The sequence below is a fragment of the Streptomyces rapamycinicus NRRL 5491 genome, from assembly GCF_024298965.1.
Lineage (GTDB): Bacteria > Actinomycetota > Actinomycetes > Streptomycetales > Streptomycetaceae > Streptomyces > Streptomyces rapamycinicus.
Genome location: NZ_CP085193.1, coordinates 11,891,981 through 11,949,459 on the forward strand (window position 1 = coordinate 11,891,981; position 57,479 = coordinate 11,949,459).

Here is a 57,479-nt window from a genome sequence, read left to right on the forward strand (position 1 = left end):
GGCGGCCAAGGATGATCTTCTTGTCGGCCATCCGCCACACGCACAGTTCGTGCGGGCGCCTCTCACGGAAGTCCAGGTAGCCCAGCTTGCGGCTGAAGCTGCCGACGGCCAGATAGCTGCCGTCCTCGTTCGAAGCGAGGGTGAACAGCCGTTCCGAGGCATCGTCGACCTTGTCGGTCACCTCGCCGGTCGCCGCGTCGACGACATAGAGGTTCTGCTGCGCGCCGAGGAAGAGCCGCGACGAGTCGCCGGAGAAGGCCGTGCACTGGATCGGGTCCCACTCACCGGCGTGGGAGACGCGGCGGAAGGGCTCACGCTCGTCGCCATGCAGGTCGAAGCCGCCCTCGCCCGCACGGTTCCGGCTGATCCGGTACGCGCCGTCGCGTGAGCGCAGATGCCCGAGCTGGAAGGGAGCCTCGGTCTCCGCCCGCCGGTCGACGTCGTAGGCCCACTGATTCCGCTCCTCCGGTCCGTCGCCGGTGCTGTAGCCCTTGACCACGAGGACGTGACCGCCCGGCACCCACGTCATCAGCGGCACGATCCAGTCACCGGCGTGGGTGTGCACCACCTCGCTCCAGTCGGCGGTGTCGTAGACCCACACCCGCCCCTGATCGCTGCACACGGCCAGATACTTGCCGTCGTCGGAGAAGTCCATCCCGTTGACGTGGTCGTACTTGACGCTGCCGGTGGTGGTCTCGAACGGCCGCAGGGTGACGGCCGGCCGGGCCAGATCGGGTATGTGCGGGGAGTCCTCGGCCGTCCAGCTGTCGCCGTTGAGCGGAAAGGCCGCCGAGCCCCAGCCGTCGCCCACACTCAGCGGCTCCAGCCACTTGCGGTCGGTGACCCGGATCTCGTACTCGGCCTGGATCAGCAGGTCCTCGTCCTTCCAGGCCCCGTCGCGCTCGTAGTAGAAGTCGTGCATGTCCGCCCACTGGTCGTCCGTGAGCGGGTCGTTGCGGAGCTCCACACGCTCGACCCGGGAGATGAACCGGCGGGCGTTGGTATCGGCCCATTCATAGTCGAGGAGCCGGCTGGTGCTCACGGCGCGCCCGAGCGGACCCGTGCGGTCGTCGCCGTCGCCCAGATAGCCGGACGCGGCCTCCCAGAGGAAGTGCAGGAAGGTGTTGGGCTCCTCGTTCGGCAGCGGGATGTGTGTGCGCGAGCCGACGTCGTAGTAGACGACGAACACCTTCAACCGGGCGCGGAGCTCATCCGGGTCCACGGCAAGAACCCGTACGCCGTACATGTCGGTCGACATTCGTCGTCCCCCTCTGGATGTCGTGGCGCCCCTGATACTTCCAGAGGGGTCTGACAGCGCTCCTTCTGGAAACACCTGAGGAGCGGGATCACTCGCACTGCCTCTGTGCTCCTCTTCACACTCTCCCCGCTTCCAGTAATTTACTAGGACGTCCTAGTATCTCTTAAGTCGGCGCCTCTGACCTGTCTGGAAGGCCCTCATGAGCGATCTGCACCGTCCCGTGCACCCCGTCCGCCTGGTTACCGCTTCGGCGCTGTTCGACGGGCATGACGCGTCGATCAACATTATGCGGCGGATCTTCCAGTCCCAGGGCGCGGAGGTGATCCACCTCGGTCACAACCGGTCGGTGCGGGAGGTCGTGGAGGCCGCGCTGGAGGAGGACGCGCACGGTGTCGCGGTCTCGTCCTACCAGGGCGGCCATGTTGAGTACTTCGAGTACCTGGTGGAGTCGCTGCGCGAGCAGGGCGCGGAGCACGTCCGTGTCGTGGGCGGTGGGGGCGGTGTGATCGTGCCCGAGGAGATCGACCGGCTGCGCGGCAGCGGAGTGACCATCTTCTCCCCGGAGGACGGGCAGCGGATGGGCCTGGCCGGGATGGTCAACTCGGTGGTGAAGGACTGTGACTTCGATCTCTGGGATCGGCAACCGGCTGATGTCGCCGCCGTGCTGGCGGGTGACCGGTTCGCGATCGCCCGCGCCATCACCGGCGCCGAACTCGGTCGGCTGCCGCAGGACTTCCTGGAGCAGTTGCGCGCCGCGGCCGGGGCGCGGGTCACCCCGGTGCTCGGCATCACCGGCACCGGCGGTTCGGGCAAGTCGTCGCTCACCGATGAGCTGGTGCGCCGCTTCCGCGTCGATCAGCAGGACAAGCTGCGGATCGCGGTGATCGCCGTCGACCCGACCCGCCGCCGCGGGGGAGGGGCGCTGCTCGGCGACCGCATCCGCATGAACTCCCTCGACGGCAACCGGGTGTTCTTCCGGAGTCTGGCCACCCGCGGCAGCCGTGAGCTGCCCGAGCACCTGTCCGACGTGATCGATGTGGTGAAGGCCGCCGGGTTCGACCTGGTGGTCGTGGAGACGCCGGGCATCGGCCAGGGCGACGCGGCGATCGTGCCGTTCGTCGACACCTCGCTGTACGTGATGACGCCCGAGTTCGGCGCCGCCTCGCAGCTGGAGAAGATCGACATGCTCGACTTCGCCGACGTCGTGGCGATCAACAAGTTCGAGCGGCGCGGCGCCAAGGACGCGCTGCGCGACGTGGGCCGCCAGCTGGTCCGCAACCGCGAGGCATTCGCCATGCGGCCCGAGGACATGCCGGTGTACGGCTCCTCGGCGGCCACGTTCAACGACGACGGCGTCACCGCGCTCCACCAGCATCTGAAGACCGCCCTGGCCGAGAAGGGTCTGCCGCTGGCCGAGGGCACCCTGGCGCCGGTCGACGTGCGCCACTCCTCCGGCATCCGGCAGGTGGTTCCCGCGGAGCGGGCGCGCTATCTCGCCGAGATCAGCGAGACGGTCCACGGGTACCACGCCGAGACCGGTCAACTGGTCGAAGCGGCACGGCGCGTGCAGCGTCTGGAGGCGGTCACGGCCGAGCTCGTCGAGGCGGGCTCCGATGCCGGGAACGTGCGGTCGCTGCTCGAGGACGCCCGCAGGCAGCTCCCGTACGGCATCACGGAGCAGATCGGGAACTGGCCCGCCGTCATCGCCTCCTACTCCGGCGATGAGCAGGTCGTGAAGATCCGGGACAAGGAGATCCGCACCAAACTGACCCGCGAGTCCTTGTCGGGCAACAAGATCCCCCGGGTCGCCCTGCCCCGCTTCACCGACCACGGGGAACTGGTGCGGTTCTGGCGCGGGGAGAACCTGCCCGGCCACTTCCCCTTCACCGCCGGGGTGTTCCCCTTCAAGCGCGACAACGAGGACCCGGCGCGGATGTTCGCCGGCGAGGGCGGCCCGTTCCGCACCAACCGGCGCTTCAAGCTGCTCTCCGAGGGCCAGCCGGCCACCCGCCTGTCCACCGCGTTCGACTCCGTCACCCTCTACGGCCGCGACCCCGACGAACGCCCCGACAACTACGGCAAGGTCGGCACCTCCGGCGTCTCGGTGGCCACGCTTGAGGACATGAAGGCGCTCTACGACGGCTTTGACCTCGTCGCGCCCACCACCTCGGTCTCCATGACGATCAACGGACCCGCGCCGACCATCCTGGCCTTCTTCCTCAACACCGCCATCGACCAGCAGATCGACCGGTTCCGGGAGACCGAGGGCCGCGAACCGTCGCCCGAGGAGATGGCCGAACTCCGTGCACACGCCCTGGGAAGCGTGCGCGGCACGGTGCAGGCCGACATCCTCAAGGAGGACCAGGGCCAGAACACCTGCCTGTTCTCCACCGAGTTCTCTCTGCGGATGATGGCCGACATCCAGGAGTGGTTCATCGCCCACAAGGTTCGCAACTTCTACTCGGTGTCCATCTCCGGCTATCACATCGCCGAAGCCGGCGCGAACCCCATCAGCCAGCTGGCCTTCACCCTGGCCAACGGCTTCACCTACGTCGAGGCGTACCTCGCCCGGGGCATGCACATCGACGACTTCTCCCCGAACCTGTCGTTCTTCTTCTCCAATGGCATGGACCCCGAGTACTCCGTCCTCGGCCGGGTCGCCCGCCGCATCTGGGCCGTGGCGATGAAGGAGAAGTACGGCGCGAACGAGCGCAGCCAGAAACTGAAGTACCACGTCCAGACCTCCGGCCGCTCGCTGCACGCCCAGGAGATGGACTTCAACGACATCCGCACCACCTTGCAGGCGCTCATCGCGATCTACGACAACTGCAACAGCCTGCACACCAACGCCTACGACGAGGCGGTCACCACCCCCACCGAGGACTCGGTCCGCCGGGCCCTGGCCATCCAGCTGATCATCAACCGGGAGTGGGGTCTGGCGATGAACGAGAACCCCCTGCAGGGGTCGTTCATCATCGACGAGCTCACCGACCTGGTGGAGGAGGCCGTACTCACGGAGTTCGAGCGGATCAGCGAGCGCGGCGGTGTGCTCGGCGCCATGGAGACCGGCTACCAGCGCGGCCGTATCCAGGACGAGTCGATGCTGTACGAGCAGCGCAAGCACGACGGCACCCTCCCGGTCATCGGCGTCAACACCTTCCGCAACCCGCACGCGGACACCGCCGAACCCGACGCGATCGAGCTGGCGCGCGCGACCGAGGAGGAGAAGAAGTCCCAGCTTTCGCGCGTACGGGATTTCCAGGCCCGCCACCACGAGACGGCCCACGCCGCACTGGCCGCCCTCAAGGACGCGGCCGTGAGTGACCGCAATGTCTTCGCCGTCCTCATGGACGCCGCCCGGGTCTGCTCGCTGCAGCAGATCACCGATGCCTTCTTCGAGGTCGGCGGCCAGTACCGCCGCAACGTCTGACCAGCCCAGGCACACCACTTACGCACCGGATAGGACCTCAAGATGGATCCCGTTACCCGTCTCGGCGTCGTCGGCTGTGGCCTCATGGGCTCCGGCATCGCCGAAGTCGCCGCCCGCCACGGCATCGATGTCCGTGTCGCCGAAGCCACCCCGGACGCCGTCGAGGCGGGCCGCCGCCGCCTGACCGCCTCCCTCGACGAGGGCGTACGGCGCGGCAAGCTCGGCGAGGAGCAGCGGGACCAGGCCCTCGCCCGGCTTTCCTTCAGCCACGACCTCAGCGACCTGGCCGACCGCCAGTTCGTCATCGAGGCCGTCGCCGAGAACCGCGACATCAAGACCGACGTCCTGCGCGCCCTGGACAAGGTCGTGGAGGACCCGGCGGCGATCCTGGCCACCAACACCTCCTCGATTCCCATCGTCGACCTCGCCGTCGCCACGGAACGGCCCGCCCAGCTCATCGGCATGCACTTCTTCAACCCGGTGCCCGTGCAGCAGCTGGTCGAGGTCATCCCCGCCCTCACCACCAGCCAGGAGACCGTGCAGCGCACCCGCGACGTCGTCCAGCGGCTCGGCAAGCAGGCCATCCAGGCAGCCGACCGCTCCGGCTTCGTCGTCAACGCCCTCCTCGTGCCCTACCTGCTGAGCGCGGTGCGCATGGTGGAATCGGGCTCGGCACGGCCGGACGACATCGACCGGGGCATGGAACTCGGCTGCGCTCACCCCATGGGACCGCTCCGACTCCTCGACCTCATCGGCCTCGACACCGCCCAGGCGGTGGCCGAGTCGATGTACGAGGAGTTCAAGGAACCCCTGTACGCCCCTCCCGCCCTGCTGCGCCGCATGGTCGCGGCAGGTCACCTCGGCCGCAAGAGCGGCCGTGGCTTCTACACCTACGACGGCTGAGGCAACGCGGGTCAGCCGTAGATATGGAACTCAGTATCACGGGCGAAGGAGCTGAGTTTCGCGGCCTCCGGGACCGGGCGGGCGGCGCGGAGTCAGCGATCGTCGAGAGTGGACTCGATCTCGCGGACGACACGCCACATCGGCGCCTTGCGCTTGGCGATCAGGACGACAACGTCGTCGGTTTCCTCCTCGTCGGGCCCCGTGGTCTGGCCCTCCGGCCCCCAGGAGCGCCGGACGAACTCCAGAGCCTCATCCATGTGGGCTGCGGGATGCTCCTGCCCGCCGGAGCGGAGCCAGGCGCGCAGCGCGTTGTTGTGGGCGGCCACCACGGAGGCGGCGATCACATCGGCGCGCAGCGTTCCGTCGGGTCTGTGCGCGAAGCGTCGCCGCAGGTAGTCGGCGAGGGTGCGTTCGTATCGCCACACCACGGACAACTCGTGATGACGGAGCCCTGGAACGCTCTTGGTCAGCCGGTATCTCTGCACGGCGAAGGCGGGGTTGTCCGCGTACATCCGCATGACGAGGCGCGCGGCATCGCAGACCTTGATCACTGGGTCTTCCTCGCTACTCCCCTCCTGCAGGAAGGCGGTCATCTCCGCCAGGCAGCCTTCGTGGTCGGGGAAGACCACGTCCTCCTTGGAGGGGAAGTAGCGGAAGAAGGAACTCCTGCCCACGCCCGCGAGCCGGACGATGTCATCGACCGTGGTCTGCTCGAATCCATGGGTGGTGAAGAGCTCGAATGCCGCGGCGACCAGGGCGTCCCGCTTCGGGCGCCTGCCGCTGACTGCCGGGCCGCTTTCCTGTGCCTCGCTCATGTTGGGGAACATAACACCGCCTCCCATCGCCCCCCGGCCGGTGAACTCGGTCGCCGTGATCTCTGGACAGGCGGGTTCATGGAACTCAGTGTGCATAATTAAGGTACTGAGTATCATCGTCTGGGCCCAAGCTGACTTCCTTCATGCCCCTGCCGGGCCCGTGACAGGGGCGGAAACCGAGGTGTCCCCTGCCATGAATCAGGATTTCGACCTCTACCGGCCGTCGGAGGAGCACGAGATGCTCCGCACGTCGATACGCTCGCTCGCCGAGACGAAGATCGCGCCATACGCCGCCGAGGTGGACGAACAGAGCCGCTTCCCGGCTGAGGCCCTCAAGGCACTGGTCGCCGCCGATCTGCATGCGGTGCACGTCCCCGAGTCCTACGGCGGTTCGGGCGCGGACGCGCTGGCCACCGTGATCGTCATCGAGGAGGTCTCCCGGGTCTGCGCCTCCTCCTCCCTGATCCCCGCGGTCAACAAGCTGGGTTCGCTGCCGGTGATCCTCTCCGGCTCCGAGGAGCTGAAGAAGCGGTACCTGGCCCCGCTCGCCAAGGGCGACGCGATGTTCTCGTACTGTCTCTCCGAGCCGGACGCGGGCTCGGACGCGGCCGGGATGAAGACCAAGGCGGTCCGCGACGGCGACTTCTACGTGCTCAACGGCGTCAAGCGCTGGATCACCAACGCCGGGGTCTCCGAGTACTACACGGTGATGGCCGTCACGGACCCCGAGAAGCGCTCCAAGGGCATCTCCGCCTTCGTCGTCGAGAAGTCCGACCCGGGCGTCTCCTTCGGCGCCCCGGAGAAGAAGCTCGGCATCAAGGGCTCCCCGACCCGCGAGGTCTACCTCGACAACGTCCGCATCCCCGCCGACCGGATGATCGGCGCCGAGGGCACCGGCTTCGCCACCGCCATGAAGACCCTCGACCACACCCGGATCACCATCGCCGCCCAGGCCCTCGGCATCGCCCAGGGCGCGCTCGACTACGCCAAGGGCTACGTCCAGGAGCGCAAGCAGTTCGGCAAGCCGATCGGCGACTTCCAGGGCGTGCAGTTCATGCTCGCCGACATGGCGATGAAGCTGGAGGCCGCCCGGCAGCTCACCTACGCCGCTGCCGCCAAGTCCGAGCGCGTCGACTCCGACCTCACCTTCTACGGGGCCGCGGCCAAGTGCTACGCCTCGGATGCCGCCATGGCGATCACCACGGACGCCGTCCAACTGCTGGGCGGCTACGGCTACACCCGCGACTACCCAGTCGAGCGCATGATGCGTGACGCCAAGATCACGCAGATCTACGAGGGGACGAATCAGGTTCAGCGGATCGTCATGGCCCGCAATCTCCCGTAGCGAGGCAGCAGCGGCCGGTGGTCTACTCGACGGCGTGGATCTCGGCCGCCGCCTCGTACGGAACCTCCAGTCCGTCCAGCAGGTCGAAGCGGACTGAGCGAATCTCACCGGAGAAGACACCGTAGGGCCTGCGGTAGGTCTCGACGACAGGCGTGCCGTGGTCGGACCCGACGTCCATGCCGTCGGAGAGCGAGAAGAGGAAGGGCACTGTCCGTTCTATCCGGCCTCGGGCGGCCTCCGCGCCGTCAACGCTCAGGACGGCTTCCGCCGGGCCGCCGTACCCCTTCCCCATGTACCTCATGTCGAGCGCAACTTCGTGACGGGGTCCGCGCAGGGCGGAGCAGGCCCGCACGAGGGTCCGCTCGAGGCCCACGAAGTTGTGGCAGTACACAAGGTCGCCGTCCTCGACGAACAGGGCCCAGCCGCCGAAACGCCCACCCTGCGCGACGAGCACCCCGTCACATCGTGAGAAGTCATCGGCCGACAGCGCGACCGCCAGCCGGAACGACCTGTTCTTGACGTTGGGAGCGGTACCCTCACCGAGTCCGATCGCGGTCGGAGCGAGCTCGACGGTTCCATGTTCGAGGAGATTGTCCGGCCGTCCGGCCAGCTCAGGGAGGAACCGCTCGAGATGGCGGTCGTCCAGTGGGTAGACGTTGTTTCGTACCGCATGCTTGTCGAAGAGCTCGATCATCTCGGCGAGCTTGTCCGGATGGTCGGCAGCGATGTCATGGGCTTGGCTCCAGTCACCCGGAGCGTAGAGTTCCCACACATCGTCCTTGAAGTTTCCGGAAGGGCCCACGCGGGCCTTCCACGGTGTGGCGTGCTTGGCGCACGCCCACCACCCGTCCGACCAGATCGCGCGGTTTCCGTGCATCTCGAAATACTGCGGCGGGTGGAAACTGGCCGCGTCCGCCTCGAAGGTGCGGAGCATGCTCACACCGTCGAAAGAGGGGATGTCCGTGTCGAGGCCGAGCATGTCGATCAGGGTCGGTGTGACGTCGACCACATGGTGCCACTGCGAGCGGAGTTCGCCACGGGCTGCGATGCCGTTCGGCCAGTGCACGACGAGCCCTTGCCGGGTCCCGCCAAGATGTGACGCGACCATCTTGGTCCACTGGAACGGTGTGTTCATGGCATGCGCCCAACCCACCGGATAGTCGTTGTAGGCGTACTCCGTGCCGATGGTGTCGATGCTCTCCATCATCTCGTCCGGTGTCGGACGGATGCCGTTGAGCGCGGCGTTCTCATTGATCGTTCCGTGAACGCCTCCCGCGATCGCGGCACCGTTGTCGCCGAGAATGTAGAAGATGAGCGTGTTGTCGAGCCGGCCGGAGGCGCGCAGGCTTTCCACCAGGCGGCCCACCTGCGCATCGGTGTGCTCGGCGAAGGCCGCGTAGACCTCCATGAATCGTGCGGACAGCCGCTTCTCGTCATCGGTGAGCTCGTCCCAGGCCGGTATGTCATCGGGGCGAGCGGTCAGGTCCGCATGCTCGGGAACGACACCGGCTGCCTTCTGGCGCTCCAGTGTGCGCTCACGGGTGACGTCCCAACCGTCGTCGAACTCACCGCGGTACCGATCGAGCCATGAGTCAGGAACCTGATGGGGAGCGTGTGTCGCTCCGAAGGACAGATAGACGAAAGCCGGTTGGTCGGACGGAGTCCGCATCCACTCGATCGTTCGTCCGACGAGGTCCTCGCTGAGGTGATAGTCGGGGACGTCGGGCGGATCGACCGGCTGGGTCCCATGGGTGAGGGTCGGATGGAACTGGTCGGTGTCCGCGGCGACGAAGCCGTAGAACTCGTCGAATCCCTCGCCGGTCGGCCACCGGTCGAAAGGCCCCGTCACCGGGTCGATCTCCCAGTCCGGAGTCTGGTGCCACTTTCCGAACGCCGCCGTCCGATAACCCCCGCGGCGCAGGAGTTCCGCGATCGGGGTGGCTTCGATCGGCCTGATGGACGAGTAACCCGGAACCGACACGGCACGGTCGGTGATGGTGCCCATGTTCACGGCATGATGGTTCTTGCCGGTCAGCAGCGACTGCCGGGTGGGCGAGCACAGGGCCGTCGAATGAAACTGGTTGTAGGCCAGGCCATTTTGGGCGAGCGCCTCGGCGGCAGGCATCCGGCAGGGTCCTCCGAATGCCGACGATGTGCCGAAGCCCATGTCGTCCACCAGGATCAGCACGATGTCGGGACGGGTATCCGGGTCTGTCATGAGGTGCCCTTCTTGCCGTACTCATCCTGTGCGACCTTGAGCAGGTCGGCGTACACGGACTGATTCTCGGGCGCGGACTTCTCGGTGAGCCCGAGTTCCGCCGAGGACTTGCTGTAGTCGCCGACGCCGTGGGGAGTGACCGTCCACGGCTGGTCACGGACGGCGCGCAAGAGCAAGTCGTGGTTGGCGCTCGGCCCGAAGAGTTCGTCACTCACCAGCTTCAGCGCCTCATCGGGGTGATCCTCGACCCACCGGACGGCCCGTGCGAGCTGACGTACGAAGCCCTTCGCGAAGACCTGGTTCCTGTCCTTGAAGCGCGAACGCGCCACGGGTCCGACGCCGAGCAGCCCGGCCGGAAACACGTCCGAGGATTTGAGGACTGGCCGAGCGCCGAAAGCCTCCTCGAGGTACAGGCTGGGAGACGTGGCGGTGTCCGCGTCTATCTGGCCCGCCTTGAGCGCCTGCACGGCGCTGGGGGCGTCGAGGGTCGCGAAGCGCTCGTCGAGCGCGGTGCCGTCGCCGAGCTTCCTCTTGGCCGCGAGCTTGACCATGAAGGCCTGGGGGGAGTCCGGTGCGATCGTGCTGATTCTCGGATTGCGGGCGGCGAGTTTCTCGAACGACGTGATCGCGGGATCCTTGACCATGATCGAGGCGTCGAGGTCGGCATTCGACATCATGTACTTCCAGTCGAGTCCTCTGACCCGGCCGACATTGAACGCCCCCACCCCGATCATGCCGATGTCGATGTCGCCGGACAGCATTCCGTCACGGATCGCCGCGCCGCTGGCAAGCTGTGTGAAGCTCATGTCGGTTTTGGGGAACTGATTTTTGAGCCAGCCCTTCTCCTTCATCACCAACAGCGGAACGTACATCACGGACTGCTGGTACCCGATGGTGACCGAGCTGGGCACCCCGCCTCGGGACGGCTTTTCGGGCTTGGCGCAAGCCGCGAGGGGAATGATCAAGAGCACCGCGAGCGACACCAGGACCCCTCTGCGGCCTGCGCGCCGGCGTCCCGGCCGGGACGCGGGAGAGCTGGGATGGAACATCTGCACTCCGATCAGTGGCGTGGAATGACGCCCGGACAAGCGTGAGCGGCGCACTACTTGGAAGAGACCTGCATTCCCCACTGACGAACGGTGACGCGCTCGATAAGACTGAACACCCATTCGAGAAGGACGCCGACAAGGGCGATCGTGGCGAGGCCCGCGAAGATGTTGGCCACTTCGAGGAAGAATCGCTGCTGGTTGAGGTAGAAGCCGATGCCCCCGCCCTTTCCGGATGCCCCGAAGACCAGCTCGGCGCCGACGATGGTGCGCCACCCGAAAGCCCAGGCGGCGCGGAAGCCGGCCAACATATAGGGCAATGAACCCGGGAGCATCACCGCGACAACCTCGCGGAGTCCCCGGAGACCGATATTGCGAGTCACCGCACGGATGGTCGGACTGATGGTCTCGACGCCGGTCCGCAGGTTGTAGGCGATCGGCCAGATGACCGCGTTCAGCAGAACCACGATGAGCGCGGTCGACGAGATACCGAACCAGAGCATCGCGAGCGGGAGGATCGCCAGCCCCGGGACCGGGCTGAGGATGGCACCGGTAAAGGTCAGGACGTCGGATCCGATCTTGGTCCAGTGCGCCCACATCGTGAGCGCGATGGCGGCCAACGCACCGATCACGAAGCTGATTCCGAGCACTCGGAGGGTCGTGAGAGTCGCGTTGAGGATCGTGCCGTCGACCCATCCACTCGCCAGGTGCCGGGCTACGTCGGCGGGCCCGACCATGAGCAGTGGGTCGACACCGGAGAGGGTCACATAAGCCTGCCACGCCCCGATCAGCACCAGCGCCAGGATGCCCAGACGCAGCCACGTGGGGAGGGCGCCCCAGCCCCGCCGGCGAGCGCGTGTCGCCGAGGAACGTTTGCCGTGGTCGGCCGGACGTGAGGTGGTGAGGCTCATCGGTCGTCCTCCTTGGCCGTGTGTGCGCTCGCGAGCATCGACTTGAGCCGCGCTTCGACGGCTGACCGGTCGCCCGCGGGCGTGTGCTCGCGGCTGATGCGCCCCACTACCCGGCCCGGCCGCCCTCCGCCCAGGACGACGACGGAGTCACCGATGAGTGCCGCCTCGTGGATGCTGTGAGTGACGAAGATGACCGTCGTGCCGAGCTCCGTCGTCACGGTGCGGAACTGCTCCTGGAGCCGGTCACGTGTCTGGGCGTCCAGGGCGCCGAAGGGCTCGTCCATGAGAAGGACGCGAGGCTCCAGCGCCATCGCTCGTGCGATCGCGACACGTTGCTTCATTCCGCCCGACAGCTGATGCGGATACTTGTCCACCGCGTCCCGGAGCCCCATCATCTCGAGGTGGACGAGGGCCTTTTCCCGAGCTTGCGGCTTCTTTCCGCCGTTCACGACCAGCGGGTACGCCACGTTCGCCAGGACGCGCTTCCACGGGAAGAGCTGATCGAACTCCTGGAACACGAAGGCGCGGTCGGGGCCGGGCCGGCTCACCACATCGCCTCCGACGCGGATCTCGCCGCGGGCCGGTGCGTGGAATCCACCCACGGCCCGCAGCAGAGTCGACTTCCCGCAGCCGGACGGTCCCAGCAGCATGCAGCGTTCACCGCTGCCGACCGAGAGGTTGACATCTTCCAGGACCGGGTCGGCCGATGCATCGCCGTACGCCATCGTGACGCCGTCGATCTCCAGCAACACTCCTCGATCCCCGGCTCGCGCCTGGTCGGATCGTTCCGGCCACGTTGCCGTCATGTCGCCCCTCTCGTCTGGGCTTTGCGATGGAGCCACTTTGGGATCCAGAACGTAGGAGCCGGGTTCGACGCTGTCAACGGTTTCTGCGCAGGTAGACGCGATATGGCAAGCTGCGCGGCGTCTACATTTTGGATACAGAATGGGTCGGGGGGCGGACACTATGCTGGTCAGGGAGGTTGAGATGATGGTCCGACCACAGGCGCGCATCCGGGTGAGACTCGCCGACGAAGTCGCTGATGTGCTACGCGAAATGATCTACTCTGGGGCGTTGGTGCCCGGCGAGAAGCTCAAGCAGCAGCGCCTGTCCGACGAACTCGGCGTCAGCCGCACGCCCCTGCGTGAGGCCTTCCGGATGCTCGAGCAAGAAGGCCTCGTGCGAGTGGACTCCCGACAGGGTGTGCGGGTCATCGCCGGGGACACGGAGACGCTGTTGCAGGCATACGCGGTCCGCGAGGTCGTGGACGGTCTGGCGGCGCGGCTCGCCGCCGAGGAGAGGACGTCCGAGGACGTCACCGAGCTGCACGAGATCGTCGATCAGCAGCGTGCGTCCATCCGTCCATGGAGATCCGAGCGCTACACACAGCTCAACGTCGCCTTCCACGCGCGCATCATGTCCGCGAGTCACAACGACTTCGTCGTCGCCCAGATGCCTCTGCTCCGGCTGACCGCTCGTGTCTTCTCACCGTTCGCACTGCTGGAAGTGGGGACGGCGGCAAGGGCGATCGAACAACACGTCCAGATCCTCGCCGCCATCGAGTCCGGCGCCCCGGAGGAGGCCGAGCAGGCCGCTCGATCCCATATCCGCGCCACGACCGATCGCCTGGAGCGTATTCGGTGAACGCCCGGGTTCGCTGAGGCTCAGCGGCTCCGTTCGCGCAGCCGGTGCGGATGAGCCGGATACACGCCGAGGACGCGCACCTCCGAAGAGAAGAAGTGCAATTCCTGCAGGGCGAGGTCCACGCGCGGATCGTCGGGATGTCCCTCGACCTCGGCGTAGAAGCCGCTGGCGTTCAGGCCGGCGCCCATCTGGTAGCTCTCGATCTTGGTGAGGTTCACGCCACTGCTCGCGAACCCACCGAGCGCCTTGTACAAGGCGCTGGGGACGTTGCGCACGCAGAAGAACAGACTCGTCATGGTCGGTTCCTCCGTGTTCGCCGGCACGGTGGTGTCCCGGGAGAGGATGACGAATCGGGTGGTGTTGTCGGGATCGTCCTCGACCTTCGGCTTCAGGACCTCCAGGCCGTGGAGAGGGGCCGCCGCGGGTGGGGCGAGCGCCGCGTGTCTGGCGTCGCCCAGCTCGGCCACTTCACGGGCCGCACCCGCCGTGTCGTCACTGACGACAGTGCGCCAACCGCCCTCGCGCAGGACTTTCCGGCACTGCCCCAGGGCATGGATATGGCTGCGTACGTACACCACCTCGTCGAGGGGTGTGCCAGGAACGCCCATGAGGTCGAAGTGGATGGGCAGGAAGTACTCGGCGACGATGAAGAGGCCCGACTCGGGAAGCAGGTGATGCACGTCGGCGACACGGCCCGCCGCCGAGTTGTCGATGGGAATTACCGCCGTGTCAGCGGTGCCGAGCGTCACGCTGTCCAGGGCTTCCTCAAAAGTGGTGCACGCCAGTTCCCCGGCCCCCGGAAACAGGGTGAGGGTCACGGTCGCAGAGTTGGACCCCGGCTCACCCTGGTATGCGACGGTTGTCACGTTGTCACTTTCTGCGATGGAGATCTGTTACCGCACCTCAGGCCACATCCTAAGCCACGGCTTCGACCAGCTGGGACGGTGGGCGGCAGGCGCCGAGGATGTGGCCGCGAGGCCGGTGGTGTCAGCAGGTGGAATTGGTCTGGGTGAGCAGGCCGAGGCGCCACGGCAGGGTGTTGTAGTCGCCGCTCGCGGCCGGGTCCTTGCCCTGGTAGAGGTACTGGAGTTTGCAGGAGGGGATGGTCAGCGTCTGGTCGTAACCGGCGCGGATCATCTCCCCGTGGCTGAGGTCCTTCGTCCAGGCGCCGGACGGGAAGGTGGTGTTGTTGGCCCGGGCGAAGGGGTTGCCTTCGGAGGTGGCCAGCGGTGTCCATGAGCCCGCGATGCTGCCCGAGGTCCAGGACCGGAAGTAGCGCCGGCCGTCCGAGCCGATCGCCTCGACCATCAGCAGATACTGGTTGCCGCCCTGCACCTTGTAGACATTGCTCGCCTCGAACAGGGCGTACTTGTTGGAGTCCTGGGCCGCGATGACGGTGTTGGTGAACCCGTTCGGGAACTGGGCCAGGGTCGTCTGCGAACGGTACAGATGCCCGTTGTCATCGGAGGAGAACAGGTAGCAGTTGGCGCTGTCACAGATCACCCACATGTCCACCCAGTAGCCGCTGCCGATGTTCTGGCGGATGATGTCCGGCATCGACGAGTAGAAGTTGCGCGGGGCGCTCCAGCCGGTTGGGGTTGCTGATGTCGGTGTTCGTGGAGTACGAGGCGTTGCCGGTCTGGTAGACCAGGTACCAGGTCTTCTGCGGTGCGAAGTAGAACACCTGTGGCGCCGTCCGGTACCCCGTGCCGATGGCGCCGCGGTCCAGGTAGTGGTGCGTGGCCGAGTTGGCCTGGGACCAGTCGGTGAAGCTCAGGTACACCAGGCCGTATCCGGAGGAGCCGGCGACACTGGCGAACACGTGGTAGTTGCCGTTGTAGTAGACGACCGACGGGTCCTTGAGCCCGGCGATGCTGTGGGTCGAGTCCGGCTTGGGGGGGCATCAGCACGCCGCTGGAGCTCCAGGAGAAGGCGGACGGCAGCGCGGTGTCGGACGTGGCCGGCCGTGCCGCCGAACCCGGTAGTGCGGCCGTACTCCGTTTCGCGGTGCCGCCCAGTGCGGTCAGTACGGATTGATAGGCCGGCTTCTTGTTGCCGCCGCGGTCGAACAGCAGCGGGTTCTCCCCGGCGCGCCACGAGTCGCTGTCCCGGATGCCCCAGACGGTGATGCCGGTGCAGCGCGAGACGTTCATACACGCCCTGACCGTGTTCGCGTACGCGGTCGTCGGCGCCTGTGCGATGTCCAGTTCGGTGATCTGCACGTCCACACCGAGGGCGGCGAAGTTGGACAGCGTGGTCTGGAAACTCGTCGGCGGGCCACCGGTGCCGAAGTGGGCCTGGAAGCCGACGCAGTCGATGGGCACGCCGCGCGACTTGAAGTCGCGCACCATCCGATAGACGCCCTGGGTCTTGGCGTCGCTCCAGTTCTCGATGTTGTAGTCGTTGTAGCACAGCTTGGCCGAGGAGTCGGCCGCCCGAGCGGTGCGGAACGCCTCCTCGATGAAGCCGTTGCCCGGCAGGTTCTGGAACACCGAGGGGCGGTGCTGGCCGCTGCCGCCGTCGGCGAACGCCTCGTTCACCACGTCCCAGGCGAGGATCTTGCCCTTGTAGTGGTTCATCGTGGTGGTGATGTGGTTGTTCATCACGCCGCGCAGGGTGTTCGCGTCGGTGATGGAACTGACCCAGCTGGGCAGCTGGGAGTGCCAGACCAGGGTGTGGCCGCGTACGCGCTGTCCGTGCGAGGCGGCCTGGCCCACGATCTGATCGGCGGGGCCGAAGTTGAACGAGCCGCGGGACCGCTCGATGGTGTCCCACTTCATCTCGTTCTCCGGGGTGACCGCGTTGAACTCCCGGTTCAGGATCGTCGAGTAGGTCGCGTCGCCGAGCTTGCCGGCGGCCACGGCGGTGCCGAAGTACCGGCCGGACTAGACGGCTTGGGCGCCCAGGGTGGTGGCTCGGGTGGCATCGGGCGCGGCGTTCGCGGTTCCGGGTACCGCCATCGCGACGGCGGACAACAGCCCGAGCGCCCACGCTCGGGGTCGGCCACGTGGCCCACGTCGTCCACGCGGGCCACGTCGGTTCGGAAGGTTCATCTCTCTCCTTGGGGGTCAGGGCTCCCGTGGGAGCGCTCCCCAAAATGGCCCCATGAGTGCACCTTCGTTCGGGTAGTCGAACGTCAACTGATCTGTCGGATGCCATGGGATGGTAGACGCCTCACGCGAAGCGTCAACGCTTTTGGTGCCATGATGTTTTCGCCGACGGCGCCAGCGGTATCAGTGGATCAACGCGCGCTTCCTGGCGCGGAGTTCGGTCACATAGCCCGCGCCGATGGCGAGCAACGCACCGGACAGGGCGAGGAGCAGGGCCGTCCAGTTCATCCACGCGTAATTGGGATCGCTGGAGTAGGCCGTACCGTCGTCGAGGACGCAGTCGAAACGAAGCGGCAGGTAGGAGGACCGGTGATGGGAGAGGTGCTGAACCGTGTCCGGGTCGAAGCCCTCGCGACAGGCCGGAGCCGGCACTGAGTCGGCGCCGTTGTTGAACTCATGCTCGGACGTGAGAACGGCGAAAAGTCCCAGGACATAGATGGACGCCGCGGCGGCGGCAGCCAGCCATGAGCCGCGCCGCATCAGATGCACCGGCCACGGCTGGGGCCGCCCCGGAAGTGCCATCGCGACGACGCCGAGCAGGGCGATCAGCGCGCCGAAGGCGCATAGCGCGGAGATGCCGAGACCCACGATCATGACCTTCGCCCTCCACCTGCCGACCCTGAAACGCCATCGGGGACTACTCGCCCGGGGACTGGGCGTATCCGCCGCCGGCCTCATTGAACCGCACGATATCCTCGATTGTCTGCTGGAGTTTCAGCTCATCCTGGTCGGATACGATGGCCTGTCCCACGCGGCCGTACGGGCCGAGCGGCGTGTCGGGTGACGAGGAATACTGGATCTCGTCGAAGCGGAAGTTGCGCTCGAAATCCTGTTGGGTGAGACTTCCGCTCTTCGGGCGGCGTAGCAGGAGGTACCCGTAGAAGCGATCCGGGTCACCGCTGTTCAGTGGCTCGGACAGCTCTTCCCCGAGTGCGAGGCTGATCTCGACGTCAAAGAGGTCGACGCCGAATGTCAGCTTGTTGACCTGAGGGGAGAGCGCTCCCGGGAGGCGGATGGCGCATTCGCCGAACGTCAGCCCCGCATCTTCCGTGAACGCTTCCAGATGGAATACGCAATCAGGTGCGTCGAGGCTTGCGAGCACCTGCGCGGCGAGCGTCTCCGCTTGCTGGAACAGCGTCGAACGGCGCCTTCTGTCCAAGATGTGGGCGGCCAGGACGCCGCCTTGTACGGCATTCAGCGGTGGGGTGTGGTTGCGGCTCATGGACGACCACTGGAGATCGCCGTTCTTCCAGATGCCGTCTATGTAGACCTCCGGGGCGTCGATGAAGGACTCGGCGACGACCTCGACGTCCGACTGCCCGGTGAACAGGGCCAAGGCTCGTTCGTACTCTTCCGGGGACCGGACGATGGTCGTACGGAGGGCGCCGGCTCCGGTGGCCGGTTTGACCACGAAAACCTCTCCCAGGCCGTCGGCGAGCGTCTTGAACGACGTACCCACGGAGACATATCGGCAACGCGCCCGCCTGACGTGGGGCGGGAGTTTGCTCTTCTGCAGGTACTTGTCCCGGAAATACAGAGTGGTCGCTGAGTCCGTATTGCCGGGCAGATTCAACTGCTGCCGCAGATAGGCCGCTCCGAATACGCCCATCTCATGCACGGTCAGCACCCCGGCTGTATCGTCGAGTTGCGCCGAAAGTGCTGCTCGCAAGATTTCCTGGGCGTTCTCCATGTCGGTGACGTACGTGAAGCCCCGGCACTCCGGGGGGTTCACCGGCGGCTGGACTATATAGAAGGGCTCCAAGCCTCGCCGCCGCAGTGCCTCGTCCAGGCCGTCCCTATACCCGAGGACAATCATCGTCGGCATTCGCGTCTCCCCCGATTACGACCAGCCAAAACGTTGAACATCATTCCACGCGAATGCGGAAGCGGAGACTGTGATGTAGGTCACGGGTCAATCTCCGTGGCCGGGAAGCGTGTGGAATCCGCGTTCCGTGGGCGCGTTCCGCCGTCTCGTCTCCCGTGACAGTGAGGGCACCAGCTCGGATGCCGTGGTTGCCGTGGGCGCTCGTCATCAGAGAACTCCTTGGCACCCGCCGGGCGGGATTCGCCGGAACTCGCCCGACGGGGCGTGACTTAAGGCTCATGCGTGCTGTCCGGCCTCCGCCTGGTGTCCGGCGTGGTCCGGGTCGAGACCGGCGTCGGCGGCCGTGACGACGGCGCGCTCGGCGCCGGTGTCGAGCGAGCGGCACAGCGCCAGGTAGAGCAGGGACGACGTGGCGAGTCCGACCAGCATGGTGACATCGGCGCCCTTGACCCAGCGCGCGAGCGGCCCCTCCAGGTCGCCGATCACGGCGAACGGCAGCATCGAGGCGAAGCCGACGCCATAGGCGGTCAGCCCGCGCCAGTTCCAACGGCCGTAGATGCCATGGGGGTTGAAGATCTCGCGGATCGAGTAGCGGCCACGCCGCACCACATAGAAGTCGATCAGGTTGATCGCCGTCCACGGGGTGAAGAGGTAGCCGAGGACGATCAGGAAGTCCCCGAAGGTGGTCAGGAAGTCGTCGTTCGCGCTGAAGGCGAGGCCGGTGGAGGCCACGCCCAGGACCACCAGTGTGGTGACGCGGGTGCCCAGGGTCAGCGGGATCCGCTTCACCGAGTCGATGCTGGAGAGCAGCGTGAGGCTGCCACCGTAGAAGTTGAGGGTGCCGATGGTGAACAGCGGAATCACCGACACCAGCAGCAGCACCCCACCGAAACCGTCGAACAGCTGGTCACCGGCCCTGACCACGGCATCCACCAGGCCCAGTTTCGGGAACAGACCCGCGGCCACCGCCCCCACCAGCATCATCCACGCGCCGCCGAAGCCCGCGCCCAGATACGTCCACCAGAACGAGGAGCGCACCCCCACCGTCGGCGGAAGGTAGCGGGAGTAGTCGGAGACGTAGATGGACCAGGAGAGCTGGTAGACGGCGGCGTGGAACAGCTGGATCAGGAAGGGGGCGAGGGTGAAGGCGCTCAGGTCGAGTTGGTCCGCGCTGAAGGGGGCGACCACCACGATGCCCACCGAGAAGACGGCCAGGCCCGCACCGGTCAGATACGTCAGCCACCGGGACGCCTTGTGGATGAAGTCGTATCCCACGATGGCGAGCACGATGCCGACCACCGCGTAGGCGATATAGCTGACCGACGGGGGAGTGTCCGCCAGATGGTCCATCGTCGAGCCGACCAGCACCTGGTTGAAGGCCGTGTAGCCGATGTACGTCACCAGCGCCACCACCCACACCAGCAGCGCGCCGACGAAGCCGAACTGCGGCCGGGACTGGACCATTTGGGGCAGCCCGAGCTGCGGGCCCTGCGTGGAGTGGAAGGCCATGAAGAAGGTGCCCAGGGCGTTGCCGAGCACGATGGCGATGGCCGTCCAGATCAGATTGCCGCCGAGCGTCACCCCGATCGCGCCGGTGGCGATGGTGGCGAGATGCGCGTCCCCGGCGAACCAGACGGGGAACAGGTGCCAGACCTTGCCGTGGCGTTCGGCGAGGGGCACATAGTCGATCGACCGGCTCTCGATGACCGGCCGGTGGTGCCGAGTGGCGCCCGGCGTGTCCGGTGAACCGGTCGCCTTGGTGGTGCTGACTGCCATGCGGTATCTCCTGGGCGCGAGCGTGGACGGGCGTGTGGTGCGCGGATCCCCCTGACGGTCGTGGTCGCGGCGGCCGGTTCAGCCGGTCCGGTTGAGCGCGGCGTACGCGAGCTGCTCCAGCAGCAGCGCCGCCTCGCGCGGAGCGTCGGTGGCGGCCGTGATCACCTGCTTGGCGACGGAGACGGCGAGCCGCGGCTGTCCGGCCAGCTCCGTGGCGATCTCCACCGCCTTGTCCCGTACGGTGCCCGCTTCGGCGATCTCCCCGATCAGCCCCCAGGCGTACGCCTCCGGCGCGCCGAAGCGGCGGCCGCGCAGCACCAGATCGCGGGTGCGGGCCGGTCCGACCTCGCGCACCAGCCGGGTCACCCCGCCGGAGCTGGGCAGAATGCCGATGCCCACCTCGGGCAGCCCGAAGACCGTGTCCGGATCGGCCACCCGGATGTCCGCGGCCAGCGCCAGTTCCAGGCCGCCGCCGAGGCAGTAGCCGGACAGGGCCGCCACCGTGGGCTGGGGTAGGGCGGCGAACGCCTCGTACACGGCGCCGGACGAGCGGTAGTAGTCGGCGATCGCCTCGGGGGTCATCTCGCGCAGCTCGCCGGTGTCCGCCCCGGCCGAGAAGGCGCGCGGCACTCCGGTGACGACCACGGCCCGGCTGGTGCGCACCCGCGGGCCGCGCAGGGCGTCGAGCAGGGCGGACTCCATATGGGTGGAGAGCGCGTTGAGCTTCCGCTCCCGCCGCAGCGTGAGGACGGCGATGTCCTGGTGCTCGCCGGTGCGCTCGATCTCCACGGTGCCGGCCTCCGGGGAGGCGGCGGGTGTTGTGTCGGTGACGGTCATGGCGCTGGTGCTTCTCCTGCCTCGCTGGTTGAGGGACGTTGCCGCGCCACGTGTCCGGGCGGTGGCAGTGGGGTGCGCGGCGGCAGGGACCGTGGGCGTGGCCGTACGCCCCGGCGTGGCCGTACGGCCCCTGCCGCCGGAGGCGCCGGTCAGCTCCCGGCGGTGAAGGACAGCAGGTCGTCCAGGCCGCGCTTGCCGACCTCGTTGGCGATGACCAGCCGCTGGATCTCGGAGGTGCCCTCCCAGATCCGGTCCACCCGCAGCTCGCGCCACAGCCGCTCGACCGGGACGTCCCGCATGTAGCCGCGGCCGCCGAAGATCTGCACACAGCGGTCGACGATCCGGTTGGACGCCTCGGAGGCGGCGAGCTTGGCGGTGGCGGCCTTGGCGTGCAGGGTCTTGCGGTCGCCGCCCTGGTCGAACTCCCAGGCCACCTGGTGGGTGAAGGCGCGGTTGGTGGCGATCTCGGTCACCGAGTCGGCGATCATGCCCTGGATCAGCTGCCGGTTCATCAGCACATCACCGCCCTGCTCACGCTCCTTCGCCCAGTCGACGGCCAGCCGCAGCGCGCGCTCGGCGGCGCCGATGGTGCGCGCGGCGATCATCAGCCGCTCCTCGGTGAACCAGTCGCGGGTCAGGTCGTATCCCTCGCCGACCCTGCCGAGGACGGCGTCCTGGCCGACCCGGACGTCCTGGAAGAGGAACTCGGGGTGTTCGTAGACGAAGGTGTGGGTGTAGCGCGGGGTGCGCTTGACCGAGACGCCGGGGGTGCCCTTGTCGACGAGGAACATCGTCGGCTCGTTGTCCGGCTGTACGTAGGCCAGGACGATCAGGAAGTCCGCCACGTCGCCCACGGTCACGAACCACTTCTCGCCGTTCAGGACATAGTCGTCGCCGTCCCGGGTGGCCGTGGTGCGGATCCGGGAGGGATCGGAGCCGGCGTGTTCCTCGGTGATGGCCACGGCATCGCGGCGGCGGCCCTCGATGTCCGGGACCAGGTAGCGCTCGCGCTGCTCGGGAGTGCACGCGCTGAGGCAGTTGGCCGGCCGCCACACCGCGTCCCACAGGGCGTTGGTCAACTTGCCCAACTCATCCTGGACGACGACCTGTTCGAGGATGGTCAGCCCCGCGCCGCCCCACTCGGCGGGCATGTTGATGGCCTGGAGGCCATGGGCCAGCACCTCCTCGCGGATGGCGGCGTGGGTTTCGGGCGGCAGACCGTTGTTGGCCTCGCACTCGTCCTCGTACTGCATGATCTTGCCGGTCAGGCCGGCGGCACGCTGCTTGAGTTCGAGCAGACGGGGGCTGAGGGCGAATTCCACGGTGTTCCTCCTGTTGATGTGGCGCGGGTGAGCGCTCTTGTGCGATGGGGTTCAGCCCAGGACGATGCGGGCGTCCAGGCCCTGGCATCCGCGCGGAGTGGCGAGCAGCGGATTGACCTCCAGCTCGGCGATCTCCGGGTGGGCCGCCGCCACGTCGGTGATGGCGGCGATGGTGTGGGCGAGTGCGTCGAGGTCGACGGCGGGGCGGCCGCGCACGCCGTACAGCAGGGCGGCGGAGCGCAGCCGGCCCAGCAGCTCACGGGCCTGCCCGGGGGTGAGCGGGGCGAGCGCGAAGTCCACGTCGCGCAGCACCTCGGTGGTGACCCCGCCGAGGCCGAGCATGGTGACCGGCCCGAAGCGGGGGTCGCGCCGGACGCCGACGATCAGCTCGACGCCGTCGCGCAGATCCGCCATGGCCTCGACGCAGTACCCCGGCGGGGACAGCCGCCCGGCCATGTCGGCGACGGCGGTACGGACCGCCGGGTCGCCCTCCAGTCCGAGCGCGACACCCCCGGAGTCGGACTTGTGCAGCAGGCCGAGGGCCTTGACCACGACCCTGCCGCCGATCTCACGGGCCGCCGCCACGGCCTCGTCCACGGTCGTGGCCAGGCGCGCCGCCGGGAAGTCCACCCCCGCGGCGCGGATCAGCTCGCGTGCGCTCCAGTAGCCGTCGTCCGTGACCGGTGGCGCCGGGTCGGGCAGGGGACGCAGCGCGGGGTCGGCGGCGGCGCGCCGGGCCAGCATCCCGAGGCTGCGGGCCGCCTCCTCGATGGCGCGGAAGACCGGGACGCCGCGCCGCTGCAACTCCTCGGCGGCATCGCTGTAGGGGTACATGGTGTGCACGGCCACCGGCTTGCAGCGGTCGCGCACCAGCTCGCCCAGCTCGGCCGCGGTCTCGACCTCGGCCGCGGCGAGGGCGGCGCTGTACTCGCCGTAGCCGCCGAAGTATCCGGTGATCAGGACCGAGTCGGTGTCCGGCGCGTCGAGCAGATCGCCCAGCACCCGGGCGAAGGAGGTGACGTCCTTCTCGCCCATGCCCGCCAGGTCCACCGGGTTGCCCACCCCCGCCGACGGCGTCAGATGGTCCCGCAGCCGCTGCGCCAGCTCGGGGTCGAACTCCGGCACGGACAGCCCGTACCGCTCGGCCAGGTCACAGGCGACCGAGGCATGGCCGCCGCCGTCGGCGAGCACCGCCACCCTGCGGGCCGGGGCCGCGCCGAACAGATGCAGCGCCTCCAGCAGGCCGGCCATCTGCCGGGGGCTGGCCACCCGGTCGATCCCGGCGGCCCGGCAGGCCGCGTCGATCACCGAGCTGTCGCTGACCAGCGCCCCGGTGTGCGACTTGGCGCCGCGTACGGACGCCTCGCTGGCGCCGACCGTGAGCAGCACCACGGGCTTGCCCATGGTGGTGGCCTCGGCGGCCGCGGCCACGAAGTCCCGGCCGTCGCCGAAGTCCTCGCTGTACACCGCGATCAGCCTGGTTTCCGGATGCACGGTGTAGGCGCGGATGAGGTCGGCCACGGTGAGATCGGCCTGGTTGCCGAGCGAGGCGAAGCGGGAGAAGCCGAGCCCGCGCTCGGAGAGGATCCGGCTGAGCTCCAGGGCCATGTTGCCGCTCTGCGAGATCAGCCCCACCGAGCCAGCCGGCAGCGGATTGGAGGACAGATACAGCTCGCTGCCGCTGTCCAGGACGCCCAGGCAGTTCGGGCCCAGCAGCACGGCCCCCGCCTCGCGCACCCGCCGGGCCAGCGCCGACTGCCGCGCCTCGCCCTCCGTGCCGAGCTCCGCGAAGCCCGCGGTGATGCCGACGATGGCGCGCGCCCCGGCGGCGAGCGCGTCCTCGACGGCCGACTCGAACCCGGCCGCCGGGACGGCGATCACTGCGAGGTCGGCGCGCTGGGGGAGTTCGGCCGTGGAACGGTAGGCGCGTTCGCCGAGCACCGGTTCACCACGGCGGTTGACCAGGTACACCGGGCGGCGCCCCCGCATGCGCAGCGCCTGCACACTGATCCAGTTGCCCCACTTGGTCTGGTCGTTGCTGGCTCCGACGATGGCGACCGCGTTCGGTGCGAAGAGCGGTCCCAGGTCGCGTTCGGGAACGCGCCGCTCGGTGGCGGAGAGGCTCATGGGTTGTCCTTAGGGGACGAGTCCGGCGTGGTGAGGTGGTGGGGTACGTCGGGTACGGGGTGACCGGCACCCCAGGCGTCGGCTCCGCCGTCGACGACGACGGTCGTCCCGGTGATGTACGAGCCCTGGGGGGAGGCGAGGAAGGAGATGAGGCCGGAGACGTCCTCGGGCCGGCCGAGCCTGCCGAGCGGCACCGACCGCTCCCAGCGCTCCCGGTCCTCCGGTGTGTAGTGGTCGTCCAGGCCCCCGGTGGCGATGGTGCCGGGCGCCACGCACACCGTACGGATGCCGTACCGGCTCCACTCCAGGCTGAGCCCGGCCGCGAGGTTCTCCACCGCGGCCCGCGCGGAGGCGGCATGGGCGAAGCCGGGGATGCCGCGGCGCGGGGAGAAGGCGATGAAGAACACCGCGCCCGAGCGCTGCGGAATCATCGCCCGGCGGGCGACCTCGCGGGTCATCGCCCATGTGGCGTCGACGGCGAGCCGGTGCACGGCCCGCCAGCCGCCCGGGCTGATCTCCTCGGCGGGCGCGGAGAACTGTCCGCCCGCGTTGTTGACCAGGATGTCGACGCGTCCGAACGCGTCGAGCGCGCGGTCGACGACCGTGCTGACGTGGGACTCCTCGCGGATGTCCGCGGACAGCGTGACGCAGGAGCCGCCGAGGGCCTCGATCTCCTCGGCGGCCTCCGCCAGGGGCTCCGGACGGCGCCCGCAGATCACGACGCGCGCGCCGCCGGCGGCCAGGCCCAGGGCGGTGGCCCGGCCGATGCCGGTGCCCCCGCCGGTCACCAGCGCGACCTTGCCGGTGTGGACATCCGGCCGTAGTCCGCTGTCCGGCGGCACGGGTTGGTCAGTGCGCACAGAGCCTCCTCGAGCTGTGTGCCGAAGGTATGGGTGCCAAAGGTTTGACTGATGCGTCAGTTAGCCCTCTCGCCGAGACTGCCGTCAAGGGGTGACGGTAAGGAAATTCCCGTGGCAGAAGGGGTCCACCGCGGACCTGGGACTTGCCGAGGAACTGACGCTTCAGTCAGAATGATCGGACGCTGAGCGTCGGCGCTGACGGGGGAACCAGGACCGAGGACGACGGGGAGACGATGTGACCACCGGGACGAAGGCGGAGCCCAGGAGCGATGAGGACCGCAGGGCGAGGATCCTCGACGCCACGTGGCAGCTGATCGCCGAGCGTGGCTTCCACGCCGTGCGCATCGCCGACATCGCCAAGGTCTGTGGCACCAGCACCGGCACGGTGCACTACTACTTCCCCGGCAAGAACGACGTCCTGGCGGAGGCCCTCAAGTACTGCGTCGACCGGGCGTTCGCCCGCCAGTCCACCCAACTGCGCGCCGTCCACAACGCTCACGAGCGGCTGCTGAAGCTGATCGACATGCAGCTGCCACGCGTCGGCCAGGTCCGGGACGAGTGGGCCATCTGGCTCCAGTACTGGGCCGAGGCCACCATCCGCCCCGAATTCCGCCCGGCCCACAACGAGTACTACGCGCGCTGGCAGGAAACCGTCCGCCGGATCGTCCAGCGCGGCCAGCGGCAGGGCATCTTCCGCGCGGACGCCGATCCGCAGGTCGTCGCGCTGCGCCTGACCGCCCTCACCGACGGCGCGGCCATCCAGGTGCTGACCGGAGTCCCCGGCATGACCATCGGGACCATGCGCGAACTCCTGGTGGATTTCGTCCACCAGGAGCTCGTGGCAGGCGCCGCCTGACGTAAGGGGCCCTCACCGACGGGGGATGCGGTGAGGGCCACCCACAGTGTGGCACGGCATAGGGGCGGAAGTGCACGTTCCGAGCGAGACGGACGCATATATCTACAACCGGAACTCGACGGCCCGCACGACGGCGGCGGCGAGGGGACCGCGTTCTTTCACCCGCGCCGTTCGGCCGGGCCGACCATGGCGGCCGGGTCGGCGATGCGGTCGAAGTCCTTCGCGGTGACGTCACCCGAGGCCAGTGCGGCCTCGCGCAGTGCGGCCTCGCGCAGGGTGGTGCCCTCGTCGTCGGCCTTGTGCGCGATGGCCGAGGCCTTGTCGTAGCCGATGACCGGGGAGAGGGCGGTGACCAGCATGAGGGACCGGTTGACGTCATCTTGACGTGGCCGTAGGCGTGGTAGACGGCCTTGGGCATCCGGTCGTCCCCGATCGAGAAGTGGATCAGGGACCGCTGTGTCTGCGCGCCCCAGTACCGGTCCGCCGGGACGTCGATGGCGCCCATCGAGTCGGTCTCCCGGCGGCTGCCGGCCGCGTGCAGACCGATGGGCAGGTCGAGGATCTCCGGGGCGTCGTCGCCCCCGGCCGGGGCGGGGTGCCGCGCGGTCATGACGCCGCTCCGTCGCCGTAGACCGGCTCCCACATGGCCTGGTGGACGGCCTGGGCGGGATCGGCGGGCTTGCTGGTGGCGACACCCTCGCCGACCGCCGCCTTGACCACCGCCGTCGCGGTGGTCGCCGAGGACTCCCGCAGGTTCTCCACCGGCGGCAGCAGGGAGGCGCCCGGTTGCCCGGGGTCGACCTGGTCGGCCACCGCCTGAGCGGCCGCGAGCAGCATGTCCGCGGTCACCGTGGACGCTCCGGAGACGATCGTGCCCAGGCCCAGTCCGGGGTAGAGCAGCGCGTTGTTGGCCTGCGCGATCCGGTAGGTCACACCGTCGTGTTCCACGGGTGGGACGGGGATGCCGGTCGCTATCAGGGCCTTGCCCTTCGACCAGGCGAGGATGTCGTCCGGCATGGCCTCGATGCGCGAGGTCGGGTTGGAGAGCGGGAAGACGATCGGGCGCCCGGTACCCGCGGCCATGGCCTCGACGACCTCGCGGGTGAACGCCCCGTGCACGGTGGAGGTGCCCAGCAGGATCGTCGGCTCGACCCGGCGCACGGTCTCCAGCAGAGAGACGGCGCCGCCGTCGGCCGCCCAGTCGGCGGCCTCCGACCGGTCCCGCGCGTAGGGCTGCTGGAAGTCGCGCAGGTCGGTCATGTCGCGGGTGAGCAGGCCCTGCTTGTCGATCAGCCAGACCTGTGCGGTGGCCTGCTCGGGGCTCGCGCCGTCGCGGATCATGGCGTCACGGAGCTGGTCGGCGATGCCCACCCCGGCGGTGCCCGCGCCGAAGACCACGAGCTTCTGGTCACGCATCCGCACCCCGCCGGCCCTGACCGCCGACAGGGTCGCGGCCAGGGTGATCGCGCCGGTGCCCTGCATATCGTCGTTGAAGATCCGGTAGCCGCCCCCGTACGTCTCCAGGATCCGCCGGGCGTTGCTCGGGCCGAAGTCCTCGAAGTGCAGCAGCGCGCCCGGGAACTTCGACGAAGCCGTGCGCAGATACGTCTCGATGAACGTGTCGTAGTCGGCGCCGCGGACCCTGGGATGCCGATTGCCCAGGTACAGCGGGTCCTTGAGCAGCGACTCACGGTCCGTGCCCACATCCAGTGACACGGCGATGACACGGCGCGGATCGATACCGGCCGCCGCGGTGTAGACCGCCAGCTTGCCGACCGAGATCTGGATCCCGCCCACGCCCCAGTCGCCGATGCCCAGGATCTCCTCGGCGTCGGTGCACACGATCAGGTCCACGTCCTCGGGCCCGAGCCGCAGTGTGGCGAAAGCCCTCTCCATGCTCTCCGGGTCGTCGATGGAGAGGAAGATCCCTCGGGGGCGGCGGTACTCATGGGAGTACTTCTCGATCGCCTCGCCCACGGTGGGGTCGTACACGATCGGCAACAGCTCCACGAGGTGGTCGGTGAGCACCTTGAAGTACAGGGTCTCGTTGCGGTCGTGCAGCTGCTCCAGGTACACGTTCTTGGCCAGGTCACCGCCCTGGGCCCGCAACTGCTGGTGGGCGCGCTGTGCCTGCTGCTCCAGCGTCAGCACCCCGGAGGGCAGCCGCCCGGTCAGTCCCAGCTCGTCCCGCTCCGGCCGCGTGAACGCCACGCCACGGTTGAGGAGCGGATCCATCAGGGCGTCCGGAGTGGCAGGAGTGCGCGCGGTGCTCTTGGCCATGATGCCTCTCCCCAAAGTGCGTCTGCATGCATGCATGCATGCATGCATGTGTGCGTGCGCCGCCCGGCGAACCCGGACCGGGGGAGTCCCGCGACGCCATCTCCACCGTGCGTATAGAGCTCCCACCCCCGCTCGTCGATCTTCGAGCTCGCTGCATGCAATGCCTGGATGGGGTTACACATCCATTACGGACATATCCGACGAAAGGCCTGTTATGAAGTTCGCGGTCATCGGCGGCACCGGACTCATTGGGTCGCAGGTCGTCAAGAATCTGAACGCAGCCGGGCATGAGGCGGTACCGCATTCGCCGTCCACGGGCGTCGACATCATCAGCGGCAAGGGGCTGGACGAGGCCGTGGCGGGGGCCGGCACCGTCGTCAACTTGGCGAACTCCCCGACGTTCGACGAAGCCTCCCTGGCCTTCTTCCAGACGTCGATGGACAACCTGCTGGCCGCGTCCCAGAAGGCCGGGGTCGGCCACTTCGTGATTCTCTCGATCGTCGGTGTGGACCAGGTGCCGGAGCTGGTCTACTACCGGGCGAAGGCGCTCCAGGAGGAGATCCTCACGGCCGGGCCGGTCCCGTACTCGATCGTCCGGGCGACGCAGTTCATGGAGTTCATGGACGCCACCCTGTCCTGGACCGCCGACAGCGAGACCGTCCGGCTGCCCACCACGCCGATCCAGCCGATCGCCGCCAAGGACGTGGCCGCCGCGGTGACGGATGTGGCCCAGGGTCCCCCGCTGCGCGGCATTCGCAACATCGCGGGCCCCGAGGTCTTCCCCCTGGACGAGCTGGGCCGGATCACCCTGGCCCAGAAGGGCGACCCCCGCACCGTCGTCACCGACCCGACCGCCGGCATGTTCGCGGAGGTCAAGGGTGACGTCCTCACCGACCCGGGCGCCGACCTCGCCCCCACCCGCTACGCCGACTGGCTCTCCTGACCCGTGTGCGGCCCGGACCGGCCCTCGCGGCCGGCCTGTGCGGTGAAGGGTCCGTGGTCGACGAAACGGTGCAGCTGGCGGGCGAAGGTCCGGGCTTCGCCGGGCGGCCAGGAGGCGAGGGAGTCCTCGATGTGCGCGGCGAGGCGCTGCCGGGTCGTTTCGACCGCCGCTCGCCCGGCCTCGGTCAGGGCGAGCAGAGTGGCGCGCCGGTCGGCGGGGTCGGGCTCGCGGCCCAGCAGGCCGGCTTCCTCCAGGCGGGTCGCGCGGCGGGTGACACCGGAGCGGTCCAGGCCGATCTCGTCGGCGAGACTGGCGGCGCTGCGCGGGCCGGTGCGGGCGAGCCCGCTGAGCACGGGGTAGGTGACCTCGTCCACGGCCTCGCCCAGACCCTCGGTCAGGCGTCGGTAGATCTGTTCACGGGTGCTGCGCTTGAGCAGCGTCCCCAGCACGTCGGCGATCTCGTGTCCCACGTCGGTCGGCATGGCTCCAAGTCTAGCGTGCGCGGCGCACGCAATGTGCGGTACGGTGCAAGTGCGTGCTCGGCGCACGCAGTTTTCGACACTCGAAACCGAAGGGCACCGTCATGGCCACCACCACCTCCACCCCCATCTCCCGTACCGACATCGCCACCGCCCTCACCGACCTGCTCTTCACGCCCGGTCTCGAACTGGCCGAGGCCGCCGACCGGCACTTCGCCCCCGACTACCGCCAGCGCACCGACGGCCGCTGGGACGACCGCGGTGAGTTCATGGCCCACATCGCCCACCTGCGCACGATCGTCGCCGGCGGATCGGTCCGGGTCCTCGACGAACTCGCGCGGGGCGACCTGTACGCGGACCGTCATGTCATCGACGTCGTCAAGACCGACGGCTCCACCGTGCGTACGGAGGTCTACCTCTTCGCCGAGTTCGCCCCTGACGGGCGGTTCCGCCGCATCGAGGAGACCACCCTCATGCTCGAGGGCGCCGACGCCGACCGGAACCTGGGCAGCGCCCGCTGACGCCGCGGGCCCCGTACCGCCGCGGTGGTACGGGGCCGCCGTCCCGCCGGTGAACGAAGGGTGGCCGGGCCGCCCGGGCCGTACGGTGCCGCGGCCGAGCCGTCCGGCGGGGGAGCGGGTCACCGGCCGTGCCGACGGTGGAGCGGCCCACCGGCTACCCTGATCTCCCACTGCGCCCCATGGAGCGCGCGTCCTGCGAGAGAATGACCCGAGCGAAGGCGTCTCGACCAGGGCCGCCGACCGTCGCACCCGATGTGGGAAAGGGAACTCGGAGATGAGCGCACAGCCCGAACACCCCACCGACGGCAGGATCCCGGCGATCCCGAACACGATCAACGGCATCGGCGACGCGCTGACCGGAGCGAACCGGGCCCAGTTCTACGCCGAGGTGCTGGCCGCTGAGGAGGAAACCGTTCCGGGCGTCATGCGCAAGTGGTGGAAGGCGGCCATGCTCGACCGCGCCCCCGGCGCCGCGGAGAGCCGCTCCCACGCCGCCGCCGGCACCCGGCTGGTCTCCGTGGACGACCTCGCCGACCGGCTGGAGGGAATCACCCGATGAACCCCCGGCCGCGCGGCGGCTGGACGGCGTGGACCGAGGAGATCCCCGCCCGGACGCTGCTCGACATGCCACCGGACCTCTCCAAGAAGGTGGTGAACTTCCTGGGCGCGCTGGCCCTCGAAGTCGGCGGCGCGATCGATCGCGACCGGCAGCCCCCCGGCGACCCCATGGACGACCTCGGCGCCCGGTACAGCCTGCAGATCGGCGGCGAGCCGGTCGTCTTCGAGTACGTCGTCCTCCCCGAACTCCGCGAGATCCGCGTCCCCGTATTGGTCTGGTTCCGCTGATCTACCGCATCGGGGCCGGGTGCTGACGCGGGTCGTCCCCTTTGCCGCCGCCTTCCCGGCTTACTTCGATTCGACTCGTCCGAGCGGGCTGGGGCCGGCCGCCAGCGCGTCGCACGCCGTCTGCCAGGCGGAATCCGCGGGGTTGAGCAGGGTGCGGAGGTAGGCCCAGGTGAGCCGCTGGACCGTGGATACGCGCTCGGGGCTTTCGTCGGTGGTCTCGGCCACGTCATAGCCGGAGACCCCGCCGAGCCCGTGCTCCGCGCCGTGCAGCGTGAGCAGGGACTTGGGGCCGGGGGAGAGGAAGTACGGATCGGTGTGCCACTCCGGGCCCCGGACCGTCAGGTGGGGAGAGTCGTCCTTGTCACCGGCGACCACGAGCGCGGGCGTGGTCATCTTGGAGAAGTCCGTGGTCAGGAAGAAGGGGAAGTTCCGGGCCGTGGACTCGGTGAGGGCATCGCCGCCCCCGCCGGGCGCGGCAAGCAGCACACCCGCCGCGATCCGGGGCTCGGCCAGGTCCACTTCCGTCCCGTCCTCCGGATCGGTGAGCCGGGCGCCCAGCAGCAGGCTCGCGGTGTGTCCGCCCATCGAGTGCCCGGCCACGGCCACCTTGCTCCGGTCAACGCGCCCGAGGAGCTGTGGAACGGCGGCCTCGATCACATCGAGTTGGTCGAGGACGCGCGTCATGTCCTCGGCCCGCGATCGCCAGAACAGCGGCGCGCCCGGGGTGGCGGGGTCCAGGGTCAGTGTCCGCGAGCTCAGATGGGTGGGCTGGATGACGACGAAGCCGTGTGCGGCCCAGAAGTTGGCGAGCGGGGCGTATCCGTTCAGTGAGGAGAGGTGGTTCGAGTAGCCCTGGCCGTGCGAGAGGAGGATGACGGGCAGATCGCGCCCGGTCACGGGCGCGGAGACGCGCACTTCCAGGTCCACCGCTCGGCCGGGAGCCGGTAGCACCACCGGGCTGACCGAGAGGACCGGAGTGGGCGAGCCGAAGGCGTCGGCGGCGTACGTCGATTCACTCATGAGGTGTGCGTATCCCTTCAATGGCCTCTGTGCCGGTCTGGTTCGGCCGGGGTGGGGGAGGCGATCAGGAGCGTCCGGCTTCGGGCGGCGCCGAAAACGGATCGTCGTTCCGATTAATGTACGGAGCGACGTTCCGTTTTGTCAAAGCGGTTGACCGTGAAGCGGCTCAGGCGGCCATCCACGGAACACGGCAGACGTGGGGCGCCGTGCCCTCCGGGCACAAGGCCTTGATCACTGTCTTGCGGATCGCCCGCCACGTCCGCAGGGAACACACCAAGTGGACGCGCAGCTCGACCGGTTCCCGCGCCCCACTGCTCCGGCCGGGGTGCTCCACGGCCCACTGCTCCGCCAGCAGGTCGTACACGTCGGCGGTCGTCAGCTCGCTCCCGGAAAAGGTGCGTACGACGGACTCACCGACGATCCGGGCGCTACGGGAGCCCACAGCCGCCACCACGACTTCCCTGACCCACGCCAGCCCCTGCTGGTCCGCGTACAAGCCGAACCTCAGAGTGCGCGTCCTCATCGATCCTCGGGGCGCGGCCTTCCTGCCGTTGTGAGCCATCCGCAGATGCTAGCCGCATGGCCCCGGGAGGGCAGGCCGCTCGGCCTGCCCTCCCGGGGCCGCGATCACCCTCAGGCTTGTCACGCCGTCACGCAGCGGGTGTGGGCCGCCAGGAGAGTCGGCAGCGCGAGTTGCGGGCCGTCCGGGTCGTTGGCCGCGTCGTCCCAGCGGCGCAGCGCGACCGCGTCCCCGGCCGGCGGATGGGCCGCGAACTCCGCCACCTCGCGCTCGTCCATCGGGCCGCCCTGGACCTTCAGGGACGCGATCGACGCCGGGCTGAGCAGGGCGTGGTACGCCGCGTCGGTCGCCACCAGATAGCGCTTGGCCGGTACGTGCGGGGCGATGACCCACGCCACCCGTTCGCTCACCCGGCGGCGGGCGAACTCGGCGCCCGCCACCTCGTGCGGCAGGCCCGGGTGTTCGGCCGGGCCCGGCCGGTCCCGGCCGATGTCGTGCAGCGCCGCGGCCACCACCAGCTCGTCGTCCGCGCCCGCTCCATCGCCAGCCACGCCGTCTGGAGGGCGTGCGTCCGCTGGTCGACGGCCTCCCCGCCGTACGGCAGGCCCGCGAGGCCGTCGACGAGCGCGGTCAGTTCCTCGCTCGTCAGCGGGTCGAGGGGGATACGGGTGGTCATCGGTCCTCCGTTCCGCGGATGGTCTCCGGCAGCTCCTCCGCGAGCCGTGGCGTGGCCGCGACCACACCCGACCAGCGGCGGGTGAGGTCGGGGTCGATCTCCAGCGGGCGGCCGCGCACATCGATCACCGCGCCGCCCGCCGCGGGGACGGTGACCATCGCGGCCGCCAGGTCCACGATCCGGTGGGTGTCGGATCCGGCGTCCGCGAACGCGTCCGTGGACTTCTCGGTCACCAGCACCGCTTCCAGGCAACTCGTGGACAGGATGCGGATCCTGGCCGCCCGCGTCGCCACCCGCCACCACGCGTCGGCGATCTGCGGCTGCGGCCGCAGCAGACTCACCGCCGCGCCGTCCAGCTCCGTACGGCCGTTCGTGCGGTACGGCGACGGCTGACCCGCCACCGTGTGCCAGCAGCGCCCGGTGTCCAGCCAGGAGGTCAGCGCCTCGGTCGGCACACCGTCCACCGCGATCACACCCGCGAAGGCGGACAGCGGGACACCCGAGGCGGCGTTCGCCGTGCCGTCCACCGGGTCGGTGACCAGCGTGATAGCGGATCCGTTGTCGATGCTGCCCAGTTCCTCGCTGAGCAGATTGATCCGGTGGGCGTTCACCACCTCGGCGATCGCGGTGTCCACCAGGATGTCCAGCCGCATCGTGGGCGTTCCGTCCGCGCCCGTCTGTACCTTCTCGGCCCGCGGCCGGACTGCGCCTCGGCGTCGAGCACCGCGGCGGCCAGCGCGGCCGCGCGGTCGTCCCCGAGGCGCATGGCCCAGCCGCGGTGGCCGGCGAGCTCGACCTCGGCCCGGCAGGCCAGGACGTCACCGAGCAGGAAGCGCTGCTCCAGGACCGGCTCGCGGACCTGCGCGGTCACGCAGCCGACATCGGGCCCCACCAGCACCCGTACCGGCGCGCCATCGGCGATGCAGGCACACTCGGCCAGCTCGGCGGACAACCGCTCCGCGATCTCCAGATACCTGGTCGCACTCACACCGGGAACTGTGATCGGCCCACTCGTCCGGACAACCTGCCGACGGCCAACGAGTCCGAACCGGGAACGTGAACAACCGGGACAGTCGTTTCGCGATTCGATCGGACGGTACCGGCGCCCGCCCCGGCCACCGGTCGGGGCCGGCACGGGGGGCCGTACGCTCGGTCCGACGGAGAATGTGTGGTCAGCCGGGTGAAGGAACACCAGCCCGCGGTCGGAGGAGCGATGTCAGGCGCATGTTGTGCCCCCACGTCCGGGGGCGGCGAGGAGATTCCCGAAGTGTCCGCCATGCGGGCGCGGGCCCCGGAGCGGGACCGGGCGCAGGGGCTGCGGGCCATGCTGCGCATCCCCGGAGGGACGTTTTCGATGGGGGGCGACGACGCCGACGCGTTTCCCGAGGACGGTGAGGGCCCGGTCCGGCAGGTGCGGCTGTCACCGTTCCTCATCGACGCGACGACCGTCACCAACAGGCAGTTCGCGGCGTTCACGCGCAGCAGCGGCTACCGGACCGACGCCGAGCGCCACGGCTGGTCCTTCGTGTTCTACGCACTCGTCCACCCCGACGCCCGGCGCATGGTGCGCGACGGCACGGTGGCGCAGGCGCCCTGGTGGCTCGCGGTCGACGGGGCGTGCTGGCGGGCCCCCTACGGGCCGGGATCGTCCTGGACCGAGCTGTCGAACCACCCCGTCGTCCACGTCTCCTGGCGCGACGCGTCCGCCTACGCGGCGTGGGCGGGCAAACGCCTGCCCATGGAGGCGGAGTGGGAGATGGCGGCGCGTGGCGGTCTGGAGCGCGCCCGCTACCCCTGGGGGGATGAGCTCCTGCCTCGGGGGCAGCACCGCTGCAATATTTGGCAGGGGCAGTTTCCGCAGGTCAACACCGGTGAGGACGGGTATCTGGGAACCGCGCCGGTCAAGACCTACCGAGCCAACAACTTCGGCCTGTACAACACATCCGGCAATGTCTGGGAATGGTGCTCCGACTGGTGGAGCACCACATGGCAGGTGGCCGACCGCCCGGAGACCCGCCGGGACCCGGCCGGACCTCCCACCGGGGAGGCGAAGGTGATCCGCGGCGGCTCCTATCTGTGCCACGCGTCGTACTGCAACCGCTACCGCGTCGCCGCGCGCACGTCCAACACACCGGACAGCAGCACCGGCCACATGGGATTCCGCTGCGCGGCGGATCTGCCCCCGTCACCCTGACGGATCGCTGACCGAGCACTGACGGACCGCCCTCGACCGCCTCCGCCCTCAGGGGGCGGGGTCGCGGCGGGACGGTGCGGCGATCGGCCCTGTTGAGGGGCGGGTCGGCAGGCGAACCGCCGCCCGGCGAGGGACGCACAGACACGGGGCGGCGGTGGTCGACACATGGTTGACACCGGGGAATGAGCAGGCCAAACTTGCACTCAACCTACTGGTAAGACCAGTTAACTGGAGTCTTCTACGGGACGGCCTGTCGGCCGCGTCAAGTCTTCGGACTCCGCCTGTCCGACCGCCGCGCCGCCCAGCAGATGTCATGAGTGCGGACCGCTGCCGGCACAGCGCACGTTCGAACCTCCATGCAAAGGAGCGTCCTGGATGACCAACGCCTCTCCGTGTCCGCCGTCCGCGAACGGTACTTTCCAAGGCAAGATCGGCACGACCTACGAGGAGTCCACCCCGTGGTGGCCCGATCAGCAGGCGCCCCCCGAGGGCACGCCCAATGTCGTGGTGATCGTGCTCGACGACGTCGGCTTCTCCGACCTCGGCTGCTTCGGCTCGGACATCGACACCCCGGCCATGGACGCCCTCGCCACCGGCGGCCTTCGCTACGCGAACTTCCACACCACCACGCTGTGCTCGCCGACCCGTGCTTCCCTGCTGACCGGCCGGAACCACCACTCCGTCGGTATGCGCATGCTGTCCAACTTCGACACCGGCTTCCCCAGCGGCCGCGGACAGATCAGCAAGTCCGCCGCGATACTGCCCGAGGTGCTGCGCGACGCCGGCTTCAACACCATGGCCGTGGGCAAGTGGCACCTGGCGCCGATGGAGCAGACCACCGCCTCCGGGCCGTACACCCAGTGGCCGCTGTCCCGCGGGTTCGAGCGTTACTACGGATTCCTGGAAGCCGAGACGGACAGTTTCTATCCGGAGCTGTTCCACGACAACCACGCCGTGGATCCGCCGAAGAGCCCGGAAGAGGGCTATCACCTCAGTGAGGACATCGTCGACCGGGCGATCGAATTCGTCAGGGACCAGACTTCGGTCACTCCGGAGAAACCCTTCTTCATGTACATGGCGTTCGGTGCGGCGCACGCCCCGCACCAGGCCCCCCAGGAATACCTGGAGAAGTACCGGGGCCGGTTCGACCACGGCTGGGACGCCGAGCGCGCCACCCGGCACGCCCGCCAGATCGAACGGGGCATCCTGCCGGAGGGCACCGAACTGGCGCCGCACAACCCCGGGGTCCTTCCCTGGGACGAGTTGCCGGACGACGAGAAGAAGCTGTCCGCACGCCTCCAGGAAGCCTACGCGGCGATGGTCGACCACACCGACCACCACATCGGCCGCTTCATGGAGTTCCTGGAGCAGATAGGCCGGATGGAGAACACCATCACCATCCTGCTCTCGGACAACGGGGCCAGCCAGGAAGGCGGGCAGAAGGGTTCGCTCAACCCCACCGCATATCAGAACGGTTTGCCCGAGGACTTCGAGGAGATGCTCGCGCGGATCGATGAGATCGGCACCACACGCTCTCATGCCAACTACCCCTGGGGCTGGGCACAGGCGGGCAACACGCCGTTCAAGCGCTACAAGCAGAACACCCACGAAGGCGGTGTCCGCTGCCCGCTCATCGTGCAGTGGCCCCGGGGGCTGCCGCGTACCGGCGAGATCAGGCAGCAGTTCCACCATGTCACCGACATCGCCCCGACCCTTTTCGAACTGCTCGGTCTGGAAGCTCCCGCGGTCTACAACGGCATCCCGCAAATGCCGATCCACGGTGTGAGCATGGGTTACACCTTCGACTCGCCGACCGCGCCGACGCGCAAGGAAGCCCAGCACTTCGAGATGTTCGGGCACCGCGCGATCTGGCACGACGGCTGGAAGGCCGTCGCCTACCACGAACGCGGAACGTCCTTCGACGCGGACCAGTGGGAGCTCTACCACCACGACACCGACTTCTCGGAATGCAACGACCTGGCGCAGGCGCGACCCGAGCAACTACAGAAGATGATTTCCCGCTTCTGGGTGGAAGCAGGAAAATACGATGTGCTGCCGCTGGACGACCAGGGATTCGCCCCCCGGGCGAAGATTCCGCGTCCCGGCTCTCCGCGCAAGCGCACCACCTTCACCTACTACCCCGGCATGGCCCATCTGCCCGGTGCCGCGGTACCACCGGTGATGAACCGCGCACACCGCATCACCGCGTTCGTCGACCGGGCCACCGCGTCGGACGAAGGTGTCCTGGTGTCCCTGGGCAACATCAGCAGCGGATACGTCCTGTACGTCAAGGACAACCGGCTGGTCTACGAGTACAACTTCCTCGGCACCCGGTACACGGTGACCTCGGAGGAAGAACTCCCGACCGGCCCGGCGGAGCTGACCTTCGAATTCGTCAAGACCGGTGACATGCAGGGCGTTGGACACCTGTACGTGTCCGGAAGGCCGGTCGGCGAAGAGGTCATTCCGCGGGTCCTCCCGCACTTCTTCGGATGGCAGGGCCTCGACGTCGGCCGGGACACCCTGTCGCCCTCCTCACCGAGCTATGACGGCGAATTCGCGTTCACCGGAAAGTTCGAGAAGCTCGTCTTCACGGTCGCGCCGGACGAGGAGGGCGAGACACCCTTCGAGCGAATCGACTGATTCGCCCCCGCTCACCTCCTCCAGTTCCAGCCATCCAAAGGAGCAGCGATGACACTTGCGCCACTTTCCCTCGACGCGGTCAGGCGAGCCGCGGAGAACGCCGGGCTCACGATGGACGACGACGAGCTTCGGATGATGCTCACCCTCGGACAGGGCGCGCTCCGGGCGTGCGAGCGGCTGGATGAGGTGAGCGGCCACCAACCGCCGGTCCGCTACCCCAGGGCGGGTTCGCAGCGGCCGGACGCGAAGGACAATCCGCTGAACGCGTGGGCGGTCCGCTGCGATGTGCGAGGGGCCGCCACCGGGCGGCTGGCGGGCCGGACCGTGGCGCTGAAGGACATGATCCCGGTGGCCGGCGTTCCGATGGGCGGTGGGTCCCAGCTGCTGCGGGGACACACACCCTCCTACGACGCGACCATCGTCACCCGGGTACTTGACGCCGGCGGCCGGATCACCGGCATCGGGACGACAGAAGACCTGTGCCTGTCGGGCGCGAGCGTCTCCTCCGCCGACGGGTTCGTCCGCAACCCGTGGGACACCTCCCGGTCCGCCGGAGGCTCCTCCAGCGGCGTCGCGGCACTGGTCGCCAGTGGTGCCTGTGACATCGGAATCGGCGCCGACCAGGGCGGTTCGATCCGGATCCCGGCCGCGCAGTGCGGTATCTACGGGCTGAAGCCCACCTACGGCCTGGTGCCGTACACCGGCTGCCTGCCGATTGATCCCAGCGTCGACCACGTCGGGCCGATGGCGAGGACCGCCCGGGACCTCGCGGCGCTGCTCGAAGTGATCGCGGGTTTCGACGGCGGTCTCGACCCGCGCCAGCGGTCGCAGACCACCGTACCGGCCTACGGCGAAATGCTGGGGGATTCGCTGCGAGGGCTGCGCGTGGGCGTGCTCGCGGAGGGATTCACCGCCGATGAAGCGCAGAGCGCCGTTGATGAGACCGTACGGGCGCGCGTGGCGCTGCTGGCCTCGCTCGGTGCCGAGATCGTCGACGTCTCGGCGCCGCTGCACTCCTACGCGATGGACATCCATTCCTCGGTGCTGCTCCAGGGCGGGGCGCAGTTCATGCTGAAGGGCAACGGGATCGGGCTGCCCGGCAAGGGTTTCTACGACGCCGAGGTGGCGTTGGCGGCGGCCCGCGGCCGGGCGCTCCACTCCGATCTGCTGTTCGCCAGCGTCAAATACGCGGCGACCGTCGGCGGTTACCTGTGGGATGTCTACGGCGGCCACTACTACGCCAAGGCGCAGAACCTGGCGATACGCCTGCGTCAGCAGTACGACCAGCTGCTCGAGGACGTCGACGTCCTCGTCCTGCCCACCGTCCGCACCACAGCGCCGCCGCTGCCCGATGCCGACGCCTCGGTGGTCGAGCTGACCGAACTGGCCCTCGACCCCGAACTCATCGCCAACACCTGTGCGTTCAACCACACCGGGCACCCCGCGTTGAACGTCCCCGCCGGTCTGGTCGACGGTCTGCCGGTCGGCATGATGCTCGCGGGCCGCCACGGTGATGACGGGTCGCTCATCCGCGCGGCGCACGCACTGGAGCTGAACCACGGTCTGGCCGACGTTCCGCCCGGGCGAGCCGCGGACAGCGCCGACGCCCCGCTCGCCCGAACCTGACGCCACGACCCCCGGGGCAGCCGCTACGGGAGGGGAACCATCACCACACCGCCGCCGGCCACCGCGATCCTCGCGGTGGCCGGCGGCGGTGTGGGTGGAATCGCCGTCGAAGCCGGAGGCCTCACGGCCGAACAGGTGCGGTCGCGCGTTGCTGAGCCGCTGCGCGCCGTCGTCGACCGTGGGCCTGGGCCGTCAAAAGGAAGCTCTGCCCTTCGAAGGGCAGAGCTTCCTTTTGACGGCTTCCGGCTCTCTTCCGGGGTGAACCGCGCCGGATCGGCGGAACAAGGACCCGCCGGCGCCCGGTCAGCTGGGCGGCGTGAAGCGTCCGTCGATCGCCGTCCAGCCTCCGTCCACGAAGAGCTGGCTCCCCGTGACGAAGGAAGACGCGTCAGAGGCGAGGTAGACGACGGCGCCGGCCAGCTCGTCGGCCCGGGACCAGCGGCCCAGGGCGCTCTTGCTGGCGTACGCGTCCGACCACTCCGGCACCGCCCGGATCTGCGCGGTCAGCGGGGTGTCCACGACACCCGGGGCGATGGTGTTCACCCGCACACCCGACGGGCCCAGCTCGGCCGCAGCGGTCCGCAGCAGCTGGACGAGCCCGGCCTTCGTGGCCGCGTACACCCCCTGCCCCGGCTCGACGGCCACCGCGCGGATCGAGCTGAAGCCGATGATGCTTCCCCCGCCACGCTCGGCCATGCCCCGGCCGAACGCCCGCACCAGGTCGAAGGACGCGCGCAGATTGAGCGCCACGACCCGCTCGAATTCCTCCGTCGTGTAGTCGAGCAGGGGCTTGCGCACGTTCGTCGCGGCGGTGAAGACGAGCACGTCGACGGGGCCGATCTCCTCGGCGGCACGCGCGACCGCCTCACCGTCGAGCACGTCGAGGGCGTACGCGGCAAGATCCGGCCCCATCGACGCCGACTCCTCGGCCGCCGTCAGATCGCGGTCGGCGCACACCACCGTGGCGCCGTGTGCGGCGAGGGCCAGGGCGCTCTCGCGGCCGATTCCGCTGCCCGCGCCCACCACGACGGCCTTGCGGCCGTCGAGCCTGAACAGGCGGGAGTAAGCGTCCAGCGCATCGGTGTGGTCCTGTGCTTGCAAGGTGGTCCTCACGGCTTCTTTGTGGTCGGGCGAATCACTGCCATACGGGTGACGGTGAGCTCTTCGATGGCGAACCTCGGGCCCTCCCGTCCGGCCCCGGAGTCCTTCACACCGCCGTACGGCATGACATCGGACCGGAATCCGGGAACCTCGTTGATGACCACTCCGCCCACCTCCAGGCGGTCGAGAGCGGCGAACGCGGTGTCGAGGGCGCTGGTGTAGACGCTCGCGTGGAGTCCGTAGCGCGAGTCGTTGACCAGGTCGAGGGCGGTGTCCAGGTCGGGGACGGACCGCACCGCGACCACGGGGCCGAAGACCTCCTCGTCCCACACGGGGAGGGCACGGTCCACGTCGACGAGCACGGTGGGCTCGATCACCCCGTCGGCGACCCCGCCTCCGGCCACCAGGGACGCACCCGCCTCCACCGCCTGCTCCACCCATGCGCACACGCGCTCGGTCGACCGCTTGTCGATGAGTGCCGAGACTCTCGTCGCCGGGTCGCGGGGGTCGCCCACGGTCACCTGGGCCACTCGTTCCGTCAGGCGGGCCACGAACTCCTCCCGCACCGAGTCCACCACGATGACCCGCTGCACGCTGATGCACGCCTGGCCGGACCCGTAGTACCCGCCGCGCACCACCGCGTCGGCGGCGGCGTCGAGGTCGGCGTCGGCGGCCACCACCAGGGCGGCGTTGGAGCCGAGTTCGAGCAGGACCTTGGTGGGTGCCGCGTCCCGGGCGATCTGGTGGCCCACGGCGGCGGATCCGGTGAAGGACACCGCCCCGATCCGGCGGTCGGTGGTCAGCGCGACGCCCACCTCGGGGCCCCCGGTCACCAGCTGGACGGCGGCCTGCGGCGCGCCGGCGGTGCGCAGTGCCTCGCGGAGGAGGTGCACCAGCCACAGGGTGGCCAGCGGGGTCTGCGGGGCGGGCTTGGCGATGATCGGGCAGCCGGCGGCCAGCGAGGGCGCGACCTTGTGCGCGGCGAGCAGCAGTGGGTAGTTGAAGCCCGCGATGCCCACCACCACGCCGATCGGCTTGCGGGTCCAGAACCCGAGCAGCCCCTCGCCCGACGGCAGCAGGTCCAGCGGCACGGTTTCCCCGTGCAGCCGGGCCACTTCCTCGGCCGCCGTCAGCAGTGTCAGCAGGGTGCGGTCCACCTCGACCCGGCAGTCGACCAGCGGCTTTCCGGTCTCCAGGACCAGCAGCCGCTCGAAGTCCGCGCGTCGGGAGGCGATGGCCTCGTGCGTGGCGAGCAGTGCCGCCCTGCGGGTGTGCGAGGGCAGCCGCCCGACCTGTTCGCGGACCGCGAAGGCCGCGTCCAGGGCCTGGCGGGCGAGACCGGTGTCCCCGACGGGGGCACGGGCGACGAGCGTCCCGTCGTAGGGGAAACGGACGTCCTCGGTGGCGGGTGCCTCGACCCAGTGGTCGCCGATGGGCAGACCTTCGGGAAACTCCCTCACCACGGGGGATTCGTCGACGGCGGGTTTGACATGGGTGGTCACGGTCGCTACTCCCGGTTGAGGTCGGCCGCCGACACTCCGGACAGTGCCCTGTCCAGAGTCGGAGCGGCGGCGATCAGCCTGCGTGTGTAGGAATGCTGTGGGTCCTCGTACACCTGCTCAGTGGACCCGGTCTCCACGATCTGCCCGGCGTGCATGACCGCGACCCGGTCGCACACATGGCGGACCACGGACAGATCGTGGGAGACGAAGACCAGCGTGAGGGACAGCTCGTCGACGAGGTCGGCGATGAGGTTGAGCACCTGGGCCCGTACGGACACGTCCAGGGCGCTCACCGGCTCATCGGCCACGATGATCTTCGGACGGGGGGCGAGGGCGCGCGCGATCGAGATGCGCTGCCGCTGGCCACCGGAGAACTGGTGCGGATACCGGTTCGCCGCGTCGGCCCGCAGGCCGACGGCCTCGAGCAACTCGGCCACCCGCTCCTTGCGGTTCCGGTGCCCCTGCGCGACGAGTGGCTCGGCCACGATGTCGCCGACGCGCATCCGCGGGTCCAGCGCACTCATCGGGTCCTGGAACACGAGTTGGAGCCGCTCGCGGACGAACCGCAGTTGTCTTTCCCGGAGCCCGGTGATGTCCCGGCCGTCGATCGCGACGCTGCCGCTGGTGGGTTGGTCGAGTCCGGCGAGGATCCGCAGCAGGGTCGACTTGCCGCACCCCGACTCGCCGACGATGCCGAACCGTTGCCCCTGGGGGACGGCGAAGCTGACGCCACGCAGGGCGTGCACCGGCGGGCTGGGGCGGCGCAGCGAGGCACGGGGCCGCCGGTAGTCGCGTGTGACGTCGCGGACGCTGATGGCGTCCACCGGGCCGGTCCGCGGCCCGGGCGCGAGGGGGGCGCTGGTGGGCTGCTCAGCCACGGCCGGCCTCCTGGTTCGTAGGTATGGCGGTCCCGCGTGCGCCGCTCTCGGCTACCGGATGGAAGCAGGCGTAGCCGGAGTCCGGTCCGGTCGGCACCCAGTCCGGCCGGGTGGCGCATGCCTCGGTCGCGTGAGCACACCTGTTTCTGAACACGCATCCGGCGGGGAACCGGCCCGCCGGCGGAACCGATCCGGGAATCGTGGCCAGCCGGCCGCGGTCGTCGACGGCGGTCAGGTCCGACGCGCCGATCAGACCCCGGGTGTAGCGGTGCCGGGGGCGCGTGAATACCTCCTGGACCGGCCCGGACTCGACCACCCGCCCGCCGTACATGACCATGACCCGCTCGCAGGCGGTGGCCACCACGGCCAAGTCGTGGGTGATGAAGAGCATGGCCGACCTGCGGTCCTGGACGCCCCGCACGATCAGGTCGAGCACCCGCGCCTGCACCGTGACGTCGAGCGCGGTGGTCGGTTCGTCGCAGACCAGGAGCGCGGGGTCGTTCGCGAGGGCGATGGCCAGCACCACCCGCTGCCGCTGGCCTCCGGAGAACTGGTGCGGATAGGCGTCCACGGCGGCCGCGGGATCGGGGAGCCCCACCTGGGCGAGCAGGTCCACGGCGGCGGCCCGGGCGGACGCGCGGTCGGGCCTGGTCCGGTGGACCAGCAGCACCTCGGCGATCTGCCGCCCGACCTTCATCGTGGGGTTCAGGGCGGTCATGGGCTCCTGGAAGACCATGGCGATCTCCTTGCCCCGCACCCGGGACATCCGCGCCTCATCGGCGCCCACCAGGTCGTGGCCGACTCCGGCGAGCCGCACCGAACCCGTGGCCCGGAGCCCCTCGGGGAGCAGGCCCATGACGCTCAGTGCGGTCAGCGACTTGCCCGACCCCGACTCACCGATCAGGCCGACCCGTTCGCCGGCCCGGATGGTGAAGTCGACATCTTCGACGAGCTTGCGGCCGCCCACCGTGACGCCGAGGTTCCGAACGGTCAGTACATCATCGGGTCGGTCGGGGGAGCCCTGTCCGGAAGCCGATGCCGTGTCAGGTGCCGGGGTCATCGGTGGTCCTCCAGCTTGGGGTCGAAACGGTCGCGCAGGCCGTCGCCGAGCAGATTGAATCCGAGCACCACCACCGCGATCGCGATGCCCGGAAACACGGCGAGCCGGGGGGCGACCGACAGCATCTCCTGGCTCTCCTGGAGCATCCGGCCCCAGGACGGTGTGGGGGGCGGGGTTCCGAAGCCCAGGAAGGACAGTGCGGCTTCGGCGAGTACGGCGATGGCGAAACCGACCGACGCCTGCACGATGACGAGACTGCTGACGTTGGGCAGGACGTGCCGCAGGCCGATCGAGAACGGCCCGCGGCCCGCCGCGCGCGCGGCGACCACGTATTCGGCGTTCATGACCTGCAGCGTGCCGCCGCGGATCAACCGGGCGTAATGGGGTATGGACGCGATGCCGATGGCGACCATCGCGACCAGTGTGCTGGCGCCGTACACGGCGGCGAACATGATTGCCAACAGGAGCGCAGGGAAGGCGAGAAGCAGGTCGTTGCCGCGCATCAGCAGCTCACCGACCCAGCCGGGCGCCATTCCGGCGACGATACCGAGGGGCACGCCGATCAGGGCGGCGACCCCCACCGCCACGAAGCCCACGAACAGTGTGGTGCGCGAGCCCATCAGGATCTGGCTGAACACATCACGGCCGAATTTGTCCGTGCCGAACCAGTACTCCAGCGACGGCTTCTCCAGCCGTGCCGAGGGGTTCACCAGAGTGGGGTCGTGCGGGGTCCACACGAAGGACAGCAGCGCCAGGCCGAACACGACCATGACGATGAAACCGCCCACCAGGAGACTGCCCGTCATCGGGCGGCGCCGTCGGCGGTCGTCGGGCGCGGCGGCCGCGGCGGCCGCTTCCGTGTCCAGAACAGTCATGACGCACCTCCCCTGAGCCGCGGGTCGATCATCAGATAGATCATGTCCACCAAGAAGTTCACGAGCAGCACCGCCATAGCGATGATCATGACCACGTCCTGCACCACGATGAGGTCCCGGTTGGAGACGCTGTCCAGCAGCAGGCTCCCGAGCCCGGGGATGACGAAGACCCGTTCGATGACGACGGCGCCCACCAGCAGCGTGGCGAGCTGCAACGCCAGGACGGTGACCACGGGCACCGCCGCGTTCCGCAGGCCGTGCCGCACCAGCGCCTGCATCGGGCGAAGTCCCTTGGCGCGAGCGGTGCGCAGGTAGTCCTCCCGGAGGACATCGAGCACAGCGCTGCGGATATAGCGGGTGAGTACTGCCCCCTGCACCATCCCGAGGGACAGCACGGGCAGCACCAGCTGTTTGAGGAACAGGACCGGATCCTGCACCGGGGGTGTCCAGCCGTTCGCCGGAAGCCACCCGAGCCCCACCGCGAACACGGTGATCAGGAGGATGCCCGCGAGGAAGGCCGGGACGGCCACGCCGGCTTGGGACAGGGCCGAGAGAATGAGCCCGGAGGGCCTGCGGTGCCGGACGGCCATGAGGATGCCCATGGGGACCGCCAGGATGCAGGCGAGCACCATGCCGGCGCCGACGAGCCACAGGGTGACCTGGAGGCGGTCGGCGATCTGTGGGCCGATCTCCGTGTGGGAGATGTAGGAGGTGCCCGGGTCGAAGGTCACCAGTCCGTGTACCCAGCTGAGGTACTGGGTCACGAACGGCCGGTCGAGCCCGAACTGCTCGCGAAGCTGCGCCACCGCCCCTTCCGACGCGCTGGTGCCGAGGGCGACGCGGGCCGGATCCCCTGGCAGCACCGCCATGAACGCGAACACCAGCACGGAGCTCACGACAAGGCTGACCAGGAGGACCGCGATCCGCTGGACTAGACGGACGATCATCGGTTGAGGCCGCCTTTCATGACCGGCCCAGGCCGGTGAGATCCATTGACTCGGAGACGTAGTTCACAGGCAGGCCGGTGATGTCCTTGTCCGCCACCGTCAGCATCGGCAGCAGGAACAGCCAGTCGGCCGCGGCGTCCTTGGACAGCAGCCGGGCAGCCGCCCGCATGTAGGTGATCTGGTCCTTCTTGGTGCCCTGGTCCGCCTTCTTCAGCAACGCCCGGAATTCAGGGCTGTCGTAGCCGGTGTAGTAGCCCTTGCCCCCGAACACTGTCTGCATGTCCCGGGGCTCCAAATGGCCGATGATGGACATGTCGTAGTCGGCGTTCTTGAATACGGTGCTCAGCCAGGTGGCGGGGAACTCCAGCTGGTCGAGCTTGACCTTGAAACCGGCCTGTTCGAGCTGACTCTTGACCACGGTGCCGCACCCGATGGCATAAGGCAGCGTCGGAACGCGCAGCCGCAACGTACGGCCGGCCTCGCCGGACTCCTTGAGGAGCTTCTTGGCCTTGTCCCGGTTGTACGGATACTGGTTCGTGAGGTTCTGGTACCACGGGTCGGTCGGAGGGACCATGCTGCCGATGAGCTTGCCTCGGCCTCCCCAGCAGGTGTCCATCAGGGCTTTGTGGTCGATGGCGTAGCGGACTGCCTGACGGGCCTTCCGGTTCCGCATCGGGCCCGAGCTGTTGTTGAGGGAGAGGACCACCTCGGCGTTGGTCGAGCCCTCGATGACCTTGTACTTCGGATTGTTCTGGAACTGGAACAGAGTATCCGGGGACTGCATATCGTTGATCACGTTGATGGTGCCTGTGAGCAGCGCGTTGTTCAGGGCCGTCGGATCCTTGAAGTACTTGAGGGTGACCGACTTGAAGTGCGGTTCGCGCCCCCAGTAGCCAGCACGGCGGGCCAGCGTGATCGAGTCGCCGCGGTTCCACCTCTTCACCACATACGGGCCGGTGCCCACGGGCTCAGTGGCCAGCTTGCTCACGCCGGTCCGGCTGAACATCGCGCCGACGCGGGTGGTCATCCGGTACAGCCAGTCGTTGCTCGGCTTTTTCAGGGTGACCTTCAGTTCGGTGGGCGAGACCGCCCGCGCCGTGTCGACGACGTCCATCTGGGACTTCTGTGCCACCGTCCAGTCGGACGGGACGCGTTCGATGGAGAACTTGGCGTCCTCGGCCGTGAACCGTGCGCCATTGCTGAACGTGGCGTTCTTCACCAGCTGGAACGTGTACGTCCTGCGGTCCTTGGACAGACTCCACGACGTGGCCAGCTGGGGCCGTATCTTGCCGGACTGGTCCAGTTTCACCAGGTTCTGGTAGACGTTGTAGAGCAGTGCCTGCGGAATGGCGTTACCCGCGGTTTTGGTGAAGTCGAAGTTGGCCGGCTCGGCGGTGAGGCCGATGCTCAGGGAGTTCTTCCCCGCGCTGCCGCCGCTTGCCGTGGAACCGGCCGAGCAGGATGCCAGCAGCAGGCATGCGAGTGTGGCTGCGACCGCCCCGGTACCTCGCGTCGGCCGCCTGTGATGTTTCATGCGTTCTGTTCCTGGCCTTCCATCGCGTGCTGAACGGCTGATGCCACGTCCGCCGTGGTGGCGTTGCCGCCGAGGTCGGCCGTGTGGTGCCTGGTATCTCGCAAGGCGCCCGCCACCGCGTCGCGGACGCGGCGGGCCGCGCCGGTGTGTCCGAGGTCGTCGAGCAGCATCGCCCCGGAGAGCATGCAGGCCACCGGATTCGCCATGCCCTTCCCGGCGATGTCGGGCGCGGAGCCGTGGACGGGCTCGTAGATGCCCGGCACATCCGCGCCCGGCAGGACGTTGGCGCTTGGCGCCATGCCCATACCGCCGGCCAGCACCGCGGCGAGATCGGAGAGGATGTCGCCGAACAGGTTGCTGGTGAGCAGTACGTCGAGGGACCGCGGAGCCTGGATCATACGGGCGGCCATCGCGTCGACCAGCACGGTTTCCAGCTGGACCAGCGGGTACCGCTCGCCGACCTCACGCACCACCCGGTCCCACAGCGGATAGCCGTACCGCATCGCGTTGGACTTGGTCACCAGGCACAGGCGCCCCGACCGGCGGCCGGCCAGGGCGAAGGCATGGTGCGCCGCCCGCTCGATGGCCCGACGGGAGTGCACGGCGACCTCGATGCCGAGATCGTGCCCGCTCCCGGCATGCGCCACCCCACCGGCGCCGACGTACTCGCCCTCGGTGTTCTCGCGCACGATCACCAGGTCCACGCCATCGGTGTCGCGCACCTTGGTGGGAACGCCGGGGAAGGCGCGGACCGGGCGGAGGTTCACGGCGAGGTCGAGTTGCTGCCGCAGGCCGATGATCAGGCCCCAGATCAGTTCGTGCTCCGGCACATCGGGTCGTCCGACTGCGCCGAACAGCACCGCGTCCGTCCGCTTGACGAGGTCGGCCGCGTCGGCCGGCATCGCCGCGCCCTGCCGGAGAAACCGCTCACCTCCCCAGTCGAACGAGGTCACGTCGAGCCGGTCTCCGTCGGCCTCCAGCGCCGCCCGGAGCGTGGGCACGGTCGCCGCGACGACCTCCGGGCCGATTCCGTCTCCTGGAATGACCGCGAGCCGCACGACTTTGGTGTCCCGCGTCATGGACGCCACCTTCCGTTATCACTGGCCTGACCAGTAAGCTCACTTGCCAGGTACCGTGACGACTGAAGCTGTTCCTGTCAAGGGTTCGAACACCGCGGGAATGACGAGGGCCACCGCCCGGCGGCAGCCGGGGGAGTAAGGAGAGTGCGAGTGCTCACGGAACAGGGCCTGGCCGCCATGCCGGCCGTCGAGATGCTGGCCGGATTCGCCGATCGCACGTTGTCGCCGGTCCAGGTCCACGACGCCGTCCAATCGGTGATCGAGGCGCGCGAGAGTGTGCTCAACGCGTTCTGGGTGCGGGATCCGGACGAATCCCGCAAGGCGGCACTGGCCAGCGAGGCCCGATGGGCGGCGGGGGAACCGCTCGGGCTCATCGACGGCGTGCCCGTGACGCTCAAGGAGAACGTCGCCCGCAGGGGTGTCCCGATGCCCTCGGGCAACGCGGGGACGGAACCGGTCGTCCCCGAGGCGGACGCGCCCATCACCGCGCGCGTCGCCGAATCCGGCGGGGTGATACTCGGATCGACCGTGATGCCGGACTGGGGCATGCTCTCCTCGGGCGTCTCCAGCCGGCACGGCATTACGCGCAGCCCCTGGAACCCCGGCTGGACGACCGGCGGTTCCAGCTCCGGCGCGGGCGCCGCGGCCGCCGGGGGATACGGTCCGCTGCACGTGGGCACCGACATCGGGGGATCGATCCGGCTGCCGGGCACCTGGCTGGGCCTCGCCACGCTCAAGCCGAGCTATGGTCGGATCCCGCTGGACACCCCGTACCTGGGGCGTGCCGCCGGGCCCATGACCCGTACCGTGGCGGACGCGGCCCTGTTCATGCGGGTCCTGAGCCGGCCCGATCCCCGGGACTGGTCGAGCCTGCCGCCGCAGGACATCGACTGGTCGGCGCTGGACGGCGAGGTGCGCGGACTGCGGGTGGGAGTGCACCTGGAGGCCGGCTGCGGGGAGCCGTGCGACGCCGAGATCACCGCCGCGGTGAACCGCGCCGCCGCGGTCTTCGAGGCGGCGGGAGCCGTCGTGGAGCCGGTCGGGGAGTTCATGACCCAAGAGCTCCTGGACGACCTGGATCTGTTCTTGCGGGTGCGGTCCTGGAACGACTTCCGCGCCCTGGAGCCCGAGGCCCGGCTGCGCGTCCACCCCCACGTCATCCGGTGGTGTCAGGGGGGCGCCGATGTGCCGGGCACCAGGGTCCTCCAGTGCTACCAGCAGATCATGAGCATCCAGGCGCGGACCGTGGCGGCGACGCTCCCGTACGATCTGGTGCTCTCGCCGGTGGCGCCGGTGGCGGCCTTTCCCGCCGAGCAGCCGATGCCCTTCCCGGGGGACGAGAAGACCATGGCCCACATCGGCTTCACCGCGCCGTACAACATGTCGGGCCAGCCCGCCGCAACGGTCAACTGCGGCTTCACCGCGGACCGCCGTCCCATCGGGGTGCAGATCGCGGGCCGGCGTTTCGACGATCTCGGCGTCCTGAGGGCGGCGGCATGGTACGAACGGAACCGGCCTGCCGAGGCCGTCCCGCACTGGCCGGACAACGCCGATGGGGCGCTCACGGGGGAGAAGACGACATCGACCACACCCGAAGGGAAGAAGCCTTGAGCGACGGGGCACAGTTCCGGCAGGTCGCGCCGGTACGGCTCTACCAGCGCATCGTCGAGCAGATCGAGCAGGCGATCGTGAGCGGTGACCTCAAGCCCGGTCAACGGCTGCCGAGCGAGCGGGAGTTGGTGACGCAGTTCGGGGCCAGCCGCCCCACGGTGCGCGAGGCGCTGCGGGTGCTGGAGAGCGACGGCCTCGTCCGATCGCGCCCGGGCGACCCGAACGGCCCGGAGATCCTGCCCTTCTCGTCGGCCGGTCTGACCAAGCAGATGACCCGGCTCGTCCAGTTCGACAACGTGTCGATGGCCGAACTGATCTCGTTCCGCATGATCCTCGACGGGTCGGCGAGCTCGCTCGCGGCCCGGCTGCGGTCCGAGGAGGAGCTGTCCGCCATGGAACGGACGATCGCCGTCATGTCGGATGCGATCGAGGCGGGTTACGAGGAGTTCAGCAAGGCCGACGTCGCCTTCCACGAGGCGGTGGCCGTGGCCAGCCGCAACTCCCTCATCGAGGTCTGCAACCAGGTCGTCAGGGGCGCCGTCCTCGCGCTGATCTCGGACAAGGTCGCCCATGCGCACAACAGCGCGGCTCTCATGCGGGAGTCGCTCCGTCACCATCAGGAGGTGCTCGAGGCGATCCGGGCGGGGGACGGCCAGGCGGCGGCACACATCTCGCGGCGCAAGCTCTACGAGTACTACGCCGGCTACGTCCCCGAGGACGAGCGGGGTCCGCTGCTCGCGCTCGTGGACGACGAAGAGAGCTGACCCGGCTCCTCCCGCCCGGGGCGGGAGGAGTTCCCCTCAGTGCAGCGACCGGCCGCCGTCGACGGCGAGGGTGGCTCCGGTGAGGTAGCCGTTGGTCCCGGCCAGCACCACCGCCTCGGCGATCTCCTCGGCCGTGCCCGCCCTGCCGATCAGGTAGCCGCGGCGCTCGTCGACGTGCTCGCGCTCGCTCGGCGAGCGCTGCTCCTGAGCCGCCCTGGCCAGGGGAGTGTCGACCAGCCCTGGGCATACACAGTTCACCCGGATGCCCCGGGGGGCGAGGTCCAGTGCCATCGAGCGGCTCAGCCCCACGGCTGCGGACTTCGACGCGACATAGGCGGCCATCTCGGGGATCGGCCGCACCCCGGCGGCCGACGAGACGACCACGATCGCCGCGCCTTCGCCCATGAGGGGCAGCAGCGCCCGGCTGACCGTCCACACCCCGGTCACGTTGACCGCGAAGGCCCGGTGCCAGTCCTCCTCCGCCGTCCCGGCCGCGGTGTCCACCGCTCCGACGGCGACCGCTCCCGCGCAGTGCACCAGCAGGTCGAGGTGGCCGTGGGCGTGGGCGACCCGCTCGGCGAGCGCGTGGACGGACGCGCTGTCGGTGACGTCCACGGGCTCTTCCCCCGCGGCCGGAGCCCGGTCCGCCACCACCACGGCGGTGCCTCCCGCCCGCAGCCGCGCGGCCACGGCGGCACCGATTCCACTGGCGCCCCCCGTGACCACCGCGACGCCCGGAGTGATCCCGGCGCTCATGTGGCGTCCCGCTCGGCGAGGAGCCCCGGACGAACGCGCTCGGCGTAGTCGGCGCAGGCCAGGAACTCCGCGCGCCCGGAGGCCAGCACATGCCGGATGGTCTGCTCCAGGACCCACATCCGGGACGGCCGTCCGATGATCTGTGGGTGCATGGCGAGCATGAAGTGCGTCCCCGGCTCCTCGACCAGGCCGTCGAACTCCCGGGTCCAGGTCTCGAGCACCGCCGAGGGCGCCGACATCACCCGTCCCGCCACGCGGTTGGTGTACATGAAGACCGGGGTGTCGACGAGGGCCCAGGCGAACGGGAGCTCGACGATGCCGGTTGTGCGGTCGCGCGTGTCCAGCAGGTGGGCCGAGTCGGAGTCGAAGAGGTTGGAGGAGAACCGCATGCCGTGCTTCTCCATCAGCTTCACCGAGTGCGGGGTGAGCTCCGCGGCGGGCGAGCGCCAGCCCTGGGGCGCGCGGCCCGTCGCCCGCGTGATGGCGTCCGCGGCGAGCTGGAACTCCTCGGCCTCCTGCTCCTCGCCGAGCTGCTCCGACCAGGCGTGGGTGTGGCTGTGGTGCTCGATGGTCAGCCCGGCCTCCAGGATCGCCTCGATCTGGGCGGGGTAGCGCTCCACGACCTGGCCGGGGACGAAGAAGGTGGCCGTGACGTCGTAGCGGCGCAGCAGGGCGAGGATCCGGGGCAGTCCCACCTTCGGGCCGTAGTGTCCCTGGGACACCCAGACCGGCTTGTCCGCTCCGGCGGGGTCGCGGGCCGTCCAGAGGAGTTCGGCGTCCATGTCGAAGGTCAGCAGAACGGGCGTGGTCATCGATGTGCTCCTGGCTGGATCCGCACGGGACGTCCGTCCCTGCGGGAATTGTGGTCTGAACAGCTGCTAGGTTGAGTATGTGGCTGTGTGGGGCGCGGCCCGGGGGACGACGGGACTGGGGAGCGATGTTCACGCCGGTAGACAAGAAGCGGGCCTTCGAGGCGGTCGTCCAGCAGATCGAGTCGGCGATCTACGCCGGCGAGTACGCCCCCGGTGACTTCCTGCCGCCCGAGCGGACGCTGGTCGAGGACTTCGGGGTGGGCCGGTCCACGGTCCGCGAGGCGCTGCGGATCCTGGAGAGCATGGGCCTGGTGCGGACCAGTCCGGGCAGCCGGAGCGGGCCCGAGGTCTGCGGCTCGGTGACCCCGGGCCTGACCCGGATGCTGCGGGGCGCGGTACGGATGGAGGAGATCCCGGTGGTGGACCTCGTCCAGTACCGGATCATCGCCGGAGCCGCCGCCAACCGGCTCGCGGCTCATCTGCGGACCGATGAACACCTCGAGCGGATGGAGGCGGCGATCGAGGCGATGGAGGCCGCCACCGACGCCGCCACCTTCGCCGCGGCGGACGACGGCTTCCACGTGGTGGTCCGGGAGGCGGCCGGGAACCGTGTGCTCGGGATGGTGGGCGGCGTGATTCAGGACGCCACCCTCGATCTGGTGGCCGGGGCCGTCGGCCCAGCGGCCGGTGCGTCGCGGATGCGGCGGGAGTTCATCGCGGACCACCGCCGCATCCTCGCCGCGATCGCCGGGGGCGACGGTGACACCGCGGCCCGGCTGGCCAGCCAGACCCTGTACGACGCCTACGCCGACGCCCTCGACGAGGAGCAGCGGCACCGGCTCGCGGTGCTGCTCGAGCCGGACGTGCGGAACTCGCGCGGCCACTGAGCCCACCTCACCCGGCCGTGGCCGAACGCGTCGGCCACGGTGCGGGGCGCGGCGGGAAGACATGCCTCTGCACCGCGTCGGCCACGTCCAGGAGACGGTCCTCGGCCCCCGGGCGGCCCAGCACCTGCAGCCCCACCGGCATGCCCGCCACCGTTCCGCACGGCACCGTGATCGCCGGGTAGCCGGTGTAGTTGGCCAGGAAGGTGTACGCGACCAGCTCGCGGCGGGCGACCTCGGGCAGGGCGTCGGGCGGACCGCCCGCGCCTTCCGGTGCGATCACTCCCGTGGTGGGCGTCACCAGGAAGTCGACGTCGTCGAGCAGCGTGTCGAGGTGGTCCGCGGCGGCGTCCGCACGGCCCAGCGACTCCGAGTACCGCGCGCCGCTGACCTCGGCCGCCCGCTCGAAGTGGTGGCGTGCGTAGCCGGAGAGGAGCCGGCGCGAGGCCGCGTCGGCCATCATCCGGTCCCCTCCGGTGGCCAGCCGGTCGGCCATCATGGCGTCGTAGAAGGGCTCGGCGAACCGGGGCGTGTCCAGGCCGAGCCGGCTGTCGTCGACCTCGACGTCGTCGAGGAGGGCGAGCCGTCCCACCGCGACGCGGACCGCCTCGACCACCTCGGGGGCGGCGTCCCGGCCGCTCTCGGCGACCCAGCGCAGCCGCCACCCGGGGTGCGCGGACCGCATCAGGGCATCGCGGTCGACGAAGGTGCGGGTGCTCCGCTCGGCGTCCCACGGCCCCCGCATGGCCTGCCACATCGCACGGGCGTCCGCGGCCCGCAACGCCAGCGGGCCGGGGACGGAGAACCGGCGGGTGCCGATGAACCCGCCACCGGCCGGCGTGGCCCCACGGGACGGCTTGAGCCCGACCACACCGCACAGGGCCGCCGGAATGCGCACCGACCCTCCCCCGTCACTGCCCAGGGCGACCGGGGTCAGACCGGCGGCGACGGAGGCCGCCGCGCCCCCGCTGGACCCGCCGCAGATGCGGGCCGGGTCCCACGGGTTGAGCGTCTCCGGCTGGAGTTCGTTGACCGTGCGGATGTAGATCGCGAATTCGGGGGTGTTGGTCTTGCCGACGAGGATTCCCCCCGCGCGCCGGATGCGAGCGACCACGGGGGCGTCCCGCACCGGCACGTGTTCGGCGAACACCGCGGAGCCGAACGTCGTACGGACCTGGCCGGTCGGGTAGGTGTCCTTGACCGAGAAGGGGACCCCGTGCATCGGCCCCGGGCGATCCGGTGCCGCGTCGGCCGCCTCGGCATCGGCGAGCGCCCGCTCGGGGCAGACCGTGAGGAAGGCGTGCAGCCCGGGGTCGCGGTCGCGGATCCGGTCCAGGCTCTCCCGGGTGGCCGTCACGGCGGACCGGACCCGCTCCTTCCGCTGTGCGTCCTGCCGTACGTCCCGCTGTGTGTCAGGGGCGCTCGCCAAGGTGTTCACTCCGATCGTGGTTCGGGAATGACCGGGGGCGGTCATGACCAGCCGCCGAAGATCGACCAGCCGCCGTCAACGGCGAGGGTCTGACCCGTGACATAGGAGGCCTCGGCCGAGAGCAGGAAGCGCACGACGGTCGCGACCTCGGCGGGCGACCCGAGGCGGCGCAGCGGGGTACGCCCGAGGACGCCCCGCTCGTCGAGCAGACCGCGGGCGAAGTTGCGCTCGACCAGCGGGGTGCGGATCGTGCCCGGGGCGACCGCGTTCACCCGGATCCCGGCGGCGGCCCACTCGGCGGCAAGCTGGCGGACGAGTCCCTCGAGACCCGCCTTCACCGCGCCGTACCCCGTCCGCCCGGCCAGCGCCCGGCCCGCGGCCAGGCTCGACATCGCCACCACCGCGCCCTCACTGGCGGCCAGCAGCGGGTGGGCGGTGCGCAGCAGCCGGGCGGCGGCCTCGACGTGCACCGCCCACAGCTGATGCCAGCCCGCGTCGTCGATCTCCAGGAACGAGCGGGTCATGCCGGTGCCCGCGTTGCTGACCACCCCGTCGACGCGTCCGAAGGCCGACTCCGCGGCCTCGACGAGCGCCCGGGTGGTAGCCGGGTCGGCGACATCGCCCGCCACCGCGACACAGCCACGGCCCTCGGCCCGCACCTCCGACTCCGCCCGCGCCAGGTCGCCGTCCGCGTCGAGGCCGTGCACGACCACGTCCCAGCCGGTGCGGGCGAGCGCGAGGGCGCACGCCCGCCCGATGCCCGACGACGAGCCGGTCACCACCGCGACGGGCGCTCCCTTCCCGGCGCTCATCGATCCCGCAGCGGTTCGAAGGCCGTCTCGCGCATCCGCAGATAGACGATCAGCGTCGGGATCGCGGCGGCCATCGCCCAGAACGCCGGTGCGAGCGGGGTGCCGAGCCATGCGATCAGACCCGTCGCGATGAACGGGGCGGTCCCGCCGAAGATCGCCGAGCTGAGGTTGTACGGCAGGGCCATGCCGGAGTAGCGCAGCCGGGTCGGAAACAACTCGGTCAGGCCCGCCGTGCCAGGACCCGAGTAGCACGCCATGATCAACATGGCCGGGACCTGGGCGATCAGCGCGGCCCAGAGCGAGCCATGGGACATCAACAGGTAGATCGGGATCGCCGATACGAAGAACACGGCGGCGTGGGCGATCAGGATCGGCCGCCTGCCCACCCTGTCCGACACCCGTCCCATGACCAGCGTCAGCGCCGCGTAGGCGACCATCCCGACGACATTGGCCAGATAGGCGTCGCCGAGGCTCAGACCGGCCTCGTTGTGCAGGAACGTCGGGGTGTAGGTCAGGAACGTGTAGAAGCCGATGTTCGGCAGAGCGGTGTAGAAGAACGCGGTGAACATCGCGCCGCGCTGAGTCCGCACCGCCTCGGCGGCCGGTCGCTCGGCCACCTCACCGGCCTCGCGCAGGGCCTGGAAGTGGGGTGTGTCCGCCATCCGGAACCGGATGTAGAAGCCGATCGCGCCCAGCGGAAGCGACAACAGGAACGGGATGCGCCAGCCGCCGTTCTCCAGCGCGTCGGCCGAGCCGAGGTTGGTGATCGCCGTGACGACCAGGACGCCGGCCAGGGTCCCGGTGATGACACTGAACTGCTGCCAGCTCGACACCCGGCCGCGCCGGCCGACCGGGGCGTTCTCGGTCATCACCGTGGCCGAGCCGGTGAACTCCCCACCGGCCGAGAAACCCTGGAGCAGACGCAGCAGCACCAGGAGGGACGGCGCCGCGACCCCGGCGGCGGCGTACGTGGGCAGCAACCCCATGCCGAGGGTGCTCGCCGACACCAGGATCAGGGCCCACGCCAGTGCGGTGCGCCGGCCACGCCGGTCGCCGAGCTGCCCGAAGAACAGCCCGCCCAGCGGCCGGACCACGAAGCCGACACCGAACACCGCGAACGTCGACAGTGTCGAGGCCACGGTGGACTCGCTCGGAAAGAACAGCGACGAGATCACCGGGCTGAGCGCGGCATAGACGCCGTAGTCGTACCACTCGATGAAGTTGCCGATGCCACCGGCGACGACCGCACGGCGCGAGCTGTGGCCGGACGGCACGGTATCGGTCTGCGCCACGTTCGGGGGTCTGGCGGTCGTGGGCATATGAGCCTCCCTGAGACGTGGTTTCTGCGACCTAGCTACTGGTCGGACCAGTAGCAAAATAGGTCACCGCGCCAGGAGTGTCCAG

Annotated in this window: 50 protein-coding genes and 1 pseudogene (1 of these 51 cut by a window edge); 15 read left to right on the forward strand and 36 right to left on the reverse strand. The window is 69.4% G+C overall.

The window, feature by feature from the left end; genetic code table 11:
* Positions 1-1,258, reverse strand: partial view of a WD40 repeat domain-containing protein gene (locus LIV37_RS48915; protein WP_020874508.1) — the 5' portion only. Its footprint begins 143 nt before the window's first position; only the first 1,258 of its 1,401 coding nucleotides appear in the window; its start codon is at positions 1,256-1,258; its stop codon lies off the left edge, out of view.
* A 199-nt stretch (positions 1,259-1,457) separates the two neighbouring features.
* Between LIV37_RS48915 and icmF the strand changes: the two genes are divergently transcribed.
* Both icmF and LIV37_RS48925 read left to right on the forward strand, forming a co-directional pair.
* Positions 1,458-4,688 (forward strand): fused isobutyryl-CoA mutase/GTPase IcmF, encoded by a 3,231-nt coding sequence (gene icmF / locus LIV37_RS48920; RefSeq protein WP_020874509.1) that lies wholly within the window; start codon positions 1,458-1,460, stop codon positions 4,686-4,688.
* A 42-nt stretch (positions 4,689-4,730) separates the two neighbouring features.
* Positions 4,731-5,591, forward strand: a complete 861-nt coding sequence (locus LIV37_RS48925; protein WP_020874510.1) for a 3-hydroxybutyryl-CoA dehydrogenase — start codon at positions 4,731-4,733, stop codon at positions 5,589-5,591.
* 92 nt (positions 5,592-5,683) lie between these two features.
* Here LIV37_RS48925 and LIV37_RS48930 read toward each other — a convergent pair whose 3' ends face one another.
* Entirely contained in the window at positions 5,684-6,406 is a 723-nt protein-coding gene (locus LIV37_RS48930; RefSeq protein ID WP_121826697.1) for a TetR family transcriptional regulator, read from the reverse strand.
* Between the two features lie 193 nt (positions 6,407-6,599).
* Here LIV37_RS48930 and LIV37_RS48935 point away from each other — a divergent pair, with 193 nt between their 5' ends.
* Positions 6,600-7,751 carry an acyl-CoA dehydrogenase family protein gene (locus LIV37_RS48935; protein ID WP_121826474.1) on the forward strand — a complete coding sequence of 384 codons (1,152 nt, stop codon included), beginning with the start codon at positions 6,600-6,602 and terminating at the stop codon, positions 7,749-7,751.
* Between the two features lie 22 nt (positions 7,752-7,773).
* Here the strand turns inward: LIV37_RS48935 and LIV37_RS48940 are convergent, their stop codons facing one another.
* The 4 genes from LIV37_RS48940 to LIV37_RS48955 all read right to left on the reverse strand — a co-directional run bounded on the left by LIV37_RS48940 (position 7,774) and on the right by LIV37_RS48955 (position 12,675).
* Positions 7,774-9,969: an arylsulfatase gene (locus tag LIV37_RS48940; RefSeq protein ID WP_020874512.1), complete on the reverse strand. Its 2,196-nt coding sequence runs from the start codon at positions 9,967-9,969 to the stop codon at positions 7,774-7,776.
* Positions 9,966-10,952, reverse strand: coding sequence for an ABC transporter substrate-binding protein (locus LIV37_RS48945; protein WP_158634998.1), 987 nt, complete (start codon positions 10,950-10,952; stop codon positions 9,966-9,968). The genes LIV37_RS48940 and LIV37_RS48945 overlap by 4 nt, the downstream gene beginning before the upstream one ends.
* 119 nt (positions 10,953-11,071) lie before the next feature.
* Positions 11,072-11,926, reverse strand: coding sequence for an ABC transporter permease (locus tag LIV37_RS48950; protein WP_020874514.1), 855 nt, complete (start codon positions 11,924-11,926; stop codon positions 11,072-11,074).
* On the reverse strand, positions 11,923-12,675 hold the full coding sequence (locus tag LIV37_RS48955; protein WP_020874515.1) for an ABC transporter ATP-binding protein: 753 nt from the start codon (positions 12,673-12,675) through the stop codon (positions 11,923-11,925). Before LIV37_RS48955 ends, LIV37_RS48950 begins: the two co-directional genes overlap by 4 nt.
* 217 nt (positions 12,676-12,892) lie before the next feature.
* On the opposite strand from LIV37_RS48955, the gene LIV37_RS48960 reads away from it, so the two are divergent.
* Positions 12,893-13,570, forward strand: coding sequence for a GntR family transcriptional regulator (locus tag LIV37_RS48960; RefSeq protein WP_208929140.1), 678 nt, complete (start codon positions 12,893-12,895; stop codon positions 13,568-13,570).
* 20 nt (positions 13,571-13,590) lie between these two features.
* On the opposite strand, the gene LIV37_RS48965 is transcribed toward LIV37_RS48960, so the two are convergent.
* The 9 genes and pseudogenes from LIV37_RS48965 to LIV37_RS49005 form a co-directional block, all read right to left on the reverse strand.
* Positions 13,591-14,436, reverse strand: a complete 846-nt coding sequence (locus tag LIV37_RS48965) for a prephenate dehydratase (protein ID WP_121826471.1) — start codon at positions 14,434-14,436, stop codon at positions 13,591-13,593.
* Positions 14,437-14,557: 121 nt separating this feature from the next.
* Positions 14,558-16,623 (reverse strand): annotated as a pseudogene (locus LIV37_RS48970) (glycoside hydrolase).
* 180 nt (positions 16,624-16,803) lie between these two features.
* The gene (locus tag LIV37_RS48975) at positions 16,804-17,274 is read right to left on the reverse strand and encodes a hypothetical protein (RefSeq protein WP_020874518.1); all 471 of its coding nucleotides are present in this window, start codon (positions 17,272-17,274) and stop codon (positions 16,804-16,806) included.
* 43 nt (positions 17,275-17,317) lie between these two features.
* Entirely contained in the window at positions 17,318-18,505 is a 1,188-nt protein-coding gene (locus tag LIV37_RS48980) for an ATP-grasp domain-containing protein (RefSeq protein ID WP_020874519.1), read from the reverse strand.
* Between the two features lie 276 nt (positions 18,506-18,781).
* On the reverse strand, positions 18,782-20,281 hold the full coding sequence (locus tag LIV37_RS48985; RefSeq protein WP_020874520.1) for a purine-cytosine permease family protein: 1,500 nt from the start codon (positions 20,279-20,281) through the stop codon (positions 18,782-18,784).
* Positions 20,282-20,359: 78 nt separating this feature from the next.
* Entirely contained in the window at positions 20,360-21,118 is a 759-nt protein-coding gene (locus tag LIV37_RS48990; protein WP_020874521.1) for an enoyl-CoA hydratase/isomerase family protein, read from the reverse strand.
* A 149-nt stretch (positions 21,119-21,267) separates the two neighbouring features.
* Positions 21,268-22,440 (reverse strand): acyl-CoA dehydrogenase family protein, encoded by a 1,173-nt coding sequence (locus LIV37_RS48995; protein WP_020874522.1) that lies wholly within the window; start codon positions 22,438-22,440, stop codon positions 21,268-21,270.
* 51 nt (positions 22,441-22,491) lie between these two features.
* On the reverse strand, positions 22,492-24,567 hold the full coding sequence (locus tag LIV37_RS49000; RefSeq protein WP_020874523.1) for an acetate--CoA ligase family protein: 2,076 nt from the start codon (positions 24,565-24,567) through the stop codon (positions 22,492-22,494).
* A complete protein-coding gene (locus LIV37_RS49005; RefSeq protein ID WP_121826470.1) occupies positions 24,564-25,427 on the reverse strand; it encodes an SDR family NAD(P)-dependent oxidoreductase in 864 nt (287 codons plus the stop codon). Before LIV37_RS49005 ends, LIV37_RS49000 begins: the two co-directional genes overlap by 4 nt.
* A 235-nt stretch (positions 25,428-25,662) precedes the next feature.
* Between LIV37_RS49005 and LIV37_RS49010 the strand changes: the two genes are divergently transcribed.
* Positions 25,663-26,283, forward strand: coding sequence for a TetR/AcrR family transcriptional regulator (locus tag LIV37_RS49010; RefSeq protein ID WP_020874525.1), 621 nt, complete (start codon positions 25,663-25,665; stop codon positions 26,281-26,283).
* A gap of 158 nt (positions 26,284-26,441) precedes the next feature.
* On the opposite strand, the gene LIV37_RS49015 is transcribed toward LIV37_RS49010, so the two are convergent.
* Together LIV37_RS49015 and LIV37_RS49020 are read right to left on the reverse strand one after the other, a co-directional pair.
* Positions 26,442-26,642 carry a hypothetical protein gene (locus tag LIV37_RS49015; RefSeq protein WP_020874526.1) on the reverse strand — a complete coding sequence of 67 codons (201 nt, stop codon included), beginning with the start codon at positions 26,640-26,642 and terminating at the stop codon, positions 26,442-26,444.
* A gap of 247 nt (positions 26,643-26,889) precedes the next feature.
* The gene (locus tag LIV37_RS49020) at positions 26,890-28,563 is read right to left on the reverse strand and encodes an NAD-dependent malic enzyme (RefSeq protein ID WP_020874527.1); all 1,674 of its coding nucleotides are present in this window, start codon (positions 28,561-28,563) and stop codon (positions 26,890-26,892) included.
* A gap of 214 nt (positions 28,564-28,777) precedes the next feature.
* Between LIV37_RS49020 and LIV37_RS49025 the strand changes: the two genes are divergently transcribed.
* Positions 28,778-29,506: an SDR family oxidoreductase gene (locus LIV37_RS49025; RefSeq protein WP_020874528.1), complete on the forward strand. Its 729-nt coding sequence runs from the start codon at positions 28,778-28,780 to the stop codon at positions 29,504-29,506.
* Here the strand turns inward: LIV37_RS49025 and LIV37_RS49030 are convergent.
* Entirely contained in the window at positions 29,485-29,988 is a 504-nt protein-coding gene (locus LIV37_RS49030) for a MarR family winged helix-turn-helix transcriptional regulator (RefSeq protein ID WP_020874529.1), read from the reverse strand. The genes LIV37_RS49025 and LIV37_RS49030 overlap by 22 nt on opposite strands.
* Before the next feature lie 125 nt (positions 29,989-30,113).
* Between LIV37_RS49030 and LIV37_RS49035 the strand changes: the two genes are divergently transcribed.
* The 3 genes from LIV37_RS49035 to LIV37_RS49045 all read left to right on the forward strand — a co-directional run bounded on the left by LIV37_RS49035 (position 30,114) and on the right by LIV37_RS49045 (position 31,352).
* Entirely contained in the window at positions 30,114-30,506 is a 393-nt protein-coding gene (locus LIV37_RS49035; protein WP_121826694.1) for a nuclear transport factor 2 family protein, read from the forward strand.
* A 274-nt stretch (positions 30,507-30,780) separates the two neighbouring features.
* The gene (locus LIV37_RS49040) at positions 30,781-31,065 is read left to right on the forward strand and encodes a hypothetical protein (protein ID WP_020874531.1); all 285 of its coding nucleotides are present in this window, start codon (positions 30,781-30,783) and stop codon (positions 31,063-31,065) included.
* Positions 31,062-31,352: a hypothetical protein gene (locus tag LIV37_RS49045; protein ID WP_020874532.1), complete on the forward strand. Its 291-nt coding sequence runs from the start codon at positions 31,062-31,064 to the stop codon at positions 31,350-31,352. Before LIV37_RS49040 ends, LIV37_RS49045 begins: the two co-directional genes overlap by 4 nt.
* Before the next feature lie 60 nt (positions 31,353-31,412).
* Here LIV37_RS49045 and LIV37_RS49050 read toward each other — a convergent pair whose 3' ends face one another.
* The 5 genes from LIV37_RS49050 to LIV37_RS49070 form a co-directional block, all read right to left on the reverse strand.
* Positions 31,413-32,372, reverse strand: a complete 960-nt coding sequence (locus LIV37_RS49050; protein ID WP_020874533.1) for an alpha/beta hydrolase family protein — start codon at positions 32,370-32,372, stop codon at positions 31,413-31,415.
* 166 nt (positions 32,373-32,538) lie between these two features.
* A complete protein-coding gene (locus LIV37_RS49055; RefSeq protein ID WP_020874534.1) occupies positions 32,539-32,895 on the reverse strand; it encodes a hypothetical protein in 357 nt (118 codons plus the stop codon).
* A 119-nt stretch (positions 32,896-33,014) separates the two neighbouring features.
* Positions 33,015-33,443, reverse strand: coding sequence for an HD domain-containing protein (locus LIV37_RS49060; RefSeq protein ID WP_158634997.1), 429 nt, complete (start codon positions 33,441-33,443; stop codon positions 33,015-33,017).
* A 121-nt stretch (positions 33,444-33,564) separates the two neighbouring features.
* Positions 33,565-34,221 (reverse strand): inositol monophosphatase family protein, encoded by a 657-nt coding sequence (locus tag LIV37_RS49065; protein WP_020874537.1) that lies wholly within the window; start codon positions 34,219-34,221, stop codon positions 33,565-33,567.
* Positions 34,176-34,556, reverse strand: a complete 381-nt coding sequence (locus LIV37_RS49070; RefSeq protein WP_020874538.1) for a phosphonate C-P lyase system protein PhnG — start codon at positions 34,554-34,556, stop codon at positions 34,176-34,178. Before LIV37_RS49070 ends, LIV37_RS49065 begins: the two co-directional genes overlap by 46 nt.
* A gap of 225 nt (positions 34,557-34,781) precedes the next feature.
* Between LIV37_RS49070 and LIV37_RS49075 the strand changes: the two genes are divergently transcribed.
* From LIV37_RS49075 to LIV37_RS49085, 3 genes are all read left to right on the forward strand, one after another.
* Positions 34,782-35,762 (forward strand): formylglycine-generating enzyme family protein, encoded by a 981-nt coding sequence (locus LIV37_RS49075; RefSeq protein ID WP_121826692.1) that lies wholly within the window; start codon positions 34,782-34,784, stop codon positions 35,760-35,762.
* Between the two features lie 375 nt (positions 35,763-36,137).
* Entirely contained in the window at positions 36,138-38,405 is a 2,268-nt protein-coding gene (locus tag LIV37_RS49080) for an arylsulfatase (RefSeq protein WP_020874540.1), read from the forward strand.
* 48 nt (positions 38,406-38,453) lie between these two features.
* Positions 38,454-40,031 carry an amidase gene (locus LIV37_RS49085; RefSeq protein ID WP_020874541.1) on the forward strand — a complete coding sequence of 526 codons (1,578 nt, stop codon included), beginning with the start codon at positions 38,454-38,456 and terminating at the stop codon, positions 40,029-40,031.
* A gap of 303 nt (positions 40,032-40,334) precedes the next feature.
* On the opposite strand, the gene LIV37_RS49090 is transcribed toward LIV37_RS49085, so the two are convergent.
* The 8 genes from LIV37_RS49090 to LIV37_RS49125 are packed head-to-tail and all read right to left on the reverse strand — an operon-like array spanning position 40,335 to position 49,007.
* The gene (locus LIV37_RS49090; RefSeq protein ID WP_020874542.1) at positions 40,335-41,132 is read right to left on the reverse strand and encodes an SDR family NAD(P)-dependent oxidoreductase; all 798 of its coding nucleotides are present in this window, start codon (positions 41,130-41,132) and stop codon (positions 40,335-40,337) included.
* A gap of 8 nt (positions 41,133-41,140) precedes the next feature.
* Positions 41,141-42,634, reverse strand: coding sequence for an aldehyde dehydrogenase family protein (locus tag LIV37_RS49095; RefSeq protein ID WP_020874543.1), 1,494 nt, complete (start codon positions 42,632-42,634; stop codon positions 41,141-41,143).
* Between the two features lie 5 nt (positions 42,635-42,639).
* Complete coding sequence (locus LIV37_RS49100; RefSeq protein WP_020874544.1) at positions 42,640-43,512, reverse strand: ATP-binding cassette domain-containing protein; 873 nt, start codon at positions 43,510-43,512, stop codon at positions 42,640-42,642.
* Entirely contained in the window at positions 43,505-44,572 is a 1,068-nt protein-coding gene (locus LIV37_RS49105; RefSeq protein WP_020874545.1) for an ABC transporter ATP-binding protein, read from the reverse strand. Before LIV37_RS49105 ends, LIV37_RS49100 begins: the two co-directional genes overlap by 8 nt.
* Complete coding sequence (locus LIV37_RS49110) at positions 44,569-45,447, reverse strand: ABC transporter permease (protein WP_020874546.1); 879 nt, start codon at positions 45,445-45,447, stop codon at positions 44,569-44,571. The genes LIV37_RS49105 and LIV37_RS49110 overlap by 4 nt, the downstream gene beginning before the upstream one ends.
* Positions 45,444-46,394 carry an ABC transporter permease gene (locus tag LIV37_RS49115; protein ID WP_020874547.1) on the reverse strand — a complete coding sequence of 317 codons (951 nt, stop codon included), beginning with the start codon at positions 46,392-46,394 and terminating at the stop codon, positions 45,444-45,446. Before LIV37_RS49115 ends, LIV37_RS49110 begins: the two co-directional genes overlap by 4 nt.
* 16 nt (positions 46,395-46,410) lie before the next feature.
* Entirely contained in the window at positions 46,411-47,928 is a 1,518-nt protein-coding gene (locus tag LIV37_RS49120) for an ABC transporter substrate-binding protein (protein WP_020874548.1), read from the reverse strand.
* Positions 47,925-49,007: an isocitrate/isopropylmalate dehydrogenase family protein gene (locus tag LIV37_RS49125; protein ID WP_020874549.1), complete on the reverse strand. Its 1,083-nt coding sequence runs from the start codon at positions 49,005-49,007 to the stop codon at positions 47,925-47,927. The genes LIV37_RS49120 and LIV37_RS49125 overlap by 4 nt, the downstream gene beginning before the upstream one ends.
* Before the next feature lie 150 nt (positions 49,008-49,157).
* Between LIV37_RS49125 and LIV37_RS49130 the strand changes: the two genes are divergently transcribed.
* Complete coding sequence (locus tag LIV37_RS49130) at positions 49,158-50,618, forward strand: amidase (protein WP_020874550.1); 1,461 nt, start codon at positions 49,158-49,160, stop codon at positions 50,616-50,618.
* Entirely contained in the window at positions 50,615-51,382 is a 768-nt protein-coding gene (locus LIV37_RS49135) for a FadR/GntR family transcriptional regulator (RefSeq protein ID WP_020874551.1), read from the forward strand. The genes LIV37_RS49130 and LIV37_RS49135 overlap by 4 nt, the downstream gene beginning before the upstream one ends.
* A 36-nt stretch (positions 51,383-51,418) precedes the next feature.
* On the opposite strand, the gene LIV37_RS49140 is transcribed toward LIV37_RS49135, so the two are convergent.
* Entirely contained in the window at positions 51,419-52,138 is a 720-nt protein-coding gene (locus LIV37_RS49140) for an SDR family NAD(P)-dependent oxidoreductase (protein WP_020874552.1), read from the reverse strand.
* Positions 52,135-52,950, reverse strand: a complete 816-nt coding sequence (locus LIV37_RS49145; RefSeq protein WP_020874553.1) for a polysaccharide deacetylase family protein — start codon at positions 52,948-52,950, stop codon at positions 52,135-52,137. Before LIV37_RS49145 ends, LIV37_RS49140 begins: the two co-directional genes overlap by 4 nt.
* A 125-nt stretch (positions 52,951-53,075) precedes the next feature.
* Between LIV37_RS49145 and LIV37_RS51960 the strand changes: the two genes are divergently transcribed.
* Complete coding sequence (locus tag LIV37_RS51960) at positions 53,076-53,837, forward strand: FadR/GntR family transcriptional regulator (protein WP_020874554.1); 762 nt, start codon at positions 53,076-53,078, stop codon at positions 53,835-53,837.
* Positions 53,838-53,844: 7 nt separating this feature from the next.
* On the opposite strand, the gene LIV37_RS49160 is transcribed toward LIV37_RS51960, so the two are convergent.
* From LIV37_RS49160 to LIV37_RS49170, 3 genes are read right to left on the reverse strand one after another with little or no spacing between them, the layout of a single operon-like run.
* The gene (locus LIV37_RS49160; protein ID WP_158634996.1) at positions 53,845-55,263 is read right to left on the reverse strand and encodes an amidase; all 1,419 of its coding nucleotides are present in this window, start codon (positions 55,261-55,263) and stop codon (positions 53,845-53,847) included.
* Between the two features lie 41 nt (positions 55,264-55,304).
* Positions 55,305-56,075: an SDR family NAD(P)-dependent oxidoreductase gene (locus tag LIV37_RS49165; protein WP_020874556.1), complete on the reverse strand. Its 771-nt coding sequence runs from the start codon at positions 56,073-56,075 to the stop codon at positions 55,305-55,307.
* On the reverse strand, positions 56,072-57,394 hold the full coding sequence (locus tag LIV37_RS49170) for an MFS transporter (RefSeq protein WP_020874557.1): 1,323 nt from the start codon (positions 57,392-57,394) through the stop codon (positions 56,072-56,074). Before LIV37_RS49170 ends, LIV37_RS49165 begins: the two co-directional genes overlap by 4 nt.
* Positions 57,395-57,479 lie beyond the last annotated feature (85 nt).

Coding starts and splice junctions, on each gene's coding strand:
- icmF (WP_020874509.1), top strand. CDS start 1,458: ATGAGCGATCTGCACCGTCCCGTGCACCCCGTCCGCCTGGTTACCGCT.
- LIV37_RS48925 (WP_020874510.1), top strand. CDS start 4,731: ATGGATCCCGTTACCCGTCTCGGCGTCGTCGGCTGTGGCCTCATGGGC.
- LIV37_RS48930 (WP_121826697.1), bottom strand. CDS start 6,406: ATGAGCGAGGCACAGGAAAGCGGCCCGGCAGTCAGCGGCAGGCGCCCG.
- LIV37_RS48935 (WP_121826474.1), top strand. CDS start 6,600: ATGAATCAGGATTTCGACCTCTACCGGCCGTCGGAGGAGCACGAGATG.
- LIV37_RS48940 (WP_020874512.1), bottom strand. CDS start 9,969: ATGACAGACCCGGATACCCGTCCCGACATCGTGCTGATCCTGGTGGAC.
- LIV37_RS48950 (WP_020874514.1), bottom strand. CDS start 11,926: ATGAGCCTCACCACCTCACGTCCGGCCGACCACGGCAAACGTTCCTCG.
- LIV37_RS48960 (WP_208929140.1), top strand. CDS start 12,893: ATGCTGGTCAGGGAGGTTGAGATGATGGTCCGACCACAGGCGCGCATC.
- LIV37_RS48975 (WP_020874518.1), bottom strand. CDS start 17,274: ATGATCGTGGGTCTCGGCATCTCCGCGCTATGCGCCTTCGGCGCGCTG.
- LIV37_RS48980 (WP_020874519.1), bottom strand. CDS start 18,505: ATGCCGACGATGATTGTCCTCGGGTATAGGGACGGCCTGGACGAGGCA.
- LIV37_RS48985 (WP_020874520.1), bottom strand. CDS start 20,281: ATGGCAGTCAGCACCACCAAGGCGACCGGTTCACCGGACACGCCGGGC.
- LIV37_RS48990 (WP_020874521.1), bottom strand. CDS start 21,118: ATGACCGTCACCGACACAACACCCGCCGCCTCCCCGGAGGCCGGCACC.
- LIV37_RS49000 (WP_020874523.1), bottom strand. CDS start 24,567: ATGAGCCTCTCCGCCACCGAGCGGCGCGTTCCCGAACGCGACCTGGGA.
- LIV37_RS49015 (WP_020874526.1), bottom strand. CDS start 26,642: ATGCTGGTCACCGCCCTCTCCCCGGTCATCGGCTACGACAAGGCCTCG.
- LIV37_RS49020 (WP_020874527.1), bottom strand. CDS start 28,563: ATGGCCAAGAGCACCGCGCGCACTCCTGCCACTCCGGACGCCCTGATG.
- LIV37_RS49025 (WP_020874528.1), top strand. CDS start 28,778: ATGAAGTTCGCGGTCATCGGCGGCACCGGACTCATTGGGTCGCAGGTC.
- LIV37_RS49030 (WP_020874529.1), bottom strand. CDS start 29,988: ATGCCGACCGACGTGGGACACGAGATCGCCGACGTGCTGGGGACGCTG.
- LIV37_RS49040 (WP_020874531.1), top strand. CDS start 30,781: ATGAGCGCACAGCCCGAACACCCCACCGACGGCAGGATCCCGGCGATC.
- LIV37_RS49045 (WP_020874532.1), top strand. CDS start 31,062: ATGAACCCCCGGCCGCGCGGCGGCTGGACGGCGTGGACCGAGGAGATC.
- LIV37_RS49050 (WP_020874533.1), bottom strand. CDS start 32,372: ATGAGTGAATCGACGTACGCCGCCGACGCCTTCGGCTCGCCCACTCCG.
- LIV37_RS49055 (WP_020874534.1), bottom strand. CDS start 32,895: ATGAGGACGCGCACTCTGAGGTTCGGCTTGTACGCGGACCAGCAGGGG.
- LIV37_RS49065 (WP_020874537.1), bottom strand. CDS start 34,221: ATGCGGCTGGACATCCTGGTGGACACCGCGATCGCCGAGGTGGTGAAC.
- LIV37_RS49075 (WP_121826692.1), top strand. CDS start 34,782: ATGTCAGGCGCATGTTGTGCCCCCACGTCCGGGGGCGGCGAGGAGATT.
- LIV37_RS49080 (WP_020874540.1), top strand. CDS start 36,138: ATGACCAACGCCTCTCCGTGTCCGCCGTCCGCGAACGGTACTTTCCAA.
- LIV37_RS49085 (WP_020874541.1), top strand. CDS start 38,454: ATGACACTTGCGCCACTTTCCCTCGACGCGGTCAGGCGAGCCGCGGAG.
- LIV37_RS49105 (WP_020874545.1), bottom strand. CDS start 44,572: ATGACCCCGGCACCTGACACGGCATCGGCTTCCGGACAGGGCTCCCCC.
- LIV37_RS49110 (WP_020874546.1), bottom strand. CDS start 45,447: ATGACTGTTCTGGACACGGAAGCGGCCGCCGCGGCCGCCGCGCCCGAC.
- LIV37_RS49115 (WP_020874547.1), bottom strand. CDS start 46,394: ATGATCGTCCGTCTAGTCCAGCGGATCGCGGTCCTCCTGGTCAGCCTT.
- LIV37_RS49120 (WP_020874548.1), bottom strand. CDS start 47,928: ATGAAACATCACAGGCGGCCGACGCGAGGTACCGGGGCGGTCGCAGCC.
- LIV37_RS49125 (WP_020874549.1), bottom strand. CDS start 49,007: ATGACGCGGGACACCAAAGTCGTGCGGCTCGCGGTCATTCCAGGAGAC.
- LIV37_RS49140 (WP_020874552.1), bottom strand. CDS start 52,138: ATGAGCGCCGGGATCACTCCGGGCGTCGCGGTGGTCACGGGGGGCGCC.
- LIV37_RS49145 (WP_020874553.1), bottom strand. CDS start 52,950: ATGACCACGCCCGTTCTGCTGACCTTCGACATGGACGCCGAACTCCTC.
- LIV37_RS51960 (WP_020874554.1), top strand. CDS start 53,076: ATGTTCACGCCGGTAGACAAGAAGCGGGCCTTCGAGGCGGTCGTCCAG.
- LIV37_RS49165 (WP_020874556.1), bottom strand. CDS start 56,075: ATGAGCGCCGGGAAGGGAGCGCCCGTCGCGGTGGTGACCGGCTCGTCG.
- LIV37_RS49170 (WP_020874557.1), bottom strand. CDS start 57,394: ATGCCCACGACCGCCAGACCCCCGAACGTGGCGCAGACCGATACCGTG.